56 protein-coding genes and 2 pseudogenes (2 of these 58 only partly in view) are annotated in these 57,671 nt (G+C 32.2%); 40 read left to right on the top strand and 18 right to left on the bottom strand.

Going from position 1 to position 57,671, the window contains the following annotated elements:
• The 7 genes from rsmG to EL082_RS11815 form a co-directional block, all read left to right on the top strand.
• Positions 1–269, top strand: the end of a protein-coding gene (rsmG, locus tag EL082_RS11845) for a 16S rRNA (guanine(527)-N(7))-methyltransferase RsmG (RefSeq protein ID WP_002466393.1). The gene continues 451 nt to the left of window position 1, outside the view; the window shows 269 of its 720 coding nt (coding positions 452–720); its start codon lies beyond the left edge, outside the window; the stop codon is at positions 267–269.
• Between the two features lie 42 nt (positions 270–311).
• The gene (noc, locus tag EL082_RS11840) at positions 312–1,151 is read left to right on the top strand and encodes a nucleoid occlusion protein (protein WP_002451543.1); all 840 of its coding nucleotides are present in this window, start codon (positions 312–314) and stop codon (positions 1,149–1,151) included.
• Positions 1,152–1,341: 190 nt separating this feature from the next.
• Positions 1,342–1,701: a DUF3147 family protein gene (locus tag EL082_RS11835; RefSeq protein ID WP_002451542.1), complete on the top strand. Its 360-nt coding sequence runs from the start codon at positions 1,342–1,344 to the stop codon at positions 1,699–1,701.
• 16 nt (positions 1,702–1,717) lie between these two features.
• Positions 1,718–2,113, top strand: a complete 396-nt coding sequence (locus EL082_RS11830) for a DUF3147 family protein (RefSeq protein WP_002466371.1) — start codon at positions 1,718–1,720, stop codon at positions 2,111–2,113.
• On the top strand, positions 2,079–2,618 hold the full coding sequence (locus tag EL082_RS11825) for a TetR/AcrR family transcriptional regulator (RefSeq protein ID WP_002466380.1): 540 nt from the start codon (positions 2,079–2,081) through the stop codon (positions 2,616–2,618). Before EL082_RS11830 ends, EL082_RS11825 begins: the two co-directional genes overlap by 35 nt.
• Before the next feature lie 240 nt (positions 2,619–2,858).
• Positions 2,859–3,428: a helix-turn-helix transcriptional regulator gene (locus EL082_RS11820; RefSeq protein WP_103286102.1), complete on the top strand. Its 570-nt coding sequence runs from the start codon at positions 2,859–2,861 to the stop codon at positions 3,426–3,428.
• Positions 3,429–3,511: 83 nt separating this feature from the next.
• Complete coding sequence (locus tag EL082_RS11815) at positions 3,512–4,090, top strand: NDxxF motif lipoprotein (protein WP_103286103.1); 579 nt, start codon at positions 3,512–3,514, stop codon at positions 4,088–4,090.
• 59 nt (positions 4,091–4,149) lie between these two features.
• Here the strand turns inward: EL082_RS11815 and EL082_RS11810 are convergent.
• Positions 4,150–4,733 (bottom strand): annotated as a pseudogene (locus EL082_RS11810) (YIP1 family protein).
• On the opposite strand from EL082_RS11810, the gene EL082_RS11975 reads away from it, so the two are divergent.
• The 4 genes and pseudogenes from EL082_RS11975 to EL082_RS11795 all read left to right on the top strand — a co-directional run bounded on the left by EL082_RS11975 (position 4,663) and on the right by EL082_RS11795 (position 8,046).
• Complete coding sequence (locus EL082_RS11975) at positions 4,663–4,854, top strand: hypothetical protein (protein WP_180991086.1); 192 nt, start codon at positions 4,663–4,665, stop codon at positions 4,852–4,854. The pseudogene EL082_RS11810 and the gene EL082_RS11975 overlap by 71 nt on opposite strands.
• Before the next feature lie 184 nt (positions 4,855–5,038).
• The gene (locus EL082_RS11805; protein WP_103286104.1) at positions 5,039–6,169 is read left to right on the top strand and encodes an efflux RND transporter periplasmic adaptor subunit; all 1,131 of its coding nucleotides are present in this window, start codon (positions 5,039–5,041) and stop codon (positions 6,167–6,169) included.
• Positions 6,166–6,851 (top strand): annotated as a pseudogene (locus EL082_RS11800) (ABC transporter ATP-binding protein). The gene EL082_RS11805 and the pseudogene EL082_RS11800 overlap by 4 nt, the downstream one beginning before the upstream one ends.
• Positions 6,844–8,046, top strand: a complete 1,203-nt coding sequence (locus tag EL082_RS11795; protein ID WP_002466377.1) for an ABC transporter permease — start codon at positions 6,844–6,846, stop codon at positions 8,044–8,046. Before EL082_RS11800 ends, EL082_RS11795 begins: the two are co-directional and overlap by 8 nt.
• A gap of 780 nt (positions 8,047–8,826) precedes the next feature.
• On the opposite strand, the gene EL082_RS11790 is transcribed toward EL082_RS11795, so the two are convergent.
• Positions 8,827–9,366: a hypothetical protein gene (locus EL082_RS11790; protein WP_103286105.1), complete on the bottom strand. Its 540-nt coding sequence runs from the start codon at positions 9,364–9,366 to the stop codon at positions 8,827–8,829.
• Between the two features lie 517 nt (positions 9,367–9,883).
• Between EL082_RS11790 and EL082_RS11785 the strand changes: the two genes are divergently transcribed.
• The 6 genes from EL082_RS11785 (at position 9,884) to EL082_RS11760 (ending at position 16,289) form a co-directional block, all read left to right on the top strand.
• Positions 9,884–10,831 (top strand): hypothetical protein, encoded by a 948-nt coding sequence (locus EL082_RS11785; protein ID WP_103286106.1) that lies wholly within the window; start codon positions 9,884–9,886, stop codon positions 10,829–10,831.
• Positions 10,832–11,496: 665 nt separating this feature from the next.
• Positions 11,497–11,937, top strand: coding sequence for an immunodominant staphylococcal antigen IsaB family protein (isaB, locus tag EL082_RS11780; protein ID WP_180991087.1), 441 nt, complete (start codon positions 11,497–11,499; stop codon positions 11,935–11,937).
• A 151-nt stretch (positions 11,938–12,088) separates the two neighbouring features.
• On the top strand, positions 12,089–13,336 hold the full coding sequence (locus EL082_RS11775) for an aminoacyltransferase (RefSeq protein WP_050969334.1): 1,248 nt from the start codon (positions 12,089–12,091) through the stop codon (positions 13,334–13,336).
• A 26-nt stretch (positions 13,337–13,362) separates the two neighbouring features.
• Positions 13,363–14,163 carry a CPBP family intramembrane glutamic endopeptidase gene (locus EL082_RS11770; protein ID WP_103286107.1) on the top strand — a complete coding sequence of 267 codons (801 nt, stop codon included), beginning with the start codon at positions 13,363–13,365 and terminating at the stop codon, positions 14,161–14,163.
• A gap of 358 nt (positions 14,164–14,521) precedes the next feature.
• Positions 14,522–15,550, top strand: a complete 1,029-nt coding sequence (locus EL082_RS11765; protein ID WP_103286108.1) for a DJ-1/PfpI family protein — start codon at positions 14,522–14,524, stop codon at positions 15,548–15,550.
• Positions 15,551–15,686: 136 nt separating this feature from the next.
• The gene (locus tag EL082_RS11760; protein WP_103286109.1) at positions 15,687–16,289 is read left to right on the top strand and encodes a short chain dehydrogenase; all 603 of its coding nucleotides are present in this window, start codon (positions 15,687–15,689) and stop codon (positions 16,287–16,289) included.
• A 146-nt stretch (positions 16,290–16,435) separates the two neighbouring features.
• Here EL082_RS11760 and EL082_RS11755 read toward each other — a convergent pair whose 3' ends face one another.
• Positions 16,436–16,771: an antibiotic biosynthesis monooxygenase family protein gene (locus tag EL082_RS11755; protein WP_002466328.1), complete on the bottom strand. Its 336-nt coding sequence runs from the start codon at positions 16,769–16,771 to the stop codon at positions 16,436–16,438.
• Positions 16,772–16,956: 185 nt separating this feature from the next.
• Between EL082_RS11755 and EL082_RS11750 the strand changes: the two genes are divergently transcribed.
• A complete protein-coding gene (locus EL082_RS11750; RefSeq protein WP_103286110.1) occupies positions 16,957–17,664 on the top strand; it encodes an SDR family NAD(P)-dependent oxidoreductase in 708 nt (235 codons plus the stop codon).
• Between the two features lie 31 nt (positions 17,665–17,695).
• On the opposite strand, the gene EL082_RS11745 is transcribed toward EL082_RS11750, so the two are convergent.
• Complete coding sequence (locus EL082_RS11745) at positions 17,696–17,908, bottom strand: hypothetical protein (RefSeq protein ID WP_103286111.1); 213 nt, start codon at positions 17,906–17,908, stop codon at positions 17,696–17,698.
• A gap of 214 nt (positions 17,909–18,122) precedes the next feature.
• On the opposite strand from EL082_RS11745, the gene lip reads away from it, so the two are divergent.
• Complete coding sequence (gene lip / locus EL082_RS11740; RefSeq protein WP_103286112.1) at positions 18,123–20,189, top strand: YSIRK-targeted triacylglycerol lipase; 2,067 nt, start codon at positions 18,123–18,125, stop codon at positions 20,187–20,189.
• 46 nt (positions 20,190–20,235) lie between these two features.
• Here the strand turns inward: lip and EL082_RS11735 are convergent, their stop codons facing one another.
• The 3 genes from EL082_RS11735 to EL082_RS11725 are packed head-to-tail and all read right to left on the bottom strand — an operon-like array spanning position 20,236 to position 23,090.
• Positions 20,236–20,424, bottom strand: a complete 189-nt coding sequence (locus EL082_RS11735; protein WP_002451605.1) for a VraH family peptide resistance protein — start codon at positions 20,422–20,424, stop codon at positions 20,236–20,238.
• A gap of 37 nt (positions 20,425–20,461) precedes the next feature.
• On the bottom strand, positions 20,462–22,342 hold the full coding sequence (locus tag EL082_RS11730; RefSeq protein ID WP_103286113.1) for an FtsX-like permease family protein: 1,881 nt from the start codon (positions 22,340–22,342) through the stop codon (positions 20,462–20,464).
• A complete protein-coding gene (locus tag EL082_RS11725; protein ID WP_002466310.1) occupies positions 22,332–23,090 on the bottom strand; it encodes an ABC transporter ATP-binding protein in 759 nt (252 codons plus the stop codon). Before EL082_RS11725 ends, EL082_RS11730 begins: the two co-directional genes overlap by 11 nt.
• Before the next feature lie 268 nt (positions 23,091–23,358).
• Between EL082_RS11725 and EL082_RS11720 the strand changes: the two genes are divergently transcribed.
• The 4 genes from EL082_RS11720 to EL082_RS11705 all read left to right on the top strand — a co-directional run bounded on the left by EL082_RS11720 (position 23,359) and on the right by EL082_RS11705 (position 25,771).
• Positions 23,359–23,739, top strand: a complete 381-nt coding sequence (locus EL082_RS11720; RefSeq protein ID WP_103286114.1) for a hypothetical protein — start codon at positions 23,359–23,361, stop codon at positions 23,737–23,739.
• Positions 23,740–23,753: 14 nt separating this feature from the next.
• Positions 23,754–24,392 (top strand): hypothetical protein, encoded by a 639-nt coding sequence (locus EL082_RS11715; protein WP_103286115.1) that lies wholly within the window; start codon positions 23,754–23,756, stop codon positions 24,390–24,392.
• A gap of 27 nt (positions 24,393–24,419) precedes the next feature.
• Positions 24,420–24,998 carry a signal peptidase I gene (gene lepB, locus EL082_RS11710; RefSeq protein ID WP_049416620.1) on the top strand — a complete coding sequence of 193 codons (579 nt, stop codon included), beginning with the start codon at positions 24,420–24,422 and terminating at the stop codon, positions 24,996–24,998.
• Between the two features lie 230 nt (positions 24,999–25,228).
• The gene (locus tag EL082_RS11705) at positions 25,229–25,771 is read left to right on the top strand and encodes a GNAT family N-acetyltransferase (RefSeq protein WP_103286116.1); all 543 of its coding nucleotides are present in this window, start codon (positions 25,229–25,231) and stop codon (positions 25,769–25,771) included.
• 121 nt (positions 25,772–25,892) lie between these two features.
• Here the strand turns inward: EL082_RS11705 and EL082_RS11700 are convergent, their stop codons facing one another.
• The 5 genes from EL082_RS11700 to EL082_RS11680 all read right to left on the bottom strand — a co-directional run bounded on the left by EL082_RS11700 (position 25,893) and on the right by EL082_RS11680 (position 31,714).
• A complete protein-coding gene (locus EL082_RS11700; RefSeq protein WP_103286117.1) occupies positions 25,893–28,958 on the bottom strand; it encodes a YSIRK-type signal peptide-containing protein in 3,066 nt (1,021 codons plus the stop codon).
• Between the two features lie 313 nt (positions 28,959–29,271).
• On the bottom strand, positions 29,272–29,907 hold the full coding sequence (locus EL082_RS11695) for an ABC-2 transporter permease (protein ID WP_002466347.1): 636 nt from the start codon (positions 29,905–29,907) through the stop codon (positions 29,272–29,274).
• Positions 29,907–30,746, bottom strand: coding sequence for an ABC transporter ATP-binding protein (locus EL082_RS11690; protein WP_002466312.1), 840 nt, complete (start codon positions 30,744–30,746; stop codon positions 29,907–29,909). Before EL082_RS11690 ends, EL082_RS11695 begins: the two co-directional genes overlap by 1 nt.
• 45 nt (positions 30,747–30,791) lie before the next feature.
• Positions 30,792–31,514: a DUF3169 family protein gene (locus EL082_RS11685; RefSeq protein WP_002466345.1), complete on the bottom strand. Its 723-nt coding sequence runs from the start codon at positions 31,512–31,514 to the stop codon at positions 30,792–30,794.
• Positions 31,511–31,714, bottom strand: a complete 204-nt coding sequence (locus tag EL082_RS11680; RefSeq protein WP_049416627.1) for a helix-turn-helix transcriptional regulator — start codon at positions 31,712–31,714, stop codon at positions 31,511–31,513. The genes EL082_RS11685 and EL082_RS11680 overlap by 4 nt, the downstream gene beginning before the upstream one ends.
• Positions 31,715–31,843: 129 nt before the next feature.
• Between EL082_RS11680 and EL082_RS11675 the strand changes: the two genes are divergently transcribed.
• From EL082_RS11675 to EL082_RS11650, 6 genes are all read left to right on the top strand, one after another.
• The gene (locus EL082_RS11675) at positions 31,844–32,371 is read left to right on the top strand and encodes a DUF3267 domain-containing protein (RefSeq protein WP_049416628.1); all 528 of its coding nucleotides are present in this window, start codon (positions 31,844–31,846) and stop codon (positions 32,369–32,371) included.
• 25 nt (positions 32,372–32,396) lie between these two features.
• Positions 32,397–32,597, top strand: a complete 201-nt coding sequence (locus EL082_RS11670) for a hypothetical protein (RefSeq protein ID WP_049416629.1) — start codon at positions 32,397–32,399, stop codon at positions 32,595–32,597.
• The gene (locus tag EL082_RS11665) at positions 32,581–33,102 is read left to right on the top strand and encodes a MepB family protein (RefSeq protein ID WP_049416632.1); all 522 of its coding nucleotides are present in this window, start codon (positions 32,581–32,583) and stop codon (positions 33,100–33,102) included. Before EL082_RS11670 ends, EL082_RS11665 begins: the two co-directional genes overlap by 17 nt.
• Before the next feature lie 203 nt (positions 33,103–33,305).
• A complete protein-coding gene (locus EL082_RS11660; protein ID WP_103286130.1) occupies positions 33,306–34,415 on the top strand; it encodes an NAD(P)/FAD-dependent oxidoreductase in 1,110 nt (369 codons plus the stop codon).
• Positions 34,409–35,749 carry a nucleoside recognition domain-containing protein gene (locus EL082_RS11655; protein ID WP_049416633.1) on the top strand — a complete coding sequence of 447 codons (1,341 nt, stop codon included), beginning with the start codon at positions 34,409–34,411 and terminating at the stop codon, positions 35,747–35,749. The genes EL082_RS11660 and EL082_RS11655 overlap by 7 nt, the downstream gene beginning before the upstream one ends.
• 14 nt (positions 35,750–35,763) lie before the next feature.
• Entirely contained in the window at positions 35,764–36,693 is a 930-nt protein-coding gene (locus EL082_RS11650; RefSeq protein ID WP_049416635.1) for a CobW family GTP-binding protein, read from the top strand.
• Positions 36,694–36,770: 77 nt separating this feature from the next.
• Here the strand turns inward: EL082_RS11650 and EL082_RS11645 are convergent, their stop codons facing one another.
• Both EL082_RS11645 and EL082_RS11640 read right to left on the bottom strand, forming a co-directional pair.
• On the bottom strand, positions 36,771–38,495 hold the full coding sequence (locus EL082_RS11645) for a glycoside hydrolase family 3 N-terminal domain-containing protein (protein ID WP_049416637.1): 1,725 nt from the start codon (positions 38,493–38,495) through the stop codon (positions 36,771–36,773).
• A gap of 15 nt (positions 38,496–38,510) precedes the next feature.
• Entirely contained in the window at positions 38,511–39,347 is an 837-nt protein-coding gene (locus tag EL082_RS11640) for an HAD family hydrolase (protein ID WP_015365412.1), read from the bottom strand.
• Between the two features lie 51 nt (positions 39,348–39,398).
• Here EL082_RS11640 and EL082_RS11635 point away from each other — a divergent pair, with 51 nt between their 5' ends.
• From EL082_RS11635 to EL082_RS11590, 10 genes are all read left to right on the top strand, one after another.
• A complete protein-coding gene (locus EL082_RS11635; RefSeq protein WP_049416638.1) occupies positions 39,399–40,622 on the top strand; it encodes an AraC family transcriptional regulator in 1,224 nt (407 codons plus the stop codon).
• A gap of 407 nt (positions 40,623–41,029) precedes the next feature.
• Complete coding sequence (locus EL082_RS11630) at positions 41,030–41,671, top strand: bifunctional 2-keto-4-hydroxyglutarate aldolase/2-keto-3-deoxy-6-phosphogluconate aldolase (RefSeq protein ID WP_049416640.1); 642 nt, start codon at positions 41,030–41,032, stop codon at positions 41,669–41,671.
• 4 nt (positions 41,672–41,675) lie between these two features.
• Positions 41,676–42,686 carry a sugar kinase gene (locus EL082_RS11625; protein ID WP_103286118.1) on the top strand — a complete coding sequence of 337 codons (1,011 nt, stop codon included), beginning with the start codon at positions 41,676–41,678 and terminating at the stop codon, positions 42,684–42,686.
• A 15-nt stretch (positions 42,687–42,701) separates the two neighbouring features.
• Positions 42,702–44,105, top strand: a complete 1,404-nt coding sequence (locus EL082_RS11620; protein WP_015365410.1) for a glycoside-pentoside-hexuronide (GPH):cation symporter — start codon at positions 42,702–42,704, stop codon at positions 44,103–44,105.
• 15 nt (positions 44,106–44,120) lie between these two features.
• On the top strand, positions 44,121–45,533 hold the full coding sequence (uxaC, locus tag EL082_RS11615) for a glucuronate isomerase (protein WP_049416644.1): 1,413 nt from the start codon (positions 44,121–44,123) through the stop codon (positions 45,531–45,533).
• A gap of 3 nt (positions 45,534–45,536) precedes the next feature.
• A complete protein-coding gene (gene uxuA, locus EL082_RS11610; RefSeq protein WP_002451583.1) occupies positions 45,537–46,583 on the top strand; it encodes a mannonate dehydratase in 1,047 nt (348 codons plus the stop codon).
• Positions 46,584–46,604: 21 nt separating this feature from the next.
• The gene (locus tag EL082_RS11605) at positions 46,605–47,447 is read left to right on the top strand and encodes an SDR family oxidoreductase (RefSeq protein ID WP_103286119.1); all 843 of its coding nucleotides are present in this window, start codon (positions 46,605–46,607) and stop codon (positions 47,445–47,447) included.
• 18 nt (positions 47,448–47,465) lie between these two features.
• The gene (uidA, locus tag EL082_RS11600) at positions 47,466–49,271 is read left to right on the top strand and encodes a beta-glucuronidase (RefSeq protein ID WP_049416647.1); all 1,806 of its coding nucleotides are present in this window, start codon (positions 47,466–47,468) and stop codon (positions 49,269–49,271) included.
• 371 nt (positions 49,272–49,642) lie between these two features.
• On the top strand, positions 49,643–50,827 hold the full coding sequence (locus EL082_RS11595) for an acetyl-CoA C-acetyltransferase (RefSeq protein WP_049416649.1): 1,185 nt from the start codon (positions 49,643–49,645) through the stop codon (positions 50,825–50,827).
• A gap of 158 nt (positions 50,828–50,985) precedes the next feature.
• Positions 50,986–51,543 carry a putative quinol monooxygenase gene (locus EL082_RS11590; protein ID WP_232012189.1) on the top strand — a complete coding sequence of 186 codons (558 nt, stop codon included), beginning with the start codon at positions 50,986–50,988 and terminating at the stop codon, positions 51,541–51,543.
• A gap of 569 nt (positions 51,544–52,112) precedes the next feature.
• Here the strand turns inward: EL082_RS11590 and EL082_RS11585 are convergent.
• Positions 52,113–52,781, bottom strand: a complete 669-nt coding sequence (locus tag EL082_RS11585; RefSeq protein WP_103286121.1) for a CHAP domain-containing protein — start codon at positions 52,779–52,781, stop codon at positions 52,113–52,115.
• 837 nt (positions 52,782–53,618) lie between these two features.
• Here EL082_RS11585 and EL082_RS11575 point away from each other — a divergent pair.
• On the top strand, positions 53,619–53,825 hold the full coding sequence (locus EL082_RS11575; protein ID WP_002466538.1) for a DUF6440 family protein: 207 nt from the start codon (positions 53,619–53,621) through the stop codon (positions 53,823–53,825).
• A 263-nt stretch (positions 53,826–54,088) separates the two neighbouring features.
• Here EL082_RS11575 and EL082_RS11570 read toward each other — a convergent pair whose 3' ends face one another.
• The 3 genes in view from EL082_RS11570 to EL082_RS11560 are tightly spaced (at most 21 nt apart) and all read right to left on the bottom strand, a layout consistent with a single transcriptional unit that may run on beyond the window.
• The gene (locus tag EL082_RS11570) at positions 54,089–54,832 is read right to left on the bottom strand and encodes a cyclase family protein (protein ID WP_103286123.1); all 744 of its coding nucleotides are present in this window, start codon (positions 54,830–54,832) and stop codon (positions 54,089–54,091) included.
• Between the two features lie 21 nt (positions 54,833–54,853).
• Positions 54,854–57,100: a 5-methyltetrahydropteroyltriglutamate--homocysteine S-methyltransferase gene (gene metE, locus EL082_RS11565; protein WP_049416657.1), complete on the bottom strand. Its 2,247-nt coding sequence runs from the start codon at positions 57,098–57,100 to the stop codon at positions 54,854–54,856.
• Positions 57,097–57,671, bottom strand: the 3' portion of a protein-coding gene (locus EL082_RS11560; protein WP_049416659.1) for a bifunctional homocysteine S-methyltransferase/methylenetetrahydrofolate reductase. Its footprint extends 1,264 nt past the window's final position; the window shows 575 of its 1,839 coding nt (coding positions 1,265–1,839); the start codon falls outside the window, past its right edge; the stop codon is at positions 57,097–57,099. Before EL082_RS11560 ends, metE begins: the two co-directional genes overlap by 4 nt.

Raw genomic sequence — 57,671 nt, 5'->3', positions numbered from 1 at the left:
TAACTGTACTAAGTGAATTGTGTCTACCTTTAGTTAAAAAAGGTGGCCAATTCATAGCTTTAAAATCATCTAAAGGTGAAGAAGAGTTAGACGAAGCTCAATTTGCAATTAATGTATTAGGTGGTAATGTTAAAGAAACCTTTAACTTTGAATTGCCAGAAGAAGCGGGAGAAAGACAAATGATTGTCATTGATAAACGACGACAAACATCTAAGAAATACCCAAGAAAACCAGGTACACCCAATAAATCTCCTTTACTTGAGAAGTAAGATATGATGATATAGAAATGAATGAGAGGGAGCGAATGGATTATGAAGAAACCTTTTTCAAAATTATTTGGTTTAAAAAACAAAGATGACATCATGGGTTCTATTGAAGAAGACCGAAATAATAATGTTGAGTCCATTCATATTGAACGTATCGTACCTAATCGTTATCAACCTAGACAAGTATTTGAACCAAGTAAAATACATGAGCTTGCAGAATCAATTAAAGAGCATGGATTATTACAACCTATTGTAGTAAGACCTATTGAAGAAGATATGTTTGAAATCATTGCAGGTGAACGCAGATTTAGAGCAATGCAATCTTTAAATATGTCTCAAGCAGATGTCATTATCAGAGATATGGATGATGAAGAAACTGCAGTGGTTGCATTAATTGAAAATATTCAACGTGAAAACTTATCTGTAGTAGAAGAAGCGGAAGCATATAAAAAGCTACTTGAACTTGGTGATGTGACACAGAGTGAGTTGGCGAAAAGTTTAGGTAAAAGCCAAAGTTTCATTGCTAACAAGCTACGTTTACTAAAATTAGCACCTAAAGTCATTACAAGATTAAGAGAAGGTAAGATTACTGAACGACATGCACGTGCTGTACTCGTATTATCCGAGGAGGATCAAGAAGCATTAATTGAACAGGTCATAGCTCAAAAGCTTAATGTGAAACAAACAGAAGATAAAGTACGTCAAAAGACAGGACCTGAAAAAATTAAAGCACAGTCATTCCAATTCTCACAAGATGTAACGCAAGCAAGAGATGAAGTAGGTAAAAGTATCGAAGCAATACAACAATCTGGCTTACACGTTGAACAAAAAGATAGAGATCACGATGATTATTATGAAATTAAAATCAGAATTTATAAGAAGTAAGTAGCACTCCTTTTGTCATTGAGATGAAAGGAGTTTTTATTATGATTTAATATTTATAGAGAGTTCAAACTAGCTAAGTAATAATTAGAAAATTAGGTCTATTGATTTTATTGTTTACAATTGATAAAGTGCGTTTTACACTAAAAGTAAACGAAACGTTTCGTTTAATAATTAGAAAAGAAGGATTATTGTGTTCGGAATATCTATATCAAGTGCGATACTTCATTTTGTAATCGGTGGATTTGCGGTTGCTTTAGCATCAATTATGGCAGAGAAAGTTGGCGGTAAACTAGGTGGTATTATAGCTACAATGCCCGCAGTCTACTTAGCAGCAGTGATAGCATTAACCATAGATCATGAGGGCGATGAACTCATTAAAATGTCTATGCATTTAAGTACAGGCGCGATAGTAGGCATTATATCGTGTATTTTAACTGTATTTTTTACCTCAATTTTTATTTATAAGAAAGACTATAAAAGTGGTACAGTATTTGCCATATTGTGTTGGCTTGTGATTTCTGTGGCGATTTTTGTAGTAAGACATATATAAAAGGAGGTACATTTTAATGAAATTAACAATTATTAAATTTTTAGTTGGTGGATTAGCAGTATTAATTAGTTATATCGTCTCAGTGGTACTTCCTTGGAAAGAATTCGGAGGAATATTTGCTACTTTCCCGGCAGTATTTTTAGTATCTATGTGCATTTCTGGAATGCAATATGGTAACAAAGTGGCAATGCATGTGAGTCGAGGAGCAGTCTTTGGTATGACTGGCGTTCTGTTTAGTATATTAGCAACATGGGCAATGCTCAATGTAACACATATGTGGTTGCTTAGCATTATTGTTGGATTTATAGTATGGTTTGTAAGTGCATTTATAATATTTGAAATCGTGGAGTACGTAGCACGTAAAAGAAGGGAAAAATATGGCTGGAAGACCGAAAGACCCAACAGTAAATAAAAAAATTTATGAAGAAATTAATCGTTTATTAGAAACAACACATTTTAAAAATATGACGATAGATCAAATTGCAGAGAATACAAGTGTTTCTAAGGCAACGATATATCGTCGTTGGAAAGACAAAGAGTCAATGATTGTAGATATGTTTGTAGATCAATCACGAATCATTGAACCAGAATATGATAATCTGTTTGATAATCTATATGATTTCCTAATTAAAGTTATGAAAATCTATAAGACACCATTAGGAAGTGCTGTTATTGAAATATTGATAAGTAATCAACAGACAGAAGCACGAGAAAAATTTATGAGAGATTACTTTGAACATAATAGAACGATTTTAAAATCCATCATTAGTCAACATATCGAAGAAGACAATCAAGATTTATTCATTGATATCATATTCTCTCCTATCTACTTCAATATATTAATCAAACCGCAGTCTCTGACAGAAGCATATATTGAGAAAATGTTAAAAATGATATTAAAAGCATATGAAGTATAGTTAAAGTTCGATAGCGTTCCTGAAGAAGGAGCGTTTTTATTTTGAAATAATATATAAAGGTAGTCTAAGGTAAGTCTTTCAAATACTGTTATGACAAGGTGTAAAAACATTTTGACAGAACAATTAATGAAAATGTAAATCAAATTTGGTAGTTTTATTTTAAAGAAAACGTTTCTATATGAGTATCACTTTAAAGAAAAGTGAAATACTTTTTTACTAGAAAATTAAGGAGACAGAAGCATGAATATAAGCCATCAAATTAAATTATGCCGTGAAAATAAAGGATATTCTCAAGAATATTTAGCTGAGAAACTATATGTATCTAGACAAACTATTTCGAATTGGGAAAATGAACGTAGTTATCCTGATGTCCATAATTTAATAATGATGTGTGAGTTATTCAATGTGTCACTGGATGATCTAGTTCAAGGAGAAATTCATATGGAGCAAAAAGAGTTAGTAAAAAAGAAGTTTGATTTTTGGACGTATATAATGTTAATACTTCTGATAGGTTCACTTATATTATTGGGGCCCTTAATTGTGTATTTAAGTTGGTGGGGCTTTGCTATATTTTTATTATTGTATTTGGTCGGGATATTTGCAGGTGGAAATGTTGATAAAATTAAATATAAAAATGGCATGGATAATTATGATAGAATTGTTGCTTTTATGAATGGAAAAGATCCTAATGAAGTAAATGTTAGTAAACGAAGAGCAGTCATAACTGATATTATCATTTTTATTTTGGTAAGTGGTGGCTATGGAGTAATAGGAATGCTAAGTATTTATTTAGCTTTTAAATTTTTATAAGTGAAATATAAAATATTTTTACATTTTAAAAACCCTTTGATAGCATATATTTTAATAATAAATATAATATAAAGGATGGTTGCATGCGTTATAAAAAGCTAACAGCGATATTACTTACGTCATTTTTGATATTAGGAGCATGTTCCGGACACGATGATCATGAAAAGGTAAATAAAAATGACGATGAAAAGTTACCACCTATTCCTAAGAAAGTGTTTGTAGATCAACAATCGAATAAGCAATTATCTGAAAAGGAATTAAAGAATAGTATTAAGACATACTTAAATACGAATAAGGATTTAGCAGACAATATTACTGATTTAGGTTCAGAAACTAAACTCAATAAAAAAGATAAAAAGAAACTAAATAAATTACAACATATGTCTAAAGAAAATGACCAAAACTTTGAAGATTATATTAGAAAAAATGAGTTACCAAAAGGATATAAAAAGGGCACGGAATTAACAGGAAAATATACTAAAGAAACCAATGAATATTTAAATCAATTAACTTCAAAATTACAAAAGTTAGATGAAAAAGATACAAAAGAAATCGATAAATTAAATTCAAAATATAAAGATAAAGTGAATGGTAAACAACAGAAGAAAGTAGAGAAGTTCTTAAAAGATAAAGATATTGAAACAAAAGCATTTGAAAAGTAATTCAATATAATCAATAAAATTCCCAGTTCCGAAGCGGTTCTGGGAATTTTTAATATTGATTACATACCAGATAAACTTTGCATAGAATCCTGCATACCTGCACCAATTAAGCCAGAGCCAATAATTAATACTAAGGCAACTACTGCAAGAATAATAGATGCTTTCTTTGAGAGATGGCTAGTAGCGTAATAAAGTACACCGGTTAAGAATGCTTTTAATAAGTTAGTTAAATTGAAATTTGCTAAATAGGCATTACCTTTATTAAATATATTTAAACTGTCTAATTTATAATCAAAGAATCAATGCCAAATAATAAATGGATAGCGGATACAATTAAAGTCCAAATATTAATAATGATTGAATAGGATAAAGTAGCAGAAATAAGGCTACTTGTTTTAACATCAGATTTAAATATTTTTGAAATGACTAAGAAAATTAAGAATGCAATCACTGAACTAAATAAAATTCCAAAAATACCAGATATTATTGTAATAGTCATTACGGTTGTTTTATTCGAGTCATTGATGCCATTCTCCTTCATAGTATCAGGTGTCAATTGGAGTTTACTTAACATGAAACTCATAATAATTGCTAAAACAATAAATATGATTAACTTTACAAGCCATTTTGGATTTTGTCGTATCTTTCTAAAATGGTCTACAAAAGGTAAGTTAGATTATGATGCTTCAGGTTGTGTTGTATTCGTTTGTTCCATATATGTATCTCCCCTTATTGTTATTTTAATAACAGAATATCATTATTAAATAATTTTTAAAATATCAATTTTTATTTTAAATAAGTATAAAAAATAGAGTAAGTAAAAGAAATACAAAAACTTTTTAATTATTATCAAACTTAAAATAAGCTTAAATCTCCTTAAATTAAATATATATAATAATTAAAGTATGTTATCATGCAAAATATAATACATTTTAAGGAGCATAGGACATGAAGAAAAACATATTATGGAGTATTATCGGCGTGGCAATCATTCTACTTCTAGTTATTGCAGCGTTCATCGTGAAACAGACAACAGGCTCTGGTAATAAAGATAGTAAAGGTTACGATACATATACAGTTAAGAAAGAAACACCGATTAGTCTAGAGGGTAAGGCATCTCCGAAATCGGTCAAAACATATAACAACAATAGTCAAATTGGCACATTCCAGAGTCCAGCCGTTGATGACGGTCAAAAGGTCAAACAAGGGGATCGTCTCCTAAGTTATGATACGAACAATAGTAAGCGTCAACAACTCGCAAACAAAGTGGATCAAGCGCAAAACCAAGTGAATGATGATTATCAAAAAATCAATCAAAGTCCTAACAATAATGAGCTTCAATCTAAACTGACACAAGATCAAAGTTCACTTAACGAAGCCCAACAACAACTGGCACAACATGACAAACAAATGAACGATAGTATTTATGCGGCATTTGATGGTAAAGTCAATATTAAAAACGGCGAAGAGGCTGGCGACGGGCAACCTGTCTTACAGCTTATTTCAGACAATCCTCAAATCAAATCAACTGTCACGGAGTTTGATGTTGAGAAAATCAAAGAAGGTGACAAAGTTGATGTTACAGTTAATAGTAATGGCAAAAAAGGTAAAGGTAAGATCCTTAAAATAGATGAATTACCAACCAGTTATGATGATAGCGCTAGTGGTGAAGCAAGTGGTGCACAAGCAAGTGCAGGTAGCCAAGGTGACGAAGGTCAAGATGGTGGTAGTGCCGCACAAGCTTCAAATCCAACGGTAAATAATCCGTCTGGTGGCAAAGAAGGCGATACATCTAAATACAATGTCATTATTGGTGATTTAGATATTCCAGTACGTTCAGGGTTCTCAATGGACGCGAAAATTCCATTAAAATCTTTAAAACTACCTAACGATGTTTTAACAAAAGATAACGATGTCTTTGTATTAGATAAAAATAATAAAGTTCACAAACGTGATATTAAAATCGACCGCAACAATGGCCAAATTATTGTGAAAAAAGGACTTAAAGCTGGTGATAAAGTCATTAAAAATCCTAAAGGTAATTTAAATGATGGAGAAAAAGTTGAGGTGTCATCATGATTGAATTGAAAAAAATCAATCGACATTTCAAAAATGGAGACGAAACGAATCATATTTTAAAAGATATTGATATTCATATTGATGAAGGTGAATTTATCGCCATTATGGGGCCATCAGGGTCAGGTAAAAGTACATTAATTAATATTCTAGGATTTATTGACCGTGGTTATGAAGGCGATTACCTTTTTAACGGTGACAATTATAAAAAAGCATCAGATAATCGTCTGGCAACGATACGAAATCATACGGTAGGATTTGTGTTTCAAAACTTTAAATTAATTTAAAATAATACCATTCTTGAAAATGTCAGTATTCCACTTATTTATAATGGAATGAGTAGTAAAGACCGTAAAGCCAAAGTGTTAAAAGGATTGGAAGATGTTGGTCTACATCAGAAGGAAGACTTACTTCCTAATAAATTATCAGGTGGACAACAACAACGTGTCGCGATTGCGAGAGCCATTATTAACGACCTAAATTTATCATTGCCGATGAGCCAACAGGGGCATTAGATTCGAAAACATCAAAAGATATTATGGATTTGTTTGTGTCGTTAAATAAAGAAAAAGGAACAACTATGATCATGGTAACGCACGATCGTGAGGTAGCGAAGAAAGCTGATCGTATTATTCATATTTTAGATGGTCGTGTGAAAGAGGAAGAGGTGCTGACGCATGAATAATTTTTCTAATATTTTATCCGTCGCCTTTCGCTCTATTTTAAAAAATAAACGTCGTAATATCTTTACGATGATTGGTATTATTATCGGTATAGCGGCCGTGATCACGATTATGGCCTTAGGTAATGGTTTTAAAAAAACAACAACAGAACAGTTTGACGATGCCGGTGCAGGTAAAAATCAGGCATCGATATCGTATATGACACAAGACATGAGCGCACCGAAAGACAATCCATTTAAACAAGAAGATATTAGCGTTGTAGAACAAGTTAAGGGTGTCAAAAGTGCAAAAATTAAAGAAAGCGAAGATAGTACATACTCTGCCAAAGTAACGAATACACATGGTAGTGGTGAAATCAGTTTAAAAAAGGCTTCTCATGTGTCAGGGGTCGATGAAGGCCATGGTTTTACGAAAGATGATAACGATACACAGGAAAAGGTCGTTGTGATTGATAGTAAAGTGGCGAAAAAGGTATTCCACAATGCGAAAGCAGCTGTTGGCAAATCCATTTATATTAATGGTGAAGGATTTAAAGTGGTTGGTGTTGGTGATGCAAGTGGTCAAGACGCGAGTGGTATGCCACTTGAATCCGTGGTCCAAATGCCAACTAAAACAGCGAATCACTATATGAGCAACTTATCTCAAGGTACGCCACAACTATTAGTAACTGTTAATGATGGTGAAAATAAGAAAGATGTGGGTAAAAAAGTTGAAAAAGAGCTGAATAAAAAAGGGACAGGCGTATCTGATGGCCAATATAGTTTTGCGGATAATGAAGATATGATGAAAGGTATTGGCAAAGTATTAGATATGATCACCTACTTCGTCGCAGCTGTGGCGGGTATCTCATTATTTATTGCCGGAATCGGTGTTATGAATGTGATGTATATTTCTGTAACCGAACGGACAGAGGAAATTGCGATACGACGTGCCTTTGGTGCCAAAGGTCGAGATATCGAAATCCAGTTCTTAGTAGAAAGTGTTGTGTTGTGTCTACTCGGTGGTATTATCGGACTGATACTCGGTATTATTATTGCCACACTTGTCGACTTAGCAACACCAGATATGGTTAAGAGTTCCGTCAGTCTCGGGTCAGTCATCTTAGCAGTGGGCGTATCCACATTAATTGGTATCGTCTTCGGTTGGATCCCAGCTAGAGCAGCTTCTAAAAAAGAATTAATTGATATTATTAAATAGTTAAAATCATAAAGCACTCGTACCAATTGAAGTACGAGTGCTTTTTATCATTATTAAGATATTAATACAATTTTATTTATTTGAAGTTATCCAATTCAGTATATAAACTCAAAAACCTTTATGAGTAATAGACAATAATACATGTTTAATTAATTTTAATTTTTACGTATGCTTGATTCAAAGTTTCAAGATTTTGATAAACAATACCTGACTTTAACATCTCATTTTCATTTCTAAGTCGTTCTTATTTTTTCTATTTAGCTTTTATTTAAAGGTAAATGATTATTTTGTTTAACTTTTGTATATTCCATATTCAATTTAGAAAGACATCTTATTTGCTTATAAAATGAAAGTACCTTCCTCATGAAATTCACACTGTCTCTACCCCTAAGCTAATATAATAGGATTGACAAGTATAAAATAGGTTATTATTTCTCAATAAGACAATTTATTTTCTGTCCAATCCTTGAAATAGATTTTTGAAATTTCCATAATAGAACTTATTTGCATTATTTTATACAATTTATTTGGACAAAATCCTAAACATAGGTCATCCCATATTTAAATCATATCAATGTAGAGATAGGCTATATTTGTTAGTCAAAATTTTGAGGTTCAAATTAATATCGATTATATATTTTATTATATTAATGTTTAAGTGTATTAATATTACAATCCTATAGTTTAAAAAAAGCACAATTATCATTTTTCAGTGCAATATGTGATTAAATATTCATATATTTGTAATTCAACACTTTTGAACTTTGTTTGTGGTTTTATCTAATATGTTCGAAATGCATCGTGACTTAAAATTAAACCATTATCAATTTCATCTTTCAAATCATTAACTGATGATAATGATTGTAAATGACTTAAACTCATACCTACTGTCCAGCCTATTAAGTTGATTTTGACATCATTATTTGACATTGTCACTTTAAAACCTTCAATACTTGAACTTGAATTTCCTGGTACTAATTCACTCTCATTACGTTGCAATTCGTCGGCAATACGACTTGAATTTTGAATTAGACTATTGATCCTGTCATAGATATCGATTGCTTCATACCCTGTAGATGTTTTCAAACGTTGTTCTTCAAAAGTTAAGGTTTCATGATATTTTAATGCGTGTATAATCATTTTATCAACAGCCTCAGTACTATCAATAGATGTTTCTTCTTGATAGCTTTGATAATCTTGATATGAGTGTGTATTTGTATATTCAAATCCAAACATCTTTTTAATTTTACTTTTCAACATTCTATAAAAGATATAAAACATTATAATTACAATTATCCAACATATGATGGTTGCTAGCATTGTTATTCTCCCTTAATATTATTTTCTTTCAATTATCCTGCAATTAATTGAATTTTTAAAGTGATTATTTAAACATAAGGAATAATGTTACATTTGACATTGTATATTGCCATTTTTTATTAGATTAAGTAAGTAATCATTAAATATTTCAAAACTATTTAGTGATTTATTTCAATTACTTAAACATGATTTCAAATATAATTCGATAAAATTGCAAACAGTAAATGGATGTTGTATTAAAATAACTATCGAAATAATTATTTTACTTTACTCTTAGACATATCACATTCTATTATTATATACCAATATAATAAAAAAATTACAACTAAAAATCATAAAAATATTGTTTATTAGTATTTAATTTGTTATTATTTATTTAGTTTTTAATAATTTGATAAGCTTTTTATAATTGTCTAGATATGGACTTTTATTAAGAAGAGTTCATACTAAATGTATAGACTAATGGTCGGCATAATAGCTCACGTTATGCCGGCCATTTATTGAAGGAGATAGCTTTATGAAAAAAATAATTTCTTTTATTCTTAAATTTATATTTATAGGGTTTTCACTTTTTTATGCCCTTATTTCATTCTTATTTTATATCATTGGTTCCGAAAGTATATCTGGAGAAGTTTATAGAGATAAGTCTCATTTAATTGGTGGTATTATAGCACTAATTTTCGCTTTCATAATTTTTCCTATAGGTATTAATTTGATTTTGAATATTGGGAAGTCTCGTCAAAGAGTGAAACGTTTATTATGTATATTGACACGTAAAGAATATGTAACTAGTGAAGAATTGATAAATGGAATTAGTTTTGATGAAATGGGGACCTTAGAAAAGGCTGATTGTTTAGTATACAAAGCATATATGAAACCAATGAGTATGATTGTTGGCTCTCTTTTCTTTTTTATATTTTTGGTAGTGCCTATTCATCATTTATTTAGTAGTGGTTTAGAGTTGAGTTATATTATTTCGCAAACTGTTTTATTTTTAATATTTCAACTTCCAATAGTTATAATATTAATTGTGTTAAATGTGCGTTTTTATCCTTGGGTAAAAATGTGGGCAATGAATATAGAAACTTTAAATAAAATTTTTCCAACGAGTGAAGGAATGACTAAATCGTTCCTTAGTAGTGCTAAATCTATTAAAGAAAAATATGATTACACTCCGATGGACAAATACATTCGTATTACATCTAGAAATAATAGAAATATGTATGAATTATCTAGACACTATAGAAATGATTCTAAAAAATTTGAAGCTCAAAAAGAAGCCTCATTACAAATTATTTTTTATACTCAAATTCGAAATGCTATTTGTTTAGGACTTTGGCTTTTTTCTTTTATTCTTGGATGGTTTGTTTTACCTAAACTTGTTAGTAAAATTAAAACGTCTCAAGATGTTAAAGTAATTAAGCATTTTTATCCTAAAAAGACATTGGAAAATGTGCAAAAGTAAAAAATATAAATTGAGAGTTTTGGTTTATTTATTATTAGTCGATTTAGATTAAGAAAAATATTTATTGATATTTTTACCGATAAGAGAAAAGAAAAACACCTAAAAATACCATTGGAATTAATAACAAAAAAGGTGTAAAAAGCTGATTATGTAAAACTTATACTGGCAAAGTAGCTAAATGACAAAAGTAATAATTAAACAAAGAAGATAGAAACTTTAACATTTATGTATCACTTATCACCTCATTGGTTAATTTTAACATAGGTCTATGTATCAATGTTTTATTAATATTTTGAAATAGTTTTATATCAAAATGGTTCTCGTTCATGTAATGACTGGTTATTAGATTCATTACACTTATTACATTTTTGAGCGACTTAAAACTTTAATATGTATTGTATAAATAACTAACTTAATTACTTTCGGTTCATGATTATTTACTGTTATGAATATAATGTCATTATTTTGTTTATAATAATAAGATTTAAAGCGACTTTACAATAAACAAGATTATACAAATAATAAAATTTGTAATAATTTGTAATATTCTGTAATATATTGTAATATTACTTTAGAAAGACATTTAACTATTAAAGGAGTGTTAATAATGAATACTTTATCAAAGAGTTTGTTAACAGGTACTTTAGCAGTTGGGGTGGCTTTGGGTGTTGGCGTTGAGGATCTTTCACATCAATGAAGCTCATGCGGCTACGCAACCATATTATAACTATCATGGTTATACATCATCACAAAGTGATTTTATTTTAGATAAAAATTTTATTAATGCCATTAAAAATGACAATTTCACAATTAATGGATATAAAATTACTGAAAACAGTAAAGGTAATGATAATGATACAATTGAAAAATTTGATCAACAATTTTATTTACCTAGCAAAGGGAAAGCGGATGGTGTGTGGTTCCAATTAAAACCGGGTGTAGTTTCTAAAGCTGAATTAGTGAAAACTTATGGTAAGCCCTTAAATAAGCTATCTGGAACAGCCCATGGAAATGAATATTTATATCAATTTAATGAAAAACAATTACGCTTTTTAGAGAATAATGGTTATATTACTGAAGTCGGTATCCATAACGGAAAAAGTTAAGTGATAAAATAAAATTTTATATGGAATTCATTTTTTACAATTTTACTAGCCTATTTATAGCAAAGTTGAGAAAAATTGAGTAATCGCAAACGGTTGGTGAGACAGGTCATCAGCCGTTTATTTTATATAAAGTGAATAAGGGGATTAAATTATGTATTTTACGCAACTAACAGAGACAGAATATGACAATTTTATTCAAAATAATAAGGTCCATTTTACTCAATGTATTGATCAATTTAAATATAGAAAAACAAATAGCGAAGAAGCACACTTAGTTGGTGTCAAAAATAATGAAAATGAGGTCATAGCAGCTTGTTTATTAACGGAATCTAGAGCGTTAAAATTTTTTAAGTATTTTTATTCTCAAAAAGGCCCGATATTAGATTTTAATCATCTTGAATTAGTAAAATGCTTCTTTAAAGGCTTAACAACATATCTACAAAAAAAACGAGCACTATTTGCTTCTATAGATCCGTATATTTTAGAAAATGTTCGGAATACTGCAGGAGATATTGTGACACCGATTAATAATAAAGAATTAATTCATACATTACATCAATTAGGTTATCAGCACCAAGGTTTAACGATTGGCTATTCTCAAAAGAGTCAAATTAGATGGCTATCTGTACTAGATATGGAAGGACAAAAAGAAGAAGATGTCTTAAAAAATATGGAATATAAAACCAGGCGTCATGTTCAACATGCGATTGAAATGGGTGTTAAGACAATAACGTTAGACATATCAGAAATTGATCGCTTTTATCAATTATTTAAAATGGCTGAAGAACGACATCATTTTAAATATAGGGCAAATCCATATCAATTTTTTAAAGAAGTACTGTTAATGTATCCGAATGAGGCAATGATTAAGCTTTCATATATTAATTTAGATGATTATAAAAATCAATTAATTAAAAAATCATCTGAAATAGCTAAAGATATAGAAAACACAAAAGATAAGTTAAGTGAGCATCCTAATTCTAAAAAGAGTAAGAACAAGTTAAAACAGTTAGAACAGCAATGGAATAGTAACGAAAAGAAAATTACAGAAACACAAGACATCATTCAAACAGATGGACATGTAATTGATTTAGCAGCAGCCTTATATATAGCTACAAAAGATGAAGTTTATTATTTATCCAGTGGTTCAAATCCACATTACTATCAATATAAAGGTGCGTATGCTTTGCAATGGCATATGATTAAGTTTGCTTTAAAACATGAGATTCCTAAATATAATTTTTATGGTATTACTGGAGATTTTAGCAAGACAGCAGATGATTTAGGCGTACAACAGTTTAAAAAAGGATTCGGAACCCACATTGAAGAATTAATTGGAGATTTCATTAAGCCTATCCACCCATTATTGTATAAAGTTTTCCGATTGTTAAATGAATAATATGATGAAAAAAGGTGGTATTTAATATGACTAATCATGATGAAATGAATGAACAACATAAGGAAAATCAGAATGAAGATTTATCAAAAAATCAAAGCGATGTTTTACCGAAAGGAAATATAGCATTAAATATCCTCATTTTTATAGGTTGGATGATTCTAGCGCAATTACCTATTATTATCATACTTACGATTACAAATTTATCGGTTAAAATGGACACTTTGAAAGCTACAATGTCCACCGTCTTATATCTCATTGTTGTATCAGTAGTGGTTTGGTTAATTAGACGGTACTATAGACGGCATACTTATGAACATACGGGCAAATTTACGACGAAAGATATTGGTATTAATATAGGGTGGGCAGTCTTACTTCGTATTATTGTCTATGCATTTTTGTTCCTTTTATACAAAGTCACAGGGTCTGCTCAAACAAGTAACGATAAGCTATTGTTTGGTGATATGAATCAACAAGCAACAAATGCAAGCCAACTTGCACAAGTATTTCCTTTTATCATTTTTGTAATTACCATCAGTTTTATTGCACCATATCTTGAAGAACTTATATATCGAGGTATATTCAAAGAGACTTTATTTAAAAAGGCTTCATTTTGGTTACCGTTCATTATTTCTTCAATCGTTTTTGGTTCACAACATGGTATTAATAATATCATTTCATTTATTATGTATACATCAATGGGTATGGTATTTTATCTTGCCTACTCACGTAGAGACAATATCAAAGACAGTATGATGGTTCATATGGTTCATAATAGTATTATTGGAATAGCTATTTTAGTGGGGTATTTATCTATAATGTTCAAATGATATTAAAAAAAGAGTAATGAATTAAAAAAGAATGGATCCTTATCAAACGTCATCTAAGGAGAAATCAGTATTAAGTTATAAACCAACAAATCAAGGACCCGGCGTGATATTTAGTATAAAAAATAATAAAGTGACAAATATAAATATTACACATAGTGGTATTGGATTTTAAATAATAAATGTTATAAAAAAATAGAAATTTGAATGATATAGGCCATCAAATGGTATTAGTTAAAGCCATTTGATGGCTTTTAACTTTTTAAGATTTGTTTAATTGAGGTCATTATAATAGTAAATGCAAATTAATATCGGTTAGTATGAAATATGCATTGATAAATAGATTTGAGGAGAGATAGAGATGAAAGTTCAGATTTTATTATTTGATGAGGTAGATATTTTAGATGTAATGGCACCATATGAGGTATTATTAGCTGCCACTGAATATACGGATGAAACGATAGATGTGAGATTTGTGAGTATCGATGAAAGACGAACATTTAAAAACGGTATTAGTAATTATGAATTACAAGCTGAAACAACACTCGATACTCAAACAACTGGATTAGTCTTAATACCAGGGGCTTCTGGTTCAATAAATATGGAAAGTGAGACCTCTATACCATTTAAATTGAATAAAATAGCAAATCAAGGTGTGACAGATAAAATTAAAGAGGTCCATCGTAACCCGAATATGACAATTGCTAGTGTATGTGGTGGTGGCGTATTATTAGCCATGGCAGATATTATTAAGGACAGACATGTTACAGCACACTTTATGGGACTAGATTTGCTTGAAGGGGCTGGTGCACATGTAGTTAATGCACGTGTAGTAGATGATGGCGACATTGTTTCAGGTGCAGGTGTAACGTCAGGATTAGATTTAGCATTTTATTTAGTTGAAAGAGAATTAGGACCACAAATCGCTTACGAAATTGAACGTTTGTTTCAATATGAAAAACGTGGCACGGTGTGGAAAAATGTCGGGCAGGCACCTAAGTTATCTGTAGATCAATCTACGGCAACAGAAGAAGATGTTAGTGGTCAAGCTCAACAAATTGATGGAGAAGAAGCGGATTATCATCATTTACTTGGCTATTGGAATGTAACTATTAAGACGCCAATCGCAGAATTAAATATTAAATATCATTTCTATGAAAAAGACCAACAAATATATGGAATTGCTATTGATCAAAGTGATAAAGATAATATTTCTGAACTTAACAATATTCAAATCAATCAAAATAATGTCACTTGGCAACAAAGTGTAAAAAAACCAATGAAACTCAACTTAAAATTTAATGTTTCTCTAGATAGTACCAAAATGAAAGGTAACGCTAAAATGGGATTTGTCTCTTCGAAATTAGAAGGACAAAAAATTAATAAATAATATAATCGAAGCAGATGATGAATAAATGGTGGATTATTTGCTTTTTCAGACCTTATAATTGAGCGTCTTACTTTAATTAAATATTGCGTGTGATACTGTGATTCATGAAAACGTTAAAATATACAGGAGGTATCTCATGAAGGTTATTGTTATTGATGCAAGTGGAACTATTGGTAGTAAAGTAGCAGAAAAACTAAAAGAAAATCATCATGAAGTGATTGAAGTAGGAAGTCAATCTGGTGACTATCAGTTGGATATTACGTCTCCAGAACAAATCGAAAAAATGTATAAAGATATTGATAATATTGATGCAGTTGTCAGTGCAACAGGCGGTGCTACATTCAAAGCGTTGTCTGAGATTAGCTTAGAAGAAAATAATGTAGCGATTCAAAGTAAGTTATTGGGCCAAATCAATTTAGTATTAATTGGTCAACATTATTTAAATGAAAATGGCAGTTTTACGTTAACATCAGGTATTATGATGGACGATCCTATAAAACTAGGATCTTCAGCAGCAATGGCTAATGGCGGTATCGCAGGTTTTGTGACTTCAGCTGCTGTAGAATTAAATCATGGATTAAGAATTAATAATGTTAGTCCTAATGTAGTTGAAGAAGCATTAGATAAGTATGGAGAATTCTTTAAAGGATATACAGCAGTACCTGCCGATAAAATAGCTAATGCATTTATTAAAAGTGTAGAAGGTGCACAAACAGGGCAAACGTATAGAGTGTATTGATAGTTTATACCTTATCTGAAAAATGATGAGATTAATTTATTGATATTACTATTAAAAGAAAAAATTAGACAAAAAGGCGACCTCTATATTAAATCCATAGAAATCACCTTTTTATGTCAGTTAGAAAATTTTATTGTTAAAATGAGTTATTTTTCAGTTTCGCTAGAATATACAATGTGTGTGTCTATACGTTGAGGAATATCTGCTAATAATTCCATAATCTCATTTGTTTCGTCTTCAGTACTAGGTTTAGAGTAGTGATTGTCTTTAGCTTCATCACTTCTGAAAAATTCAAAGGCTAATAAAACATCATTATCTTCATCTGAACGACATAAAACCCAATCAGTAGGATCATCGATGCCCAATTCTTCTAAATGTTTAGCTTTTAAACATAAATCGAACAATTCTTGACCTCTACCTTCCTTAGCTTTCATTTTAATAACAACACCAGGTTGGTTATAAAATAGTCTTTTATCTTCCATAATTATTACCTCCTTTTTTAGCATTTTAGCAATTACTAATGAGAGAACCTAATAAATTGATTTATTTCAATTAATTACTTTAATCACCAATTGTAAATTTATGAATAAAAGGAAATAATGTGATTTAAAAGTATCAATATTGTATAGTGGGATTAACAATAAGACATATTAATAGGAGTATATATATGAGACAAAAAGTATTAATAACTGGCGCAAATAAGGGGATTGGTTTTGAAACGGCAAAACAACTAGGTGACAAAGGTTGGACGATATTATTAGGTGCACGTAATGAAGAAAGAGGTCGTGCTGCCGTTAAGACACTCGAAAATAAAGGTATAACAGCTGAATGGATACAAATTGATTTAAATAATATTGATACCATACATGCAGCCGCTGATTATATAGCAACACAACATTCTGATTTGAAAGCATTGATTAATAATGCGGGTATTTCAGGCAATATGAACGCATCACCACTGGATGTTGAACTTGATGAATTAAGGGAACTGGCAGAGGTCAATTTCTTTGGTAATTTCGAAATGATTAAGACATTTACACCTATTTTAGCTAAAAATCACGGAAGAATATTAAATTTAACGATACCTTTGAATCCTAATAGCTTTTTCCATCCATTTAGTTATATTGCAACTAAATCTCCATTAAATTCGATGATTAAATTATTCGGTAGACATTTTAAGAAAAATAAAATACCGGTTGAAATATTTGGTGTAATGCCCGGAGGTATTACGACAGACCTGAATAATCATCAAAAAGGATTTTTAATGCGTTCAGTAAATGAAGGCGCACAATCCATAGTGAAAGTATTAACAGACAAACATAATCATAATGGTAAAATTTTATTAAGATTGATGCCATTTAAAATATTCAAATAAAGGGACACCATCATATCGGTGCCCCTTTTTATTAATTAATAATGACATATGAAAGACCTGTTAAAGTAAGGGTCAATACAGTAGTTAAAATAACGATTGTTAAGATTTTTTCTTTAAACGATACAAGTTTCAATCCAATAAATACAGTTAAGGTAAAGAAAAATAAACTTGCTATTAAATAGAAGATAAAAAGTATAAATATAAAACCACTAGGATTATTGAATAACTCTTGATATTGATCCATGAAAGGAACTCCTTAAATTAGAAAGATATTTTCAATATAACAAACATAACCATTAGTTATCTAATTTATCAATCTATATAGTATAAAATTAATAAAAAACTTTACCAAAATGTAAATAAAAAATTAAAGATGTTTAAGGATTATATGATAAAATTAATTAACAGTTATTTTTTTGAATCTATAAGTGAGGGAAATACTTATAGAGGTGATTTTTTTGAAAAATAATAATTCTAAAAGACAGTTTAGTATTCGAAAATTTACAATAGGTGTTGTATCAATTGTAGCTGGTATTACATTTTTTGTTTCAGAACATGACGTTCAAGCTGCTGAGCAACAATCCTCCCACTTATCACAAGAATCAGTTCTTTCTCACTCAAAGCCTTCCGACCAAGATGCTAATGTGTTTTCAAAAGAATCGGAAATCGACAAAAATATTAATAAAGTAGACGACGCGCAGTCTTATTCTCAACAAAATGAGCAACAATCCTCAAAAGCCGAAAATAAGGAAATAGAGAATTCAACACAAGCAGAACAAGTTGAAAAACAGGAACAACCTGCTTCTAATCAGACGGCTAATCACTCTTCAAAAGAGCCCTCCATTAATAATCAGGAAAGTCATAACAAACAGCAACCTAGTGATGACAAAACACCTAATACCGAACCAGAAAAAATTGAAAAAGTAGATAATCATAAGCGTATTCAAGATCAGTATCAAGATAAAAACAAGAAGGTTGATAATAAACAATCTAACAATTCGCAATTAAACCAAAAAGAACATCCTAATTCATCAAATAATAAACAACAAAAGCAACGTCTAGATGTTAAACCACAAAAAGATAACCAACAATTACAATCTCGAAATGATGTAAAAGAAAAATTAGATAACCAGCCAATTGAGCAAAAAGATACCAAGCAGCAAAGTAACAATAAAAGTAAAGACAACACAACTTCTGTAAAGTCACACAGCCAACAACATAAACCGCATTCATTAAAGACCCAATCCCATTCAACTCCAGGTCAAAAAGTTAACACAAATATTTCTACTAAACCAACACAACAACAAACTACAAATCAGAATATTAAACCTAAAAATACAGATGAAGCTACTATCAAAAGTAATCAATATAAAAACAAATATCCGGTAGTGCTAGTACATGGATTTTTAGGGTTAGTGGGTGACAATGCACCAGCTTTGTATCCTAATTATTGGGGTGGTACGAAATTCCCAGTTAAGAAACGATTAGAGAAACTAGGTTATGACGTGCATGAAGCGAGTGTCGGTGCTTTTAGTAGTAACTATGACCGCGCTGTAGAACTGTATCATTATATTAAAGGTGGAAAAGTAGATTATGGTGCAGCACATGCTGCTAAAACAGGACATGATAGATATGGTAAATTTTATCAAGGGATTATGCCAGATTGGCAGCCAGGTAAAAAGATTCATTTAATAGGTCATAGTATGGGCGGTCAAACGATACGTCTGCTTGAGCATTTTTTAAGACATGGTAATCAAGAAGAAATAGATTATCAAAAAGCACATGGTGGTGAGATTTCTCCTTTATTTACAGGTGGGAAAGATAATATGATTTCATCAATCACAACTTTAGCGACACCACATAATGGCACACCAGCTGCAGATAAACTTGGTAATACTGATTTTGTAAAAGGTGTATTTAATAGAATAGGTCGCTTAAGTGGAAATAAATATTCTCATATTGATCTCGGATTTTCACAATGGGGATTCAAACAACGTCCAGATGAAAGTTATATTGATTATGTGAAACGCGTTGCGAATAGTAAGATTTGGAAGACTCAAGATAGTGCAGTCTATGATTTAACGACTGAAGGTTCAGAGAAGCTAAATCAGATGACGTCACTTAATCCTAATATTGTATATACATCTTATACGGGATTAGATACACATACGGGACCATTAGGTAATGAAAATCCTAATATTAGACAATTTTTCTTATTTGATTTAACAAGTAGGTTAATTGGTAGAGATGATAATGTAAATGTAAGAAAAAATGACGGTATTGTGCCAGTGTCATCTTCATTATTCCCTACAAATCAAGCCGCTAAGACGGTAGGGATGACTTCCCCAACTACAGATAAAGGTATTTGGCAGGTCAAACCAGTGATGAATGGTTGGGATCATTTAGATTTTGTGGGATTAGATGCAACAGATTATAAACGTATAGGTGAAGAATTAAGTCAATTTTATTTAGGAATTATCAATAATTTAATTAGAATTGAAGACATAGATGGTATAAAACATTAAAAAAATAGTGTGTGCTCAATATTGGGCACACACTGTTCTACTTTATTTATTGTTTTTCATCACGACGTTTTAAGACATAGGCGCCACCTAGTAATCCAATTGGGATACCGGCTATCGGTGTTAAAGCGCTACTTAATACAATAACGATTAACGTTAACATAATAACGTTGAATACATTGACGTTTAAATTTTTCAAATCCTCGTATGATTGTTTAATTAAATCTTTAAATTTCATGATAAATCTCTCCTTATGTTTTTTATTTAAATAATGACTAAATTGCTTTTTTAATAACTCGACTAGAATGTAAGAATCCTATTAGTGCGAATGCAAAGTAGACAATCGTGTACACAATCATCACGATAATGATAGTAGTGTATGACACGTTTCCCATTAATTTCATAAAAGCAATTGCAGCAAATAAAGCATGTAATAATGCGATAATGAGTGGTAGGCCAAAGTTGAAAATGATTTTTAAAGTTAGCCCTTTTAACATGTCACGATGAGTAAAGCCTATGCGATTTAATATACGGAAATGATCAATTTCATCTTCAGTTTCATCTATCTGTTTAATATAAATAATACAACCCGCAGCAATTAAAAATGATAAACCGAGGAATGATGTAACAAATACTAAAATACCATTGGTCGCATCTAAGTCCTTTTTAATTTCATTTTGTGATTGAATATTAGGATCAATTGACCTTGCAATGTGTGTGGCTTGTTTCATATCTTGATGATGGTCAAGACTAATACCGTATATATTGTGTGTGATATCAACTGTCTTTAATTTATTAAATTCGGCACGACTGACTTCAATAGCTGGCATATTAGATGTGAGATCAAGTGGCAGTATTTTATTTTTATCCTCTTTAGTCACTTTAAAAGTTTGTTGTTGCTTACCTTTTACAGTTACCGTTTGATTAATATGAATCTCCATAATACCAGGTGTATTTTTCGTATTTGTAATAATTGCGTCAGTACCCTTCAGATTGTCGTTTGGTACAAGCACGTTTTGTATTGCCATACTTTTACTATCATTTTTTAATGTCAAAACCTTATCTTTTACTGATTTAGGAGATATGGATTCATACGTTTTGGTATGATAGTTGATATGATTTTTCTCTAATTGTTTTTTAAATAATTGAGCTTGCTTTTCAGTTGATAAGTTAAAATCTTGAGGTGCTATAGATTTAAAAGTATTGTTACTATTTTCTTGTGTAATTGTAGCGAAACAAAGTACAGAAACGGTAACAGCAGAAATAACTGCAATAATAGTTAGAGACATCGCATTTTTCTTCATTCTATGCATTATTGAAGCGGTGAATACGACATCTGTAATAGTGACATGGCCATGTTTAAAGTGTTTAATTGATTTAAAAATCAGTGACACAGTACTTCGGAAAAATAAATAAGCACCTACGACAGTTAGAAATAATATAATAAACGGTGATGTCATAGATAATGTTAATTGTTTAAAAGTACCGAACATTTCTGTAGCCATGTAATAACCTAAAACAATCATCGCAATACCTAACAATCCGCTAATTACTTCTAAAAAGGTAATTTTAACTTTAGTGGCCTCAGTCTGACGGCGGTCTTTCATTAAAGCTAAAATACTACGCTTTTTTAAGAATATATAGCTTTGGAATAAGATAAGTGTAAAAGCAATGATTAATAGCAATAATGTTAAAGATAAAGCCATAGGTTCGAAACCAATAGTCAATTTGATTGTTAAATGCATTAATTTTGATGCGATATACAATAAAAGTTGAGAACCAAATATGCCTATCATCACACCTAGTACACCAGTGATTAGAAATATTGTTAGTTGTTCAATACATAGCATTCTTAAAATATTACTACGTGTTAAGCCTATAAGTTGAAATAAGGCAAACTCTTGTGTACGCCTTTTAATAAATAAATGATTCGCGTACATCAAGAAAATCACGATAATGATAAATAGAAATACTGACCCCACAGAGGCGCCTTTTTTAATAATTGCCAAAGCATTGTTATTATTAATACTGTGTGTGAATTGCAAAGTGGTAAAGCTAAAATACAAGATGATACTTAAAAGCAATGAAAATAAATAAATACCATAATGTTTGATATTCATTCGCAAATTTTTAAGTGTGATTTGATTAAATGACATGAGTCACACCACCTAAAGAAGATTGAAGTTGAATGATATTTTCATAAAAGGCTTGTTTACTATCTTCTCCTTGGTTAATTTCAGAATGAATATTGCCATCTTTTAACATAATGACACGCTTTGCAAAGCTAGCTGCAACTGGATCATGTGTGACCATTATGATAGTGGATTGAAATTTTCGATTCATTTCTTCAAGACGATTTAATAAATCTTGTGCACTTTTAGAGTCTAGCGCACCAGTAGGTTCATCGGCGAAAATGATTTTAGGTTGATGTACGAATGCACGTGCAGCTGCAGTACGTTGTTGTTGACCACCAGATATTTCATTTGGATATTTTTGGCTTAAATCATAAATGCCTAACGCATCAGTAACCTCTTTATAATGTTGCTCCATTTCCTTCTTACTATGTTGTTGAACAGATAAAGGCAACATAATATTTTCCTTAACTGTTAACGTTGGTAGAACACTATAATCTTGAAAGATAAAGCCTAATGACGTCTTGCGAAATTGTGCAAGTTGTTTATTTTTTAATTGAGTTATATTGTGACCGTCAACAATCACAGAACCACTCGAAATAGTATCAATTGAACTTAAGACATTTAGAAGGGTTGTTTTACCGGATCCTGATGGCCCCATAATGGCAATAAATTCACCCTTTTCAACTGAAAAATTAATATCTTTAAGTGCTTGATATTGCTTCTTCTTGCCATAAATTTTTGATAATTGATTGACCTGTAAGATTGACATGTTATCACTCCTTATTTGCTTATATCTTTATTTTAGAAGTGATCTGTCATTCTAGCCTTTATCTAATCTTACAAATCATCGCCCTAAACTTACAGCTTTGAAAGGTTAAAGTGGTTGATGGGAATCATTTGTGATATTCAAAAATACGTATAAAAAATTAGAATTAATCATTTAATTTTTGTAAATGTAATTGAAATATTTAATTAAGTTATGTAATCATATAATTAATTGGTTTTACATATTTATAATTTGAAAGGAGTATCTGTTCATGAAAAAGATTTTGTTATTATTGAGCACATGTTTATTATGTTTAACTTTAGCTGGTTGTGGAGGTAATGGTGAACAAAAAGAGCCTTCCAAAGAAAGTAAAAAATCTGATAAATATGAATACGAATACTACGAAGTATTAAATGATGGTGATGAAGATACGCCAAATGTTGAAATCAAATATAAAGATAGTAAAGGGAAATCCCATTTGGAAAAAACAACTTTAGATCATGTTTACGAACATATCTTAAGTGATGGCAATAAGAAACCATATATGATTAAAGATGGTAAAAAGATTCATGTTTATCGTCCACCATATATGATGTACGGCGATGATGAAACAGAAGGTAAAGCAGTATCTAAGGATGAAGTATCTAAATAAATAGAGGTGAGTTTATGAAGCGTTTATTATGTAAATTTAGTTTAATAACCATTACGTTTGTAACTATCACAACAATTGCTTTGTCTACTCAACTAGATGCGGCAAGTACTTCAGGTGGTTCTAGCTCTAGTAGTTCTAGTAGCTCATCATCTAGTTCGTCATCAGCTTCATCAAGAGGTGCTTCATCAACATCATCAAGTTCCTCTATGAGCCGTTCAAGTGCAGCTAATGCATCACGAGCAGCTCAACAATCAAGTCAACGAGCGTCTCAACAAGCAGCTAAATCAAGCCAATCTAAGTCAGCACAAAGCAAACAATATAAAAATAACTCGAGTACCAAATCATTAGTAAGTCCAAGACGTCCTTATAGTTCAAGTGCAGCATATCAAACTCAATTTATGTCGACGTCATTTTATAATAATTGGTTATATTTGTATCTCTTTTCTTCAGCATCTCAAGCCAGTCAGGAAAAGAAAAATAATGTTCAATATCAAATGAACATGTTGAAACATCAAATGAAAGACCATGAAAAATTATACACAGTAACAGTTGATACGAAACAAGGTAAACGTGTTGTAGTTGTACCCAAAAAGCAATACGACAAAATTCAAAAAGGGCAACACGTCAAAATTAAAAATGGTGTTGTTCAATAAATAATCATTTGTAGTTAAGGAGTTTCTATGGGAAAAGAAATGATCGAGTGGATTGTTGCATTAGCAATAGGTATTATTATCGCTATCATTCTCACAGTATTTATCGGTACTTCTTATACTGTTTCAGGAGAATCGATGCATCCTACTTTTGAAGATAAAGATAAAGTGATAGTTAGTAAAATATCTAAGACATTGAATCATATTGATTCCGGTGATGTCATTATTTTTCATGCTAATTCTAAAAGCGATTATATTAAACGATTGATTGGTAAACCAGGAGATACGGTTAAATATAAGAAAGATCAATTGTATATTAATGATAAAAAAGTTAAAGAACCCTATTTGAGTGAAAATAAAAAGTATAAAAATGGTAAGTATTTAACAGAAGATTTTAATTCCAAAACACTTAATGGTGCGAATGGGAAGGCTAAAATACCTGAAGATAAATATCTTGTATTAGGTGATAATAGACAAAATAGTAATGATAGCCGATATAAAGATGTTGGTCTGATTGATAAAAAGCAAATTGTCGGTAAAGTGATGTTTAGGTATTGGCCTTTCGATAAATGGGAAAGTGGATTTAATCCAGGGACATTTCCCAATTAAGTATCAATAAAGGGTCTCTATCGTTGACTAAAACTTTGTAAAAAAGGTGAGTCAATGATAGAGACTTTTTTCGTGGATAAGTTTAGATGTTGTGGATAATTTTGAATTAACAATTTGATAAAACGATGCATATCAAGGGTTGGGGATTGATTGTAATTTATCCACAACGTGTGTTATTATGTTGATAATTAACAGAATTGTGTGACAATAATGTAAATGGGGTGTAAAGCATGTTTGGATTTAAAGTAAATGAAGTCGTAACTTTAAAGATATTAGAAGAGAGAGAAGCGGATACGTTATTTAATCTTGTTGATCAATCGAGGTCATATTTAGCAGAATGGTTACCATTTGTAGCTTATACTAACCAAGTTGAAGATAGTCGAAAATTTATTCAAGCAGCGTTACGCCAATTTGCCTCCGGTAATGGTTTTCATTGCGGCATATGGATAGAAGACCAATTGGTTGGTGTGATTGGATTACACTATATTGACAATGTAAACAAGAAAACATCAATTGGGTATTATTTAGGTGAAAATCATCAGAAAAAAGGAATCATGACACAGTGTACTAAAGCATTGATTGATTATGCGTTCAATGAATTAAAGTTAAATCGTGTGGAAATTAGAGCATCAGTTGAAAATAAAAAAAGCCAAGCGATACCAGAACGATTAGGTTTTACAAGAGAAGGTCGACTGAGAAGCGAAGAAAAAGTACAAGGTCAATTTAAAGATAGTTTTGTTTATAGTTTATTAAAATCAGAATGGCAATCATAAATAGAAAAAGACTAGATAATTATTGATTATACATTATATATTCAGTGTTAGTTTGTGAATATATGTGCATAAGCCATAAATAATTACCTAGTCTTATTTTTATTTAGTTAGTACGCGATGACTATTTTTGATTTTTTCGTCTTCTACCTAATAAGAGTAAACTTGCAATACCTGCCAAGATACCTCCCAATAAGGTCGTATTTGAAGCTTCATTTTGTTGACCAGTTTCAGGCAGTTTATCTGTGTGATGATGTGAATCGGCATGTAATGCAGAATGATGTTCTACATCCTTATGAGTTTCGGAGTCGCTGTCAGAGTCTGAGTCGCTATCAGAATCACTATCGGAATCGGAATCGCTATCAGAGTCTGAGTCACTGTCGGAATCGGAATCGCTGTCAGAATCCGAGTCACTGTCAGAATCCGAATCACTGTCAGAATCCGAGTCACTATCGGAATCCGAGTCACTGTCAGAATCCGAGTCACTATCGGAATCCGAGTCACTGTCAGAGTCAGAATCGCTGTCAGAGTCTGAGTCACTATCGGAATCAGAGTCACTATCGGAATCCGAGTCGCTGTCAGAATCAGAGTCGCTATCAGAGTCGGAGTCGCTATCCGAATCCGAGTTGCTATCAGAGTCCGAGTCGCTGTCAGAGTCCGAGTCGCTATCCGAATCAGAGTCGCTATCAGAATCGGAATCGCTGTCAGAGTCCGAGTCGCTATCCGAATCCGAGTCACTATCGGAATCACTATCGACTGGAATCACGGTTACTGTTTCAGTAGTAATATATGAAGCTCCTTCGCTATCTGTTACTTTAACTGTGATCGTATATTGTCCTGGTACATCAGCATTAAAACCACCGTTATCAATAATTTCAACTTTGTTAGTTAAATCTCCGTCTTCTTTATCAGTAGCACTTGTAACTACTTTTATCACTTCAAAATTATGATCACCTTCATGAATGACTTGTGGAGATGTTGTAATGGTTGGAGCATCGTTTAATGGCATCATTTGAATGACTGGATATAATTTTGTATCTTTTAAAATTTTATCCCCATCGCTATATGGTTGATCATTATCTGAATAGAACCATTTGACCGGATTACCATCCAATGTAGTTGGAGCTGATTTATCTACTAAACCAATTGTATTCCCTCTAGGTGTAATGACGTGGTCTTCAGTTATACTATTTTGATTATTTTGTGCATCATTTTTATCTTTAAAGAAATCAACTGTCACAGCTGGTGCCCATACATGTGCCGTTTGATCATGTAATTTATTTTCATTTAATCCATAGTTATATTCAGGGTGATTGATTGGATCATTAGGGTCACTCGTAATGGTTAAATCATATTTATTGTTTACATTTTTGTCTAAATTCGATTTATCAATTGCGAAATGAGTTAAAACTTCACCATTTTCATTAACAATTTGAGTCCCAGTAGGAACTTGAGCATTACCTTTTTCATCTAAAGGTAGGCTAACAGATCCACCGCTAATTATTATTTTAGGGAAATCAGTAGAAACATTTGAATTACTTGGTAAATCATGAAATTTATCAATTGTGACTTTGGAATCATCTTTGATATCGATTAATGAAGGCCATGCTAGACTGCTATTTAACGATGAGCCTTTATCAAATCCAACACTACGTAAATCAAGTGTACCGTTTTCAACAGTTAACGTTGAATGTTCTAATTCGATACCTTTTTCATCACCTGTGAATCCATTTATATTTTGTGAAATAGTACTATTATTCGTTACATTAAAATGTGTAAATTCAGAGTTAATACCTACTGCGTCTACTGGCACTTTGAATATCCATATAGATTTGTATGGATTAGCATCTGTAGGGGTATTCACTTTTAAATCAGTATTTGAGAAATTAACTTGTTGATCCCCACGTCGATGATCTGGATTAAAAATATTGAAATTGTAATGTGCTCGAGAAGAAGAGTAAATGTTACTATCATTAAAATTCACTATACCAGCATTAGATTCAATCGCATTACTCGTAGGGCTATCGCCATTGTTAACCAAATTGAGAGTTGAATGATTTACATTTAATTTTGAATCAAAACTATCTCCTAATAGTAAAGTTGATCCCGTAGAATCTCTTGTGGAATTGGTATTAATATGAGCATCTTGAATTGAAATCTCACCAGCAAATTTCTTACTAGCATCAATACCAGACTGATTAAAGTTATTAAAGTTTGTTTCGCCACCGTTAATGTTAAGTTGAGTAGTTGAATCTCCGCCATGAACAGCGATACCTTTATTGAAGTTATTGAAATTTAACTGACCATCGTTGTTAATTGTTAGCGCTTGACCATTACCAAGAGATGCATCAATACCGATAAGTTTCTGTGCTTGTCCAGGTGCAGCATTAAAATCTACTTTTTTACCGTTTGCGACATTAATGATGAGACCGCGATTCAATTTTAAACCTTCAGTAAACTCAAATTGATGATCAGAATTAAAATTAATTTGGCTCACATTGGCATCATTAAAAGCATTTTTTAAATCAGTAAATGTAAATGAGTCATCATCAACATTTACAATGCCATTATTTGCTACATAAGCTCTAGAAACAGGTTTAACAAATTGACGTTGAACGATATGATGTTGTGTTTGTGATTGTGTTGATTGAGTATTGAATGTCTTTGACTGAGGTACAGAAGGTTGAGCTTGTGATGGTTCTACATGAGTGTTGGCTTGTTGTGAAGTTTGTTTAGAAAGTGCTTCTGTGGCGTTAAATTTAGCTTCATTTTGTGTTTGCTTTTTATTAATTGTTTGGTTGTTTTGATTTTGATCTTGAGTTGAATTCAACTGTTGTGTTGTTTTAGTCATCTGACTTGTTTGTTGGTTTTGCATATCAGATGTGATATGTGAATCATTAGTTTGAACAGGTTTAGTCTGACTTTGATTTTGGTCGTGTTTCAATACCGTTGAAGTGTTGTTTGTGTTTAATTTAGCATCGGGCGATGTCGCTTGTTGATTAGGTGTAGAAGATGCATTGTTTTCTTCAGTATTTTGTTGTGTTTTTGATTCTGAATTCTCAGCAGCGTGTGCGTGATTTTGCATACCTAAAAATAGAGTGACGTCAATAAGTGTTGACCCAATTCCTACAGAGAATTTTCGAATAGCATAGCGCTGACGTTGATTTACCTTAAATAAATGATTTTTCATTTGAAGCCCCCAAATTTTATTATTCCTATATAATAGTTATTTTACATGTACAATTCCATTATACACCATACCTAATAAAAAATAATTATTTTCCTTAAAATTATTCTTCATTTTCAAAAATATTTAAGTTTTAACAATTAAAAGTTATTTCATTAAATATAAAATTATTTAACTAATGAATCTACAGGTATAAATAATCTAAAAAGTATTAATAATAAGAGGGATAAATCAAATTGTTTATCAAATGATAGACGATATTATGGAAATAAAATTCCCGGCGATTTTAAATTAATCACCGGGGAAATAATATGAATTATAAATCTTGCTTTTTAAATGTTTTCATAGAAAGAAAGTAGGTTATAGCCAGAATAATTAATCCAAATAGCGCATAACCAATGCCAACTATCACGTTATGAAAAGTTGCAATGGCGGTTGCGAATGAGTCAGAATCCATCATGTTTGGCATTAAAAGGCCATACAATACAACAAAAAAGCTTAATATTAATATAATTGATGATGTTGTTAAAATGACATTAGAATTTTCAGATCCAAATTTAAATGTTAGTGGAAAAACAATAGAATAGGTTCCTACTGCGCCTATGCCTATACAGGCAGATAATAACATCATACTTATATTTTGTGTGAAAATTGCTGTAAATATAAGGCCTACCAATAATCCGGTAAGTATTAAAGATAAGAAAGCAACATAATAGCTATTAACATATATATTTCTTCCTTTTGGGAAAACAGAAACATAGTACATCCATTTAGAATCTTTTTCGTGTTTAATATTGTCAGTGATTGGAGAAAGCAAAAATACCATTGGCATAAAACAAGTCATTAAAGGATTAAGAAATGAAAAAATGACAGTTACTACAATAGATACTATAAAATAGCTAATAAGTGTCTTTTTTGAAGTATAAAATATACTTAATAAAAATCCCTTCATTACTGTTCACCTCGCATAATAATTTTTGTTGCATCGTCTATATTTGTTAAGGGGTGAGCGTCTTTAATTTGATGATAATTGTTGATTAAAGCAATGATTTTATTTTGACGAACACGTGAAGCTATAATCATCTCTGTGGGAACATTAAAATCAACTTGAGGAACTTCAACAATGCCGTAATTATTAAGTAAATTATCTTTGTTTTCTTCTAGTATAATTTTGCCATCTTTCATAAATATAAGCTTTGAAGCAAGCTTTTCCATATCATCAGATATATGTGAGGCTAGTAAAATAGCATTCCCTTTAGCTGTAAAATCTTCAAGTAATTCTATCACTTCTTCACGTCCTGATGCATCCATACCTGCTGTTGCTTCATCTAGAATTAATAATCGAGTGTCATGAGCTAATGCAATAGATAATGCAGTTTTCATTCTCATTCCTCTTGAAAATGTTTTAATTGCATTAGTAAAAGGTAATTCAAAATAATTTATGATTGAATGAAATGTCTTACTATCCCAAGATTGATAGATATTTGAAAATATTTTATCAATTTCTTTTAAAGATAATTTATTAGGTACACGTAAATCATCAAAGACTACGCCAATATGCTCTTTGTATTCTTCTTCATTTGAACTTGCTTTATTGAAGAATGTTACTTCTCCAGAGTCTAAATGACGGTTACCTACTAAGGTGTTAATCAGTGTAGATTTTCCAGACCCATTTTTTCCGATTAAGCCCACTACCTCATTAGAATAAATTGAAAAGTTAATATCGTGTAGATGGAAATCTGAGTCTTTATAAGATTTATTAAGTGATTGAACATTTAAAAGTGAAGTCATTTTACATCCTCTCTTTCTATATATGATAGGTATAAAATTATGGATTTAAGATTTATAAAATTTACGAACTTTTGATAGATAACCAAAGGCATTATAGATAAATAAAATGATAAGAATAATTATTCCTACAGATTGATTTGATTTAGAAATGATTGAGTATATACCTAAAAACATCACACTAATAAGGAGTAGTCCGATATTCATAAAAAATTGTTTGTAAATGGTAAGAAAGTTGATATGGCGTTCACCTTCGTCCATAATTTCAATTATTTTTTCTGTATATTTTTCTTCCCCCATTTTTGGGTAACGATCATCAAATTTTCTAACAAATAATCCTATCATAATAGCAGGAATGGCTGTAACTATAAATGGAAGAATAGATAGAAATAAGTATTTATCTGAAATATTGCCTAGTGCTAGTATAAAGATTGTTAAAAAACTTATTAGTATTTCTAGATAGAATATAAAACTGACAGATAGATATTTTAAATTTGCTTTACGCTCATATGTATCAGCAATGTCTTCATCCTCAAATTCTATCGATTTTGATTTCAAACGAAGTGAATCTTTTTGGTATTTTAATAATAATAACGTAAGAAAGATATTAAAAAATGTTGTTATTAAGGTAATACTAATAATTAACATGCTACTTTTAAAATGAAACTTAGAGAATAAGTTGTATTGATTAATAATGTCAAAAAGTTCAACGATTAATCCACCTATAATTCCACCTATAATCATAAGTAATAGATAGCGTCCTACTTTCATAAATCTTCCTCCTCGATGATAAAGATACTTTCTACGGGTTCATTAAATATACGAGCGATTTTCATAGCTGTAAGTATAGAAGGTGTGAAGTCATTACGTTCTATCAAAGAGACGGTTTGTCTTGATATACCAGCTTTCTTAGCTAATTGAGTTTGATTATATCCATCTCTTGCTCGTAATTCTTTAATTCGATTTCTCAAGTTGATCAACTCCTTAACATTAATGTATATGATAAACGTCATTTTGACAAGTATATTTGTCAAAATGACATATATATTGTATATTACATATATCAACGAAATATAAATATATTCAAAAGAGGTGGTTTCATGCAACGCATTGATATTTTAGATAATCCTAAATTAATGAAACAGTTTTCTCAATACATGATTTTATTATTTATTGGTTTTGGTATTATTTTTTGGATTATAGAGAGAAGTACTAATACTGTATATATATTTCAATCAATTATAGGTAATATTGTACTTTTTATTATTTTATATTTCTTAATTTTTACAATTCACGAATGTATTCACGGTGTTTTTTTCAAAATATTTTCACCTAGACACAAAGTTCATTTTGGATATTCTAGTGGAATGATTTATTGTGCTATACCTGGTGGACAATTTACACCTATGACTTTTCTAATTAGTGCTATCGCACCATTTATAATTATAACAGTGATATTAATTACTACGCTTTATTTAGGTATATTACCAAAGTTTTTCTTTTTTATTTTGGCTACATTACATGCTGGTAGTTGTGTTGGAGACTTTTATTGGGTTCTTAAAATGATTCAAACTCCAAAAAACTCAGAAATTGAAACTACTGATAAGGGCATTATTATTTATGAATGATTAATAGAACAAAGGGGTTTTAAAAATGGAAAATAAAGGGTTTATGATTTCTAATCTACTAAATATATTGTTAATGTTTGTTGTTGCTTTAGGTGTGATTGATAATCATTTAATTTTAGCTATTGCATTTGCTATTGTGGCAATAATAAACGCAGGGTATTTACTTTATAAAAGCAATGAAATAAATAAACAGAATGAGGGTCAATCACATGGTAAAAAATCTTAAATTACTTCAATCTATAGTGATATTAAATGAATTAGAACGAATATATCAGACCGCCATTTTGGATACAGTTGAACGAGAAACGTGGAACCACGAATATGAAGCATTGGAATTTAAATTATTTGAATATCGTTTCAAGAGCCGTTTGGCTAAAAAGACCCCAAAGAAAAAGGGTTACTTTGTCACTTTGTGGGAAAAAGATTCTAATCATCAAAATACCCCATTACATTTTGACCAAATGAGTGATTATTTAATGATTTATGTAAACGATCAAACACGTAAAGGCATATTTATTTTCGATAAAGAAACACTGTTAAATCATGGCATTTTAACTGATAATCATCACAAAGGGAAAATGGCATTTCGTGTTTATCCAGATTGGGAAACATATTTAAATGTAACTGCTTTAAAAGCACAACAATGGCAACACAAATATTTTATCAATTTAAGTCATAGTGACACGGAGACTCAATTATCTCAAATTTATACGATGATTCATTTGAATTAAATAACTGAAAAGTGTCTACAAATAATATCACCCAATACTAAATTTACTTTACTAGTGGATTTAGTATTGGGTTATTTATGTTCATTACTAACAAAAGACGTGAGAGACGTATTGAATTTGTAATAGAATAGGTCTATAATTTATAAATCGTAATTATTTCGATTTGAAACCTAAAGATAAATATCTCAAGGAAGTGTTTAATGATGCAACAACATCGAAAGGTAGTCATTATTGGCGCAGGTGCTGCGGGTATCGGCATGGCTATCACATTGAAAGATTTTGGTATAGATGATTTTTTAATATTAGAAAAAGAAGAGATAGGTTCATCATTTAAACAATGGCCTAAGTCAACTCGTACCATTACGCCATCGTTTACATCTAATGGATTTGGTATGCCAGATATGAATGCTATTTCTAAAGAGACGTCACCTGCGTTCACTTTTAACCAGGAACATGTATCTGGGGAAACGTATGCGAAATATTTAGAAGTTGTGGCTTATCACTATGGTATCAGTATTCAAACTAACACTGCTGTAACGCAAGTCTCTATGGAAGAGGGTCTATATTTCATCAAGACAACTCAAGGTGATTACACGGCAGATTATATTTTTGTAGCGACTGGTGATTTTCAATTTCCTAACAAACCATTTAAGTATGGTATTCATTATAGTGAGGTGACTGACTTCAACGAATTCGATAAGGGAGACTATGTTGTGATTGGTGGTAATGAAAGTGGTTTTGATGCTGCGATTCAATTAGCTAAAAATCAATCTACCATTTCGTTGTATACACGTACGACGGGCCTTAATGATGAGGACGCTGATCCTAGTGTAAGGTTGTCACCTTATACACACCAACGCCTAAGCCAAGCAATTCAACAAGGTGCATTGATAGAAATGAATGTGCATTATAGTGTTTCAGATATTAACTTTCAAGACGGTAGGTACATTATTTATTTTGAAAATGGTCATGAAGTACAAACTGTGAATGAACCTATTCTTGCTACCGGATTTGATGTAACACAAAACCCTATCGTTCAAGAATTATTCGAAACGACAAAGCAAGATGTGAAATTAACGCTTCAAGATGAGTCGACACGCTATCCTAATATTTTCTTAATAGGTGCTACAGTTGAAAATGATCATGCCAAGTTATGTTATATCTATAAATTCAGAGCACGATTTGCTGTATTAGCACATGAGCTTGCACAGAGGGAAGGCTTACCGGTCAATCATCAAATGATAGAATCATATCAAATGAATCAAATGTACTTAGATGATTATACTTGTTGTGATGTGGCATGTTCATGTTAGAAGTGAAATATGATTTAAAACGGGGTTATTATGATCCAATTCCAGAAGACACACATCTTTTAACACTTCAGCATATATCAAGACTGACATCTGCAGAAAAGGCATTATTGAAATCAACGATTATCAGGAATAAATTGGATATATCTTTAATGGAAAGTGTAGTGTCTAGTTCTCAATATAGTCACTACGTTATTCAACAACTTGAGCAATTTCAGAAAGAGCGCAAAAATCAAACACCTAATATCTTACAAATGGTACTTGGCTGGTTGATTATATTAATCATGTTCGCATTGCCTATTGGCATGGCGTATCACTTTTCAGATTGGCTACAAAGTCATTATGTCGAACATTGCATTACTTTTTTAGGTTCATTCGAATATTTCCAAAATGGTATCATGCAGCACATTTTCTTTGGAGATTATGGTGTGTTATCGCTAGGAACATATTCATTTGTATGGGCATTACCTGTAGTGGTGTTAATCAGTTTGTCTTCAGCCATCGTTGAACAAAGCCATTTAAAGGATTGGATTACTTGGGCAATTGAACCGACGATGATACGCATTGGATTAAATGGAGAAGATATCATTCCTTTATTAGAAGGATTTGGATGTAATGCTGCGGCTATTACACAAGCAGGCCATCAATGTCATGCTTGTACCAAAACACAGTGCATGAGTTTGATTAGTTTTGGAAGTTCATGCAGTTACCAAATAGGAGCGACGCTATCTATATTTAGCGTAGCAGGGCATTCTTGGCTTTTTATACCTTATTTAATATTAGTATTGGTGGGCGGCATCATACATAATCGATTATGGATGAGGACAAATCATCACCCTTTTGCAATTCAAACTGTTAAAAAGTCCACCATTCACTTACCTTCAGTGCGACAATTGAGTCAACAAATTTGGGATAATATTTGCATGTTTGTCATTCAAGCTATGCCTATTTTTATCACAATCTGTTTTATTGTTAGTATCATTTCCTTAACACCCGTTCTATCGCTCATTTCACATGTGTTCATGCCAATATTGATGTATTTAGGTATTCCCAACGAATTATCTCCAGGTATCTTATTTTCCATGATTAGAAAAGATGGCATGTTGTTATTTAATATGCATCAGGGTGCTTACATTCAACAATTATCTATCATACAACTATTGTTATTAGTCTTTTTGAGTTCCACATTTACATCATGCTCTGTCACGATGACCATGGTATTTAAACAACTTGGATTGAATGAAGGATTTAAAATAATAGCGAAACAAATGGTGACATCACTAAGTGTGGTTATCATTATTGCAATGATTGCAAAGCTTATAACAGTTATGAGTTAAAAGGAGTGGCTAGGATGGATATTGTAATCATAGGAGGATTTTTAGGTGGTGGTAAAACTACATTATTGAACCATCTCGTGTCCGAAGCGGTGACACAAGGGCTGCAACCAGCAGTAATTATGAATGAGTTTGGTAAGCGAAGTGTGGATGGTCAATTAATTGATCAAGAGATCCCTTTAAATGAGCTTACTGAGGGCTGTATTTGTTGTGCAATGAAAGCAGATGTTTCAGATCAATTGCATCAACTCTATTTAGACTATCAACCTGATATTGTCTTTATTGAATGCAGTGGGATAGCAGAACCATTGGCAGTTGTAGATGCATGTTTAACACCCATCTTAGCACCATTTACTAGGATTAAATACATGGTTGGTATTGTAGATGCACATATGTATCAATCGTTAAAATCTTATCCAAAAGATATCCAAGGTTTGTTTTATGAACAATTGAGCCATTGCTCTCACTTATTTGTGAATAAAATAGATTTAACACATGTGAATGTAACGAGCCAATTATTAAAAGAATTAGAAATCATCAATCCTGAAGCGGATATTCAAGTGGGGATGTATGGTCGAATCACTTTGCCTAAGTTTACACAAACTACCGATGACAATATTCAGACGAGAAAAAGTAAAGCAAATCACCAATCGCTACATCAAGGCATTCATCATCAATACATTGATGTACCAGTGAAATGTAACAAACTACAGTTTATAGATTATTTAGACGCCTTACCGTCAAATATTTATCGTATGAAAGGATTTATTCAATTTATAGACCAACCACATACTTATTTAGTTCAATATATGCAAGATCAGTTTGAATTAACACCAATAGCATTTGAAAAAGAAGTCCCCAATTATCTCGTGTTAATTGGAAAAAACATACAATATGACGATTATCGTCAATTATGTAATAGTAACAACGTTGAAGTAAGTTATTAAAGTATAAATCCCCATATAGACATGAAGATAACTTAGCTAGTATCTCTATGTGCTATATGGGGGTTCATCATATGCTATTATAACTTAGCTTGCCATTTATTAGTCCAAACTAAATCATTAGGTTTACCCTTGAAGTCAGAGTTACCCATGATTTTGTCTATAACAGTTTCTAAACTTGTTTTGTTTGAATGATATGCATTAATATACGCTTTTACCATTGTTGCATCGTGTAAATGCGTAGTGAAGTTGAGTGATGTGAAAACAGTAGGTACTTCGTGAACATACCATGGAATTTCATTACTCATTGCAGTTGACCAACGGATGCGGTAATTATTTTCTGCAGCATATCCAACGATATTAGCGAATACTAATGCTGCATCTACCCTTTCACGGTAATCTAATGTTTTACCTTTAATTCGTGTTGAACCATCATTTACTGTAACGTTAAAGCCTTTATTTTCTAATATACTTACAAGATGATCAGTCACTGAGTCATCAGATTTATAAATACCATTTTTTTCGCCTTCAATGACATAAAGTTGGATGTTTTTATGTGTTTCTGGACGAATAGGTAACTGGTTGAGCGTGTTTTTAACTAATGTAATACCTAAATCGGCAGCTTCTTTTTGCATGTCTATATGTTCATCACAACCGATGACATCTAATGCAGCCTCTTCTTTTTCTAACGTGTTTTGTGCTTGTTTATCATGTAAATGAATTTTAGCTTTGAGGCCTAAAATACGTTTAACCGCATCGTTAAGTCGTTCTTCTGTAATGATGCCTTTACGGTAACCTTGAAGCATGAAATTGAAGTCTTCTTCTATATCATTAAAGAATAAGAACATATCGCAACCAGCTGCGATAGCTAACGGTACATAGTCCTCACGTTTCATTGAAGCTGTCATTCCTAACATATGACTTGCATCTGTTACAACTAATCCATTAAAGTTTAAATCTTGTTTTAATAAATCTGTGATAAGTTCTTTAGATAATGATGCAGGTAAAATATCTTCGTCATGCAATTTTGGATTTAATTTTTTAGAATAATGTGGCAAAGCAATATGTCCAGACATAATCATTTCTACACCATTATCGATATGGTTGGTATACACTTTACGGAAACTTTGATCCCATTCTTCAGGTGTCATTTCATTAACACCTAATACAAGGTGTTGATCGCGTTCTTCAGTACCATCACCCGGGAAATGTTTAATACAAGTAATCATATCTTTAGTTTCATTAAAACCTTCGATGAAAGCATTAGTATATTTAATTACAGTGTCAGCTGTTGTTCCGTATGCGCGAGTATTAACGATAGTATTACGCCAGTTTTGAAGAATGTCTACACAAGGATCGAAGTTGATATTAACACCTAAAGCTTGTGATTCTCGACCTGATACATAGCCTGCATGATAAGCAACTTTCGTATCTTGAGCTGCTTCGCATTGTGCTGCAGAGGCAATATAAGTCCCATCTTTACATGCACCATTACCACCAGAATCACAATTTGCTGCTATTAATAACGGTACTTTACTATTGTGTTGTAAGTCGTTGAGAAGGTTTTGAACTTGATGCTTATTACCGCCTTGGTATCGTGCACCACCTATATGATACTGATTTAAAATATCTTTATTTGTAAGGTCATTATTATTAAAATCTCCATCTTCTTCTAGAGAAAATAAGTTGAAAAATAATTGTCCTATTTTTTCTTCGTCAATGAGCTGAGATAACGTATTTTCTACCCATTCAATTTGTTGATCATCAAGATAATAGGGTTTAGCTTTTAAGTCTACATTTACCATTATAACAACGCTCCTTTAGTCAAAATTATTATAAAATTGTTGAATTACACGGTCCTGAATAGTATTATCAAACTGATTATTGATAAATAGTTTAAGGTAGGTTTGATCTAAGTTAGACCAAGATGTTGCTTCATTTCCAGCCAAAATAGGATAGAAATAAACTTGGTTGTCTTGGGCAGCTTGTAAATCGCCTCTTGCATCTCCAAGAACTAATATATGATCTGGTTTATAGTGTTGTTTAAGTTGTTGAATACAATGTTTTTTAGTACCTACCTCTTGTGCGAAGATACTAGTTAAAAATGGTGTTAGATGGTGTTCAGTCCATTCAGTTTCCACCGCTTTTAAATTTGCAGATGATACAATAACAATATCAGCATCGTGATGTGCATGTTTTAAAGTTGAATGCACATTCTCAAATGCGCCTAAACTAGGTAATCGACCGATTAATTCGTTAACTCGGTTTGACCAGTCTAAAGCTAAGCGAAGTCCTTTCTTTTGTGGATGCGCTTTCATATCTTGTTCTAATTGTGGATTTGAGAATGTTGAAGTATGATCGACCCACTCTTTAATATCATGATAACCATCAACAGTGCGACCTTGCTCATGTAGTTCTGTGAGCATTTTTTCCAAACCTTGAAATCGATTAATCCCACGTGTGATTTCATATAGGTTAAATTGGTTCCAACGCTCTAAAACTTGTTCTTTCATATCATCTAAATTCCAAATATCTAATAAGGCAGGTCCAAATGCACGTTCATGTTTGATTGTCATTGTATCCATGCCACAACCATCTGAATCTACGCAAATAAGGTAGTCATGTTGAGGTTGAAAATTTTCTAATGAATAATTCAAGTTTTTCAATCCTTTCTGTACGGTTTATAGTCTTAAGTGAAGGTGATCATTATGTTAAATCAACAAATCTTTGATGTATTAAAAGTACATGCTTTTGAATTATTAATGATTGATTTAAATCATTACGAGTTATCAGATATAAAAAATATTAGTAATCACTTAAAGTCGCCATTTACAAATACTAAAAGTAAAAAATACAAAGTAGAGTTAAAGAAACTTTTAGAAAATATGAACAGCGATCGTATTTATCATTATGTGAATCAATTTGATGTTAATTTTTTGCTATTTAAATACAGAAAATATAATCGAGTGGTCATACTTGGTCCGTTTCTTCATCAACGACCAAATGAAAAAAGATGCCACGAAATGTTACAACAAGTACAAATTAAATATTCTAAATTATCGATATTAAAACAATATTTATTACAAATACCTGTTTGCCCGTACAGTCAAGCATTGAAAATGGCACATTTAACCGTACGATATTTAAAAAATCGAAACGTACATTATAAAGTTGAGACACTTGATTTTAGCTTTCATCGTAATACAGAATCACATGCGCAAGATAAAGAGCAATATGAGTATACATTTAACAAGATTAAAATATGTTATGACAATGAGAATAAAATGTTAACTGCTATTCAAAATGGCAATGTCGATGAAGCACTCAACTTATTTTCTGTAATGAATGTTTCAGTTGCAGGAATTAGGCGTGTTAAAGATGATTTATTAAACCATAAATATAAAGCATATCTACTTAACACACTGTGTCGTAAAAGTATTGAAAAAGCAGATGTGAATTTACTCATCATCAATGAAATATCTGCTAATTATGCAGCTGAAATTGATGACGCTACTGATGTTGAAACTTTAGAAATTATTACGAAACGAATGATATTTGATTATGCGCAAACGGCATTAAAAGTTAAATCATTAAATTATAGTTCTAATATCAACACAGTCATTCAACATATTAAGATTAATTTGGACCATCCTATACATCTAGAAGAATTGGCTGAATTAGTAGGGTTGGCGCCATCCTATCTTTCAAGATTATTTAAACAAGAAACAGGAAAGTCTTTATCTCAATATATTATGCAACTACGTGTTGAAAAGGGACGAGATTTACTACTTAATACGCCCATGACTGTAGAAGAAATATCCAGTTATGTAGGTTTCAAGCAGCAAAGTTACTTTTCAAAATGTTTTAAAATACAGTACCAACAGTCGCCCTTAGAATATAAGAAATCTTATAGTAATGAAAAGGTGACTTAAAATAATGGATTACGATTTACTATGACCTTTACATTACATTTTAAAATTATCACTCATTTTTAGATTTCACTAGCTCAAGTCATAGAAAATTTTGAAAATGGCCCTGATTTTGAAAATTGATGTCAAAATTTTATAAAAGAGTTTAAAAAATTACAAAAAATCATGTTAAATGATACTTTTTAAGTGTAATTTGGTACATGATAACTTACGTATTACTGCGATACACTGCAAAATTGAATAGATTTTAGAAACCCTTTGATACCAACTCTTATTAAAGATTGTATGAAAGGGTTTTATTTTTTTGTCAATTCAGACCTTTTTACACTGAATTAACGTTTTTTTAATTGGAAATATAATGAAGTTGGGTTGGCGAAGAAAACAATTAAAAATAGCGAGGAGCTGAGTAAATGAAAAAAATGCAGACATTAAATCGTTTACATGATAATTATCTCGTTGCTGTTGTCAGAGGCAAAAGTAAAGCAGATGCAATTGCAGCTGTAGAACATATGATTGATGGCGGTATATATAACATTGAAATTACCTTTACGACACCACAAGCAGAAGAAGTGATTCAACATTTAAGTCAACATGTAATAGACGAAAACGTGGTCATTGGTGCAGGAACGGTGTTAGATAGTACGACTGCCCGATTAGCTATTTTAAATGGCGCAGAATATGTGGTAAGTCCTCATTTTGATCCAGAGATTGCAAAAATGTGTAATCGTTACGCCGTACCTTATTTACCTGGATGTGGTTCGGTAACAGAAATTGTTCAAGCCATGGAAACAGGTGTAGATTTAGTGAAGTTATTCCCTGGTGATTTATTAGGTGCTAACTTTATTAAAAATGTGCATGGACCTATTCCTCAAATTGAACTCATGCCATCAGGTGGTGTGTCATTAGATAATTTAGAGGATTGGTATCGTAAAGGTGCATTTGCGGTCGGTATCGGTAGTGCATTAATGAAAAATGCAAAAGATGGAAATGATTCAGTAATTAAAGAGAACACAGAAAAATTTGTCGGAAAATTCAAAACAATAAGAGGGTGATGGTATGTCATTCATCACATTTGGCGAAATTCTAATGCGTTTAAGTACACCTAATCACCAAACGTTTAATCAAGCACAATCCTTTAATATTAATTACGGTGGCGCAGAGATGAATGTGGCGATAGGATTATCAGGATTAGGTGTCAAAACGTCGATGATTAGTGCTGTACCTGATAATGATTTAGGTAATCAAATTATTCAAAATTTAAAGCGATATGATGTCAATACTGAGCATATGAGTCAAAAGGAAGGCAGATTGGGCCTATATTATATCGAAAGCGGGTATGCTCAGCGTGCAAATCGACTTATTTATGATCGTCAAATGAGTACATTTAGTCAATTTTATCATCGAGATGATGATATCAAATCAATTTTAAAAGGTCATGATTGGTTTCATATTACTGGTATCACAGCAGGATTGAATCAAGAATTATTATTATTTTTGAAAAAAGCAGTCAAAGTTGCGAAAGAATTAGGTCTATTTGTAAGTTGTGACTTGAATTTTAGAGCAGCACTATGGGACTTTGATACGGCCAGAAAAGAAATGTCAGACATATTATATGATGTGGATTTAGTTTTTGGTTATGAACCGATAGCATTGCCATATGACAAAGGTCACGACCAAAAAGATGGATTAGATAGAATGACAGATATTGATGTCATAAGACCATATTTAACTCAAATCCATAAGAAGTACAATGTTCAATATATTGCGTTTGTACAAAGAAAAATTTTTAACCATAAAAGAAACCGCTTACAAGGATTTCTATCTACAAAGGATCAATTAGCAAAAACTGAGCCTTTGGATGTTGATATTTTGGATAGATTAGGAACTGGGGATGCATTTAGCGTAGGTGTCATTTATGGGATTATGCAGAAATGGAATTTAGAAAAAATTGTTGAATTCGGTATTTATAACATGAGCTATAAACACAATATATTTGGTGATTTTAGTTATGCAAGTCTAGAAAATATTTACGCATCTATTCAAAGTAATCGAGATATCAATAGATAGAAAGAAGGCGGGATTATGGGAGATACAGTTGAAAAAAGAGAAAAACGAAAAATGCATAAATTTAATCATATCGAAGACGCTACATTAAGTTTTAAAGAAAAGTTATCATACGGATTTGGTGACTTAGGTAACGGTATGATGTTCGATATGGGTCAGATTTATTTAATGATGTTCTTTACAGATATTCTTGGTATTTCAGCTTTTTACGGTGGTCTTGTATTTTTAGTGGCAAAGATATTTGATGCCTTTGTAGATACAGGTGTAGGGACAATCGTCGATTCAAGACGAAATATCGGTCCTAAAGGGAAGTTTAAACCGTTTATCTTATACGGTACAGTTCCTTTAGCAATTGTAACGGTTTTATCATTTACAGCACCTGATTTTAGTTATACAGGTAAAGTCATTTGGGCATTTGCAACATATTTATTATTTAACGCAGCGTATTCTGTAGTTAATATTCCGTATGGTTCATTATCTGCAGCTATGACTTTGAATGCGGATGATAGAACACAATTATCAGTATTTAGAAACTTAGGGTCACAAAGTGCATTATTTATAGCAGGTATTGTGGTTGTGCCAATGGTATCTCAATTTGATAATCATGCTATTGGATATCCAGTAGTCGTTGCTGGTATGGCGATACTTGGTGTCATCTTCCACTTAGTTTGCTACAAAGGTGTTAAAGAACGTCACGTTATTGAACGTCCAAAAGAAAAAGGTGTGAACCAAAAAGCATTCTTTAATTTAGTGAAGAATGAAGCATTTGCAACATTGGCTATTTTTACATTATTAACAATTATGTCTATGTTCTTAATTCAATCTTGTCAGTTGTATTATTTTAAATATGTTTTAGATAAACCTAATTTAGTAGGTCTCGTAAGTACATTAAACTTTGTTGTCTTACTACCCTCTCTATATGCAACGACATTAATTAGTAAAAAAATGGGCAAAAAAGCAACTGCAATGATTGGTGTAGCAGGATTTATCGTGTTTGAAAGTGTAAACTTCTTATTCTTTAGTGAAAACTACATTATGTTTTTAGTTATCAATACAATTGCACAATTTTTCTTAGTTATTCCTAATACAGTTATTTGGGCATTTATTGCCGACGTTGTGGAATATGGTCAATGGAAATTTGGTTTACGTTCTGAAGGTATTACGTATTCAAGCTACAGCTTTACAAGAAAAGTATCTCAAGCACTTGCAGGATTTGTACCTGGCTTAGCGTTAACATTAATTGGTTACACGCCAAATGTAGAGCAAACACCAGGAACGATTGCAGGACTTAAAATTTTATTCTTTGTTGTACCAGCAGTAGCAAGCTTAATCGCACTGATTGTCTTCTTCATTTGGTATCCATTAACAGACAAACGACACAAACAAATTGTTAAAGAACTTGCACTAAGAGAAGAACTATAGAGGAGTGGAGATAACATGGCTTTTATCAATGAAAACTTTATGTTGGAAAATGAAATAGCTAAACATTTATATCACGATTTTGCGAAAGATATGCCAATTTACGATTATCACTGTCATCTAGATCCTAAACAAATTAGTGATAATGTTAAATGCGATAATATCGCTGAACTATGGTTGAGTGGTGACCATTACAAGTGGCGTGCCATGCGAGCGCAAGGTATAGAAGAAAAATACATTACTGGTGATGCAGAGCCACTTGAAAAATTCAAAAAATGGGCTGAAGCATTAGAAAATTCTATTGGGAATCCTTTATATCATTGGTCACAATTAGAATTAAAAATGTATTTCAATATTGATGATTTACTTACTAGTGATAACGCAGAAGAAATATATCATCGTGCGAATGATTATTTGAAAGAACATCAGGTTACAACTCAATCTCTTATTAGTAATTCAAATGTCAATTTGATTTGTACTACTGACAATCCAACAGATGATTTAGCTTATCATGATGCGATTAAAGCACAAGATGATTTCAAAACGGTGGTTTTACCAGCATTCCGACCTGACGATGTTTTTAAAGTAGGCGAACCTGCTTTTCTTGAATTCGTACAAAAGTTAGAACGAACAACGCACAACATTGAAAATGCAACGCAATTTGTAGAAGCACTTAATCAACGTATTCAATATTTCCATGACAAGGGTGGCCGTTTAGCTGACCATGGTTTAGAGGAAATCCATTTTGAAAACTATACAACTCAAGAAATTGAAACAATATATAATAAGGCGCTCAATAAAGAAGACATATCTACACATGAACAATTCCAATTCCAGACATTTATGTTGAACGCGTTAAGTAAAGCTTATTATGAGCGTGGTTGGGTAATGCAAATTCATTTCGGTGCGATTCGTAACAATAATACTAAAATGTTTGAACAAGTAGGTAGAGATGCTGGATTTGATTCTATTCGAGATCAAAATAATCTTGCTTATCACTTAAATGCTACATTAGATATGATGGAAAAAGAAAATCATTTACCGAAAACGATTTTATATAATTTAAATCCAATCTATAACGATATTGTTGGATCTACAATTGCCAATTTCCAAACTGAACCAGGTATTCAAAGTAAAGTCCAACACGGTGCTGGTTGGTGGTTTAACGATACGAAACGTGGCATGTTAAGACAAATGTCATCATTGGCAGATCAAGGTTTACTTATGCATTTTGTAGGTATGCTAACAGATTCAAGAAGTTTCATTTCATATTCAAGACATGATTACTTTAGACGCATTTTATCTACATTTATAGGTGATTTAGTAGAAAAAGGTGAAATTCCGAACGATGACCGCTTATTACAAAAAATGATTGAGAACATTTGCTACAACAATGCATATCACTATTTCAAGCTCATTAAGGAGGACTAAACGATGAAAATGTCATTTAGATGGTATGGGAAAGATGATCCCATTAGCTTAGAATATATTAAACAAATCCCAGGGATGAAAGGGATTGTTACTGCGATTTATGATGTGCCAGTGGGTGAAGTTTGGCCATTAGATAAAATTAAAGCATTAAAACAAGAAGTTGAAGATGCAGGTATGGAAATATCAGTAATCGAAAGTGTACCTGTACATGAAGATATTAAATTAGGTAAACCAACAAGGGATCAATACATTGAAAACTATTGCCAAACATTACGTAATTTAGGTGAAGCGGGTATTAAAACTGTTTGTTATAACTTTATGCCTGTGTTTGACTGGACGCGTTCTCAGTTAGATTATCGATTAGATGACGGTTCAACTTGTTTAATTTACGATGAAAATGATGTCGAAAAAATGAATCCATTAAGTGGTGAATTATCACTTCCAGGTTGGGATTCAAGCTACACGAAAGAAGACTTAAATCAATTATTCGAAGATTATAAACAAGTAGACGAAGAAAAACTATGGGAAAACTTAAACTACTTTATTCAAAAAGTCATTCCAGTAGCCGAAGAGGAAGATGTTCTGATGGCAATCCATCCGGACGATCCACCTTGGAATATCTTTGGTCTGCCACGTATCATTACTAATAAAGATAATTTAGAACGATTTATTAACTTATATGATTCCAAGCATAATGGATTAACAATGTGTTCTGGATCATTAGGCGCTGATCGTCGAAATGACTTTGTTGAAATGTTACGTTACTTTGGTGAAAAAGGACGAGTACATTTTGTACATGCACGTAATGTTAAATTAATAGGTGACAAGTCATTCCAAGAATCTGCCCATTTATCAGAAAAAGGTTCAATCGATATGTATGAAGTAGTAAAAGCTATGTATGACTTTGGATACGAAGGCCCAATTAGACCTGACCATGGTCGAATGATTTGGGGCGAAACTGGTAAACCAGGGTATGGATTATATGATCGTGCATTAGGTGCAACATATTTAAATGGCTTATATGAAGCAGTAAGTAAAAGTAGACAATAGTTTTAAAGGGAGATGGAATTTATGGAATTGCCTTTCAATGTCGATTTATCAAATAAAGTCGTTGTGATTACTGGAGGTACTGGTGTACTTGGTAGTGCAATGTCTATGGCTTTAGCACAAAGTGGTGCTAAAGTCGCAATGATTGGAATCAGTGAAGACGCAGATGGTCTAGTAGATAAAACAGAAAAAGCAGGTGGCACTGCACGTGTGTTTTTAGGCGATGTAACTAAAAAAGCCGAAATGGAAAGAGTTAAAAAAGAAGTTAATGATGCATTTGGCAGTGTAGATATTTTAATCAATGGTGCTGGTGGAAACTCTCCTAAAGGCACAACAGATGATGAACGTTTTGAAGGTGAACTTGAGCAAGATGGTAAGACATTCTTTGATTTAGATGAAAAGAGTGTTGGTTTTGTGATGGATTTAAACTTCTTAGGTACGTTTATTCCTTCTCAAGTGTTTGCGACAGATATGTTAGACAAAGATGAAGCTACAATTATTAATATTTCATCTATGAATGCATTCACACCATTAACTAAAATTCCAGGATACAGTGGTGCTAAAGCGGCAATCAGTAACTTTACACAATGGTTAAGTGTATATTTCTCTAAAACAAATATTAGAGTTAATGCCATTGCACCAGGATTTCTACTAACAAAACAGAATGAAGCATTACTATTGAACGAAGACGGAAGTTACACGGAACGCTCTAGAAAAATCATCAATGCTACCCCTATGGAGCGCTTCGGTAAACCGGAAGAATTAATTGGAGCATTATTATTCTTAGTAAATGAACAGGCATCTAGTTTTGTAAATGGTGTGGTATTACCAATCGATGGAGGATTTAACGCATATTCCGGTGTCTAATGATAGGAGGGAAACATTTTGTTATATCCAATATTAACTGAAACAAGACAGCTAGTTGATTTGTCAGGAACATGGAAGTTTAAATTAATCCAACATCAAGAAGCAATAGATGTTAGTCATCCGTTGGACACAGAGGACGTGATGGCGGTTCCAGGTTCGTATAATGATCAAGGTGTGATTCAGAGCATTAGACGTCATGTAGGTGAGGTCGTCTACGAAAGAACAATTGTCATTCCTAAACATCTTAACGGGGAACGTATTGTCTTACGATTTGGTTCTGTAACACATCATGCCACAGTGTATATCGATGGCCAAGAAGTCGTTACCCATTCTGGAGGTTTTCTACCTTTTGAAGCCGATATTTCCGATATTGCAACAGTAGGAACCCATCGATTAACTGTGAAAGTAAACAATGTATTAACACATAGCACATTGCCAGTGGGTAATTACAGTGAGCAAACACGAGAAGACGGGACAGTCATACCTATCAACGAGCCTAATTTTGACTTCTTTAATTATGCAGGTATTCACCGTCCTGTGAAAATTTATACGACACCTCACACATTTATTAGTGATATAGCCATTAACCCAGAATTAAAAGGGGTTGATGAGAGTATAGTTCATTATGAAGTATCGATGGTGAACGGTGGCGAAAAAGTAGACAGCGTTAAAATCACGATTCTGGATGAAAATGATCATGCAGTAGCCGAAAGCGAAGGCGCTAAAGGCGATGTAACTATTCAAAATCCTAAATTGTGGCAACCTTTAGATGCCTATTTATACAATATGAAAGTAGAATTACTCAACGATAATGAGTGTGTAGATGTTTATACAGAACGTTTCGGTATTCGATCTGTTGAAGTGAAGGATGGACAGTTTTTAATTAATGACAAACCATTTTATTTCAAAGGTTTCGGTAAACATGAAGATACGTATTATAATGGTCGAGGCTTAAACGAATCAGCTAACGTCATGGACATCAACTTAATGAAATGGATAGGTGCTAATTCATTTAGAACCTCTCATTACCCATATTCAGAAGAAATGATGCGTTTAGCAGATGAACAAGGTATTGTAGTGATAGATGAGACAACAGGTGTCGGTATACATCTTAATTTTATGGTTACCTTAGGTGGCGCAATGACACATGATACATGGAAAGAAATTGATACTCATCAAGCTCATCAAGAAGTCATCGAAGACTTGATTGCAAGAGACAAGAATCATGCATGCGTAGTCATGTGGTCAATTGCCAATGAGCCAGCGTCTAATGAAGCGGGTGCTAAAGCGTACTTTGAGCCATTTGTAAATTTAGCACGTGAAAAAGATCCACAACATCGCCCAGTGACTATCGTGACTATTTTAACGGCACAACCAGATGTATGTGAAGTTCAAGATTTAGTCGATGTGCTTTGTCTCAATAGATACTATGGTTGGTATACACAATCAGGTGATTTAGAAAGCGCTAAACAATCATTAGATAATGAGTTGGCAGAATGGTCGATACGACAACCAAATAAGCCTATCATGTTTACAGAGTATGGTGCGGATACGCTTGCAGGTCTACATGCGATTGATGATCAAATGTTTACAGAAGAGTATCAACTGAATTATTATAAAGCCAATCATGAAATTATGGATAAATATCCACAATTCATCGGTGAGCAAACATGGAACTTTGCTGACTTTGAAACATCAAATGGTATTATCCGTGTTCAAGGTAATAAAAAAGGTATCTTCACACGAGATCGTAAGCCAAAAGCGATTGCCCATTACTTTAAAGAACGTTGGCAACATATACCTCATTTTGGTTATAAATCTTAATATTGAGATAGTTTATAATGTAAGCTAAAAGTAAATATCAGATAACGTATGGAAGAGGTCGGGACAGAAACTTGCTTTTCGGACGCCGTTAATCGGTTTCCGAGAGCACAAAAATTTATGTCTTAACCTCTTCGTTTTATATATATACATATTTAAATAAGTTATGACTGTTTCTCGTTATGGTCTTTGTGGTAAATTTGAATAGAATTTTGGTAAAATATGAATAATGAGTGAACAAGCGTGTTAATAACTATATTTCATCACCATTTATTAATCATCTAGGCATGTTTGTGATGAAAAAAGTTGCGTTATTCATTAATGAAATTGACATAGTATATCTTTATATAAATTAAAAGGAGATGAGCTAACTTATGTCTCGTATCGTATTAGCTGAAGCATATCGTACACCAATTGGCGTGTTTGGAGGCGCTTTTAAAGATATTCCTGCCTATGATTTAGGTGCTACTTTAATTAAACACATTTTAAAAACAACTCAAATTGATCCAAAAGAAATTAATGAAGTGATATTAGGTAACGTTTTACAAGCAGGTCAAGGACAAAACCCAGCTCGCATAGCATCAATTAAGGGTGGTTTACCTGAATCTGTTCCAGCATTTACAGTAAATAAAGTCTGTGGTTCAGGATTAAAATCTATTCAATTAGCGTATCAATCTATTTTAGCAGGTGACAATGACGTCGTATTAGCAGGTGGCATGGAAAGTATGTCACAATCACCGATGCTTATGAAAAATGCACGCTTCGGGTTTAAAATGGGTAACCAAGCGTTAGTTGATAGTATGGTAGCAGATGGATTAACAGATGTATTTAATGATTATCATATGGGGATTACGGCTGAAAACTTAGTTGAAAAATATAGTATTAGCCGTGAAGCACAAGATGAATTTGCTGCACAATCACAACAAAAAGCAGAAGCCGCTCAAAATAGTGGTGCTTTTGATGCGGAAATCGTTCCAGTCGAGGTGCCACAACGCAAAGGCGAGCCTATTGTCGTATCAGAAGACGAAGGTATTAGAAAAGGTACAACAGCTGATAAATTGAGTCACTTGAGACCTGCCTTTAAAAAGGGCGGATCAGTAACAGCTGGTAATGCGTCAGGTATTAATGACGGTGCATCAATAATGTTAGTAATGACTGAAGAAAAGGCAAAAGAATTAAATATTAAACCTATCGCTATTTTAGACGGCTTTGGTACTAGTGGTGTGGATCCTTCTATTATGGGGATTGGTCCGGTTGACGCAGTGAAAAAAGCACTACAACGTACAAACCAATCTATTGAAGATATCGATGTCTTCGAACTTAATGAAGCATTTGCATCACAGGCTTTAGCAGTAAATCAAGAATTACAATTACCTGCTGAAAAGGTTAATACTAAAGGTGGTGCCATTGCTTTAGGTCATCCTATAGGTGCCTCAGGTGCACGTATATTAGTGACACTTTTACATCAATTAAACGAAGAAAAGCAATCAGGTATTGCCTCATTATGCATTGGTGGCGGACAAGGTATTGCGACAGCGGTGACACGTTATCAAGAGTAAGGGGAAAAAGAGACCTAGAAATTGTCAATTAATAAAACGAATAGTGGAGGATATAAGATGACACAAATAAATTAATCGATTCTCAACAACCTGGAACAGTTTTAAAGAAGACAGCCAAAGAAGGAAAAGGGGAAGAGTTATTTAATCTAACAAATAAGATGCACTACAACGGAGATCCAGATGGCCCAATAGATTGGATATTGTGTAAAGATGATCATAACCCCAATATTTTGTGGGCATTCGAATTTTATAGAGACGATGCCTCATTCAAACGTCATTTCGATAATCCAGTTATAGATGAAGGTCATGATAAAGTTATTGAGCTTTTAGATGATGTGCCAACAAGAGTTGTAGTATATCCAGAATATTCAGGTAAGCAAAGCGAAAAAAATTCAGATTTATTGATTGATTCCCTACAACCTGGAACAGTTTTAAAGATGACAGCCAAAGAAGGAAAAGGTGAAGAGTTATTTAATTTAACAAATAAGATGCACTACAACGGAGATCCAGACGGCCCAATAGATTGGGTATTGTGTAGAGCCGTTGATGACCCAGATGTATTATGGGCATTTGAATTTTATAAAGACGATGCTTCATTTAAACGTCATTTTGATAATCCAGTTATAGACGAAGGACATGACAAAGTCATCGAATTGTTAGCGGATATGCCAATGAGAGTAGAAGTTCATGCTATGTATTCTAGTAAAAAAGTATAAACAATAGATTGAGGTTACAAATTATGAATATTGTTTTTAGAATTGCATCATAGCAAATCATTAAAGTATTATTTTTTATATGCATCACAACGTACAATTTCAAATTGTACGTTGTTTTTTTCGAAATCATACATCTTTTGGAAGGTAGAAGTAAATAATAAAATATGAAAGTAATGATATGAACATAATGTTTAAAATCAAGTTTAAATAAAAAATAAATAGATACTTATATTGGAATAAGTACTTATAAAAAATGAATATCGATTTAGAAATAGGACAATCATGATTCAGTAAGTTATACTTTTACAATATTGTTTGCAAAATTTCAATTTTAGAACACTAAATTTAAAATTGAAATTATTTTAAGAATAAAATGAATTCGTATATACATTTTATAATTTTAATGTTATACTCACCATAGTTTGTTTGGTAAAAAATCTTGTTTTTTTAGCCTATGTATACCTGTTCAGTATACATAGGTTTTTTTATGTGTATTATGTTGAATAACAACATAAATACACACCCCACTAGGTAGTAGGGTGTGTTTATTACATCTTTTCATCTCTCAATTATGATAAATGAATATAGTTATAAGATTTAGCTTGGCTTGCTGAAATGGTACGAGTGTCTGTTACAAATGGTCCTCCCGAATAGTTCATTTCTGAAACGGTTACTGAACCATCACTACTAACGCTTTCTATATAAGCAACATGGCCATAACTACCCGCTGATGATTGTAAAATAGCGCCTTTTTCAGGTGTGTGATTTACAGTATAGCCATCTGCTTGTGCTGCACTTGCCCAATTGTTTGCATTACCCCACGTAGTACTGATTTTACCTCCGACTCTATCGTAAACGTACCATGTACATTGTCCAGCAGTGTATAAGTTACCAGATGTAGATGATGAACTTGAAGAATTTAAGCTACTTGAACTATTACTTGTAGTTGTATTGTTATTTTGTTTGAATGATTGTTGTTTAAATTGTGGCTGTTTATAACCACTAGATTGATGATTAAATTGTGGATGCCATTGCCCATTCATTTGATTATAATTTTGGTTGTCTTGATGGCTAAATTGTCCATTAAATCCTCTGGGGCTTTGTTGGTGAAATGGCCCTTGTTGTTGAGGTGCTTGATGATGATTATATTCTGCAGCATCTGCATGATTGTCATTTATCCCAAATAATGACACGCCAATACCAGCAGTTAGAGTTGAAATTGTAGCGATTTTTTTCATAATAAAACGTCCTCCCAAAAGTTGTATGTCTACCATAGATTGAAGTAGCGAAAGGCAGCATACATTACCGTTTTTTTATTTAAAAATTTCGTTGCGAACAACGATAAGCTACACTCTAACAGAACAATTGATAATGATGGTCAATGTTACGATTTCGTAATTGAAATTCAATTCACCTGAACAACACCGTAATAATAGGGTTGGCAATATTACTTAGTGTAATAAAACGTGAACTACTGATGTTTGCTATGTTAATTTTATGTTTTGTAATTATTGAATTAGCTTGAACGTTACAAACGATTGTAATAAATGTAGGAGGACGATTTATTATAAAAACACGATAATGAGCCGATATTCTGATTTGAAAAGTAAAAAAGCACTCATTAAAGAGTGCCGTTTGATTTAAAAGAATGTGAGTAGTATGAAGATGATGAAAAAAATGCTAGTAAAAGTAACATCTTTCCAATTTTTCTCAATGGTATATGCCCCCACGGAGAGTAATAGACCAATAAGTATAAAAATATTATCTACTGATTTTAAGTGGGCTTCTCCATAAATACTATCTAATATAATACGAAGAATAAAAATGAGCACGCCAATTATAATCAGTGTTATACTAACCAATTTTAAGTAAAAGGATATTTTTGTACTATTTGTCTTTTTGTCATTTATATTGTTAGAACTCATATCCTCCACCCCTATACAATAAATTTACCACTCAATCATTATTAATATTCACAATAAAATAATTTGAAAATAATGATTGAGTAATAAGATGTTTTAGATAATAGTTAAGTGAAATATATAATTAGAGAATGTTTGAGGAGGGCTTTGCACATGTTTAATAACAAGAAAGCAGATGATCGCTTTGATGTAGAAAAGGTCTCAAAAGATTCTACTATGCGTTGTTATGTATTAACTGATAAAGAAACAGGCATCCAATATCTTGCTACTTGGGTGAGTACAGGTGGTGGTATTACACCATTATTAGATGAAAATGGAAATATAACCAAAGTGGATACTACTTCATTGAAAAATGATTAATTTACATAGTAATTTTTTATAGGAGGTATTACTTTGGTACTTATGGTTATAAGCGGCTTCGTAACCATTTTTATTCTATTTAGTATAAGTAAATTTTTAAAAGAAAATGAGAAATAAAAACTGCAACGGCAAGCTTGTAATTCAAAACAAGTTGCTGCCGTTGCAGTTATTTATATATTAGAGAGTTTTCGTCTATATTAAGATGATTAAGTCATGTTGTATTTATTTCAATATCAACACTATGCATATGTCCTTTTAATAAATTAAGGTTTAATTGCAAATGCTCGAACTGGGAAACCAGGGGCATCTTTAGGCTTAGGACTTATCGCATAGATAACCGCACCTCGGGTAGGTAGTTGATCTAGGTTCGTTAACAGTTCGACTTGGAATGTATCTTGGCCTAAAACATAACGCTCACCTACGATATCACCATTTTTTGCAATGTCTACAGATGCGTCAGTATCAAATGTTTCATGACCGATAGATTTGATATGACGTTCTTCAATTAAAAACTTTAATGCATCTAATCCCCAACCAGGTAGGTGTTGTTGACCTTCAGCGTCTTTGTTTTCAAATGATTCAATGTCCGGCCAACGTTTTGACCAATCCGTACGTAAAGCTACAAATGTGCCAGGTTCGATAGTTCCATTATTAGATTCCCACTGTTCTAAATGTTCACGTGTAACAATAAAGTCAGCGTTTTGAGCGACATCTTGTGAAAAGTCTAAAACAATCAGTGGTAATACTAATTCCTTTAAATCTAATTCTTCAAGGTATCTCTGATTTTCAACGAAATGAATAGGGGCATCGATATGTGTACCATATTGTGTGACGATATTCCATCGTTGAACATAAAAACCATGTTCTTGAACTGTGAATAACGTAGAAACTTCACCCTTTTCAAAATCACTGAATCTTGGGATATCAGGGTCGAAAGTGTGTGTTAAGTCGACCCATTTAGACTCTTTTAACTGGTTTAATTGATCCCATAAAGGATAATTTGACATAAGCATCATCCTCAATTTATTTTATGCTGTTGTAGCATTATTTTCTTCACGTTTCTTTCTAACAGCGTTAACTAATACAGTTAATGCTTCTTTAACTTCATCTTCTTTACGAGTTTTTAATCCGCAGTCTGGATTTACCCAGAATAATGAACGATCAATTTGTTGTAAAGAACGATTAATTGCAGTAGTAATTTCATCTTCTGTAGGGATACGAGGGCTATGGATATCATATACCCCTAATCCAATACCTAAGTCATAGTTAATATCTTCAAAGTCTTTAATCAAGTCACCATGGCTACGAGATGTTTCAATTGAAATAACATCTGCATCTAAATCGTGAATCGCATGGATAATTTGACCAAATTGAGAATAACACATATGCGTATGAATTTGTGTTTCATCTTTGACTGATGATGTTGCTAGTTTAAATGAATGCACTGCATCTTTTAGATATTGTTCATGGTACTCAGAACGTAATGGTAAACCTTCACGAAGTGCTGGCTCATCTACTTGAATGACTTTAATACCATTTTCTTCTAATGCTAGTACTTCTGCATTAATTGCTAACGCGATTTGATCTTGTACAGTTGTACGTGGAATATCAACGCGTTCAAATGACCAGTTAAGAATTGTGACTGGACCAGTTAGCATACCTTTAACTGGTTTGTCAGTTAAACTTTGTGCGTAGACAGTTTCCTTAACTGTTAATGGTTCAGTCCATTTAACATCACCGTATATAACTGGTGGTTTAACAGCACGAGAACCATATGATTGAACCCAACCAAACTTAGTAACTAGGAATCCTTGTAGTTTTTCTCCAAAGAATTCAACCATGTCATTTCGTTCGAATTCACCGTGTACGAGCACATCAAGTCCAATTTCTTCTTGAATTTTAATCCAACGTGCAATTTCGTTTTCTAAGAATTCTTTGTAAGCTTCATCAGAAATACGTTGGTTCTTCCAATCTGCACGATATTTTCTAACTTCTCTAGTTTGAGGGAATGAGCCAATCGTTGTCGTTGGTAAATCCGGTAAATTTAATCTTTGGTATTGTGCTTGTTTGCGCTCAGAGAATGGTGATTGACGTTGTGTACGGACACTATCAAAATCATAGTCTAAGTTTTTGAATGATTGACTTTGGAATCGCTCATAGCGAGATTTTAAGTCGTCATATTTCGCACTATCGTTATCATTGAAAAGACGACGTAAAGCATCTAATTCGTCTAATTTTTCAGTGGCAAAGCTTAAACCTTCAGCGATAGATTCATCTAACGTTTCATCATCTAATGATACAGGCACGTGTAGTAAAGATGACGAAGGTTGAATGACAATATCTTGAGCATATTGTTGTAATGTTTCAATCAATGACTTTTTAGCTTCAATATCAGCAGCCCACACATTACGTCCATCGATAATACCTGCGTATAATGTTTTACTTGAATCAAAATCACCAGCTTTAACTTGCTCTAAGTTGTATCCATGATCATGAACGAAGTCTAATCCTAAGCCGCCGACTGGTAATGAGCTTAAGAATTTAAGATTCACACGTTCGAAATAAGTTTGAATCACTAAATGTTTGCCTAATCCAGTATTAGTTAATTCTTCATATGATTCTTTAGTAATATTTTCATAATTTTCACTTTCATCAGTAACTAATACAGGCTCGTCAATTTGAATATATTCTGCACCTGCATCAACAAGTGATTGTAATACTTCTTTATAAAGTGGTAGTAATGTTTTTACTTTTTCTTCGAAAGATTGGCTACCACCTTTTGATAATTTAACAAAGGTAATTGGGCCTACAATGACTGGGTGTGCATTGACATTAATAGATTGTGCATATTTAAAGCGGTCTAATAACACATTACGATTTAGTTTAGGTTCTACATTATCCCATTCTGGCACGATATAGTGATAATTTGTATTAAACCATTTGATTAATGCACTTGCGACGTGTTGTTTATTACCACGTGCAATATCAAATAACAAGTCATCATTCACTTCTCGTCCTTGGAAACGTTCAGGAATAATATTGAATAGTAGTGATGTATCTAAGATATGGTCGTATAAAGAGAAGTCACCTACAGGAACGCTGTCTAGATTATAATTCTTTTGTAGTAATAGGTTTTCTTTGTGTAAGTCAGTAAGTGTTTGATCTAGTTCATTTTTATCAATTTTTTGAGCCCAATAGCTCTCGATAGCCTTTTTCCATTCTCTTTTTCTACCTAATCTTGGGAATCCTAAGTTTGAAGTTTTAATTGTTGTCATAATATTGCCTCCTTATGAGTGGTAATAGATTTTGAATACGCTGCAAGTTCTAGTGAATAATCGACTTTTTGGAAAGGTGTAATAATGTATAATCCATTAAAGTATTCATGCACCGTATCGATGAGTTCCTTTGAAAGTCTAAGACTAAGTTCTTTAGTTTTTTCTTTATCATCTTTAACTGCTTTGAATTGATTAAGTACGTCTTCTGACATTTTGATGCCAGGTACTTCATTGTGTAAAAATAGTGCATTGTTATAACTTGCGATGGGCATAATACCTATGAAGAAAGGTGTGTTTAAGTGCTTTGTCGCTTCATATACTTGTTTAATTTTTTCTTTACTATATACAGGTTGAGTGATGAAATAACTCATGCCACTTGCTACTTTCTTCTCAAGACGTTTGACTGCTCCATCGAGTTTTCTTACATTTGGATCAAATGCACCAGCGATGTTAAAGTTCGTATGTTTCTTCAGCGCATCACCGTCTGTGTTGATACCTTGATTAAAGCGAAGTGCGATTTGGGTTAATCCTTTAGAATTAACATCATAAACATTGGTTGCGCCAGACAAAT

The organism is Staphylococcus warneri (assembly GCF_900636385.1).
GTDB lineage: Bacteria > Bacillota > Bacilli > Staphylococcales > Staphylococcaceae > Staphylococcus > Staphylococcus warneri.
This window is presented reverse-complemented; position numbering and strand designations above follow the sequence as displayed.

What these genes read in the sequence shown, in the direction of transcription:
- EL082_RS11655 (WP_049416633.1), top strand. Translation starts at nt 34,409, where the DNA reads ATGTTAGAAGTGAAATATGATTTAAAACGGGGTTATTATGATCCAATT.
- EL082_RS11605 (WP_103286119.1), top strand. Translation starts at nt 46,605, where the DNA reads ATGGAATTGCCTTTCAATGTCGATTTATCAAATAAAGTCGTTGTGATT.
- EL082_RS11775 (WP_050969334.1), top strand. Translation starts at nt 12,089, where the DNA reads ATGTATTTTACGCAACTAACAGAGACAGAATATGACAATTTTATTCAA.
- EL082_RS11765 (WP_103286108.1), top strand. Translation starts at nt 14,522, where the DNA reads ATGAAAGTTCAGATTTTATTATTTGATGAGGTAGATATTTTAGATGTA.
- EL082_RS11635 (WP_049416638.1), top strand. Translation starts at nt 39,399, where the DNA reads ATGTTAAATCAACAAATCTTTGATGTATTAAAAGTACATGCTTTTGAA.
- EL082_RS11620 (WP_015365410.1), top strand. Translation starts at nt 42,702, where the DNA reads ATGGGAGATACAGTTGAAAAAAGAGAAAAACGAAAAATGCATAAATTT.
- EL082_RS11660 (WP_103286130.1), top strand. Translation starts at nt 33,306, where the DNA reads ATGCAACAACATCGAAAGGTAGTCATTATTGGCGCAGGTGCTGCGGGT.
- metE (WP_049416657.1), bottom strand. Translation starts at nt 57,100, where the DNA reads ATGACAACAATTAAAACTTCAAACTTAGGATTCCCAAGATTAGGTAGA.
- EL082_RS11570 (WP_103286123.1), bottom strand. Translation starts at nt 54,832, where the DNA reads ATGTCAAATTATCCTTTATGGGATCAATTAAACCAGTTAAAAGAGTCT.
- EL082_RS11730 (WP_103286113.1), bottom strand. Translation starts at nt 22,342, where the DNA reads ATGTCATTTAATCAAATCACACTTAAAAATTTGCGAATGAATATCAAA.
- EL082_RS11820 (WP_103286102.1), top strand. Translation starts at nt 2,859, where the DNA reads ATGAATATAAGCCATCAAATTAAATTATGCCGTGAAAATAAAGGATAT.
- EL082_RS11630 (WP_049416640.1), top strand. Translation starts at nt 41,030, where the DNA reads ATGAAAAAAATGCAGACATTAAATCGTTTACATGATAATTATCTCGTT.
- EL082_RS11575 (WP_002466538.1), top strand. Translation starts at nt 53,619, where the DNA reads ATGTTTAATAACAAGAAAGCAGATGATCGCTTTGATGTAGAAAAGGTC.
- EL082_RS11815 (WP_103286103.1), top strand. Translation starts at nt 3,512, where the DNA reads ATGCGTTATAAAAAGCTAACAGCGATATTACTTACGTCATTTTTGATA.
- EL082_RS11795 (WP_002466377.1), top strand. Translation starts at nt 6,844, where the DNA reads ATGAATAATTTTTCTAATATTTTATCCGTCGCCTTTCGCTCTATTTTA.
- EL082_RS11705 (WP_103286116.1), top strand. Translation starts at nt 25,229, where the DNA reads ATGTTTGGATTTAAAGTAAATGAAGTCGTAACTTTAAAGATATTAGAA.
- uxuA (WP_002451583.1), top strand. Translation starts at nt 45,537, where the DNA reads ATGAAAATGTCATTTAGATGGTATGGGAAAGATGATCCCATTAGCTTA.
- EL082_RS11745 (WP_103286111.1), bottom strand. Translation starts at nt 17,908, where the DNA reads ATGGATCAATATCAAGAGTTATTCAATAATCCTAGTGGTTTTATATTT.
- EL082_RS11790 (WP_103286105.1), bottom strand. Translation starts at nt 9,366, where the DNA reads ATGCTAGCAACCATCATATGTTGGATAATTGTAATTATAATGTTTTAT.
- noc (WP_002451543.1), top strand. Translation starts at nt 312, where the DNA reads ATGAAGAAACCTTTTTCAAAATTATTTGGTTTAAAAAACAAAGATGAC.
- EL082_RS11760 (WP_103286109.1), top strand. Translation starts at nt 15,687, where the DNA reads ATGAAGGTTATTGTTATTGATGCAAGTGGAACTATTGGTAGTAAAGTA.
- EL082_RS11585 (WP_103286121.1), bottom strand. Translation starts at nt 52,781, where the DNA reads ATGAAAAAAATCGCTACAATTTCAACTCTAACTGCTGGTATTGGCGTG.
- EL082_RS11715 (WP_103286115.1), top strand. Translation starts at nt 23,754, where the DNA reads ATGAAGCGTTTATTATGTAAATTTAGTTTAATAACCATTACGTTTGTA.
- EL082_RS11725 (WP_002466310.1), bottom strand. Translation starts at nt 23,090, where the DNA reads ATGTCAATCTTACAGGTCAATCAATTATCAAAAATTTATGGCAAGAAG.
- EL082_RS11670 (WP_049416629.1), top strand. Translation starts at nt 32,397, where the DNA reads ATGGAAAATAAAGGGTTTATGATTTCTAATCTACTAAATATATTGTTA.
- EL082_RS11625 (WP_103286118.1), top strand. Translation starts at nt 41,676, where the DNA reads ATGTCATTCATCACATTTGGCGAAATTCTAATGCGTTTAAGTACACCT.
- EL082_RS11785 (WP_103286106.1), top strand. Translation starts at nt 9,884, where the DNA reads ATGAAAAAAATAATTTCTTTTATTCTTAAATTTATATTTATAGGGTTT.
- lepB (WP_049416620.1), top strand. Translation starts at nt 24,420, where the DNA reads ATGGGAAAAGAAATGATCGAGTGGATTGTTGCATTAGCAATAGGTATT.
- EL082_RS11700 (WP_103286117.1), bottom strand. Translation starts at nt 28,958, where the DNA reads ATGAAAAATCATTTATTTAAGGTAAATCAACGTCAGCGCTATGCTATT.
- EL082_RS11975 (WP_180991086.1), top strand. Translation starts at nt 4,663, where the DNA reads ATGAAACTCATAATAATTGCTAAAACAATAAATATGATTAACTTTACA.
- EL082_RS11690 (WP_002466312.1), bottom strand. Translation starts at nt 30,746, where the DNA reads ATGACTTCACTTTTAAATGTTCAATCACTTAATAAATCTTATAAAGAC.
- EL082_RS11720 (WP_103286114.1), top strand. Translation starts at nt 23,359, where the DNA reads ATGAAAAAGATTTTGTTATTATTGAGCACATGTTTATTATGTTTAACT.
- EL082_RS11685 (WP_002466345.1), bottom strand. Translation starts at nt 31,514, where the DNA reads ATGAAAGTAGGACGCTATCTATTACTTATGATTATAGGTGGAATTATA.
- EL082_RS11825 (WP_002466380.1), top strand. Translation starts at nt 2,079, where the DNA reads ATGGCTGGAAGACCGAAAGACCCAACAGTAAATAAAAAAATTTATGAA.
- EL082_RS11750 (WP_103286110.1), top strand. Translation starts at nt 16,957, where the DNA reads ATGAGACAAAAAGTATTAATAACTGGCGCAAATAAGGGGATTGGTTTT.
- EL082_RS11590 (WP_232012189.1), top strand. Translation starts at nt 50,986, where the DNA reads ATGCACTACAACGGAGATCCAGATGGCCCAATAGATTGGATATTGTGT.
- EL082_RS11650 (WP_049416635.1), top strand. Translation starts at nt 35,764, where the DNA reads ATGGATATTGTAATCATAGGAGGATTTTTAGGTGGTGGTAAAACTACA.
- EL082_RS11735 (WP_002451605.1), bottom strand. Translation starts at nt 20,424, where the DNA reads ATGAAATTTAAAGATTTAATTAAACAATCATACGAGGATTTGAAAAAT.
- EL082_RS11770 (WP_103286107.1), top strand. Translation starts at nt 13,363, where the DNA reads ATGACTAATCATGATGAAATGAATGAACAACATAAGGAAAATCAGAAT.
- EL082_RS11695 (WP_002466347.1), bottom strand. Translation starts at nt 29,907, where the DNA reads ATGAAGGGATTTTTATTAAGTATATTTTATACTTCAAAAAAGACACTT.
- EL082_RS11595 (WP_049416649.1), top strand. Translation starts at nt 49,643, where the DNA reads ATGTCTCGTATCGTATTAGCTGAAGCATATCGTACACCAATTGGCGTG.
- EL082_RS11645 (WP_049416637.1), bottom strand. Translation starts at nt 38,495, where the DNA reads ATGGTAAATGTAGACTTAAAAGCTAAACCCTATTATCTTGATGATCAA.
- uxaC (WP_049416644.1), top strand. Translation starts at nt 44,121, where the DNA reads ATGGCTTTTATCAATGAAAACTTTATGTTGGAAAATGAAATAGCTAAA.
- EL082_RS11830 (WP_002466371.1), top strand. Translation starts at nt 1,718, where the DNA reads ATGAAATTAACAATTATTAAATTTTTAGTTGGTGGATTAGCAGTATTA.
- EL082_RS11675 (WP_049416628.1), top strand. Translation starts at nt 31,844, where the DNA reads ATGCAACGCATTGATATTTTAGATAATCCTAAATTAATGAAACAGTTT.
- EL082_RS11805 (WP_103286104.1), top strand. Translation starts at nt 5,039, where the DNA reads ATGAAGAAAAACATATTATGGAGTATTATCGGCGTGGCAATCATTCTA.
- EL082_RS11665 (WP_049416632.1), top strand. Translation starts at nt 32,581, where the DNA reads ATGGTAAAAAATCTTAAATTACTTCAATCTATAGTGATATTAAATGAA.
- EL082_RS11755 (WP_002466328.1), bottom strand. Translation starts at nt 16,771, where the DNA reads ATGGAAGATAAAAGACTATTTTATAACCAACCTGGTGTTGTTATTAAA.